Origin of the sequence: Demequina lignilytica, assembly GCF_030418305.1 — a bacterium.
GTDB lineage: Bacteria > Actinomycetota > Actinomycetes > Actinomycetales > Demequinaceae > Demequina > Demequina lignilytica.
Map to the genome: position 1 here is coordinate 1 of NZ_JAUHPX010000007.1, position 55,124 is coordinate 55,124.

A 55,124-nucleotide genomic window follows, 5' to 3' on the forward strand; every position below is an offset into this window, starting at 1 on the left:
GCGCCTGCCGTCCAGGCCTCGCGGGGCCCGGCACCGTGCGGTGCCGGGCCCCTCGTCGTCGGGTGGACGATGCGCGGTCACGCCGCGGCGGCGACCGCCGTCTTCTCCGGAGCGCCGGTCCGGGCGGGCAGGCGCAGGCCGCGGACGATGAGCGTGATCGCGAGCGAGATCTCCCACAGGAAGATCGGGATCGCGGCGAGCGACCGTGCCGTGGTGACCTCGTCCGCCAGCCCGAACATGACGGTGAGGTTCGACGCCGTCACCAGCGCGGAGCCGACCACGCCGAGCACCGGGATCCAGCGCGGCACGGCGCGCAGGCGCCACAGGACCACCGCGAGCACCACCGTGTGCACGCCGACCACCAGCCCCGCGCCGACCAGGAAGGTGGCGGAGTAGAGCTCGCGCAGCGCGACCCCCGCGCCGCCGTCGGCGAGGCCGGCGTCGCGCAGGCTCACGAGCGCGGCCACCGAGGCGGCGCCGACCACGATCACGGCCGCCTCGAGGACGCGCAGCACCAGGTATGCGGGGCCGCCGAGCGGTGCGTGCGCGCGCAGGAGCGGGAGGAGGCACAGCGCGGTGCCGACGACGGCGACCGCGAGCACGATGTCGAGCAGCGCGCCGAGCAGCTGCGGCCCGCCCCCGTCGGAGCCCGCGAGCCAGGCGTCGTCGGCGACCATCGGTCCGTAGAGGATCACGGCGGCGACCGACGTGAGGTGGGTGAGCAGGTAGAAGGCGCCGGCGAGGGCGGCGGTGCGGCGAGGGCGAGACATCGAGGGCTCCGATCGGACACGAGGTGTACGGTGTACACCTTCGAGCCACGACTGTAGGGTGTATGGCGTACACCGTCAAGAGCGGAGGATCGATGGCGACCACGGCCACCGGAGGCGCGCGCACTCCGCTGTCGCGGGCACGCGTGCTCGACGAGGCGATCGGGTATGCCGACACCCACGGGCTCGACGCCCTGAGCATGCGGACGCTCGCCGAGCTGCTCGACGTGGTGCCCATGGCGCTCTACAAGCACGTGCGGTCCAAGGAGGCGCTGATCGACGGCATGGTCGAGACGGTGCTCGCGACCCTTCCGGCCGCCGATCTCGCCGGGGTCGGGCCGGAGAGCTGGCGCGCGGTCGCGCGGTCGCGCATCCTCGCCGCCCGCTCCGCCCTCCAGCGGCATCCGTGGATGTGGAGGGCGCTCGAGACGCGCGCGGCGCCGACGCCGGCGATGCTCGACCACATGGAGGCGATGATCCAGATCCTGCGGCGCGGCGGGCTGGGACCGGTTCTGACCCATCACGCGATGCACGCGCTGGGCGGCCGGATCTGGGGCTTCACCCCCGAGGTGGCGTCGTCGGGTCCGGCTCCCGCGGATCCCGCGGAGATCGCCGCGGCGATGGCGGCGATGCGCGAGCGCTGGCCCGGCGTCCTCGAGTCGGCGATGTCGGCCCGGCACGAGGCGGGGAGCGCCGTCGGGCCGGGCTGCGACGACGACGCGGAGTTCGCGTTCGCCCTCGACCTGCTCCTCGAGGGTGTCGAGTCGCGCCACTTCGCGGGGTGGCCCTCCCCGGCGCGGGCCACGTCCCACTAGGCTGGCGCCGTGACCACCGATCCTCGCTTCGCGCGGAGCGCCGACGCCCTGGCCCGAGCGGTGCTCGAGCTCGCCGCGGAGACCCCGATCGAGGACATCGCGGTCACCGACATCGCGCGCCGCGCCGGCGTGACCCGCGCGACCTTCTACAACCACGCCAACGGACCCGAGGAGCTCCTCGCCCGGGTGCTCGGCGCGGAGCTCGACCAGGTGCGCCAGGAGTTCCTCGACTCGGTGAGCTCGCACCTCGACGACGTGGAGGGCGCCTGGCGCGAGACCGCCGGGCTGCTCATGGATCACATCGACTCGCACGCGGACGTCTACCGGACCGGGCTCTCCCAGACCGAGGCGGGGCGCGGCTCGATGCTCGCGCTGCTGCTCGCGAACCACATCGAGGGCACGCTCGAGCGGTACCGCCAGGTGATCGGCGCCCCTGAGCCGAAGGACGACGCGGAGCGCGCCCGCGCGCGCATCGCGGCCGCCTACCTGAGCCACGGCGTGGTCGGCGGCTACCGCGCCTTCCTCACCGGACCCGAGCCCCGCGACCGGGACCTCGCGCTCGACGTGATCGTCGGCGCCACCCCGCGCGAGTGGTTCGCCACCCCGACGCCCTGAGGACCGCGCCCGGCCGAGGAATCGACCGGGACGTCCGCGCGTTCTGATCGACCTGAGGCCCCCGACGCCGGGGTCCGCACCCGAGCCCGAGGAGATCCATGCCGTCCGCATTGTTCAGCCCGATCGACCTGCGCGGTGCGACCGCACGCAACCGGCTCTGGGTCAGCCCCCTGTGCCAGTACTCGTGCGAGCACCAGGACGGCGTGCCGGACGACTGGCACCTGGTCCACCTGGGGTCCTTCGCGCGCGGCGGGGCCGGCCTGGTCATGAGCGAGGCGACGGCGGTGACGGCCGACGGGCGCATCTCTCCGTGGGACACCGGGATCTGGAACGACGAGCAGCGCGACGCCTGGGCGCGCATCGTCGCCTTCATCCACGGCCAGGGGGCGCTCGCGGCGATCCAGCTCGCCCACGCCGGCCGCAAGGCCTCGACCTACCGCGAGTGGAGCGGCACCGGCAGCGTGCCCGCCGCGGAGGGCGGCTGGACCACCGTCGCGCCGTCCGCCATCGCGTTCCCCGGCTACGAGCCACCCGTGGCCCTCACGGACGAGCAGATCCTCGAGGTGGTCGACGCCTTCGGCGCGGCCGCGCGACGCTCGCTCGACGCCGGCTTCGACGTCCTCGAGGTGCATGCCGCGCACGGCTACCTGCTCCACCAGTTCCTCTCGCCCCTCAGCAACACCCGCGACGACCGCTGGGGAGGCGCGCTCGTGGGGCGCGCCCGCCTGCTGCTGCACGTGGTGCGTCGCGTCCGCGAGGTCGCCGGCCCGAGCGTGCCGGTGCTGGTGCGCATCTCCGCCACCGACTGGAAGGAGCCCGAGGGCTGGACGCTCGACGACTCGGTGACGGTCGCGCGATGGCTGCGCGAGGCGGGCGCCGACCTGGTCGACACCTCGACGGGCGGCCTCGTGCCCGCCGAGATCCCGGTCGGGCCCGGCTACCAGGTGCCGCACGCGGCCGCCGTGCGTGACCGCGGCGGGATCGCCGCTGCGGCCGTCGGGCTGATCGTCGACGCCCGCCAGGCCGACGAGCTGGTTGCATCGGGGCGCGCCGACGCGGTCTTCGCGGGACGCGAGTTCATGCGTGATCCGCACTTCCCGCTGCGGGCGGCGCACGAGCTCGGGGAGACCCTCGACTACTGGCCGCCGCAGTACACGCGCGCCGGGTTCCGCTCCCGGCCGGAGGTCACCAGCGCCGAGGACTGAGCTCGCGTTCGGCGGGGCGCGTGCCGCGCGTGGGGCTCGCGCGGCGGACGTGCCGACGACCGCTGCCGGGGGCCTCATACTTGAGCCACCGGACCCGAGGAAGTGACCCGTGCCCCGTCCTGTCGGCGCCTCCCGCGACTACCTGCCCGGCCTCGACGGCCTGCGCGCGGTCGCGGTGGTGGCCGTGCTCGCGTACCACCTGGGCGCGCCGTGGCTGCCGGGCGGGCTCCTCGGCGTCGGCGTCTTCTTCACGCTGTCCGGCTTCCTCATCACCAGCCTGCTGCTGACCGCGGTCGAGCGCCACGGACGGATCGACCTCAAGGACTTCTGGCTGCGTCGCGCGCGCCGGCTCCTGCCCGCCCTCGCCGCGATGCTCGCGGCCGTGCTCGTGGCGACCGCACTCGTCTACCCCGACGACCTCCCGCGGGAGCTGCGGGAGTCGCTCGCGGCCGTGCTCTATGTCAACAACTGGACCGACATCGTCCAGGGAGACTCCTACTTCGACCGCTTCTCTCCCCCGGCGCCGCTCGACCACCTGTGGTCCCTGGCGGTCGAGGAGCAGTTCTACCTGCTCTGGCCGCCGCTGCTGATCGGCATCCTCGCGCTCGTCCGCGGCCACCGGAAGGCCGCCGCGGCGATCACCGCGCTGCTCGCCGCCGGCAGCTTCTGGCTGATGGCGACCCTCGCCACGCCGGGCTTCGACAACACGCGCGCGTACGAGGGCACGGACACCCGCGCCGGGGGCCTGCTGGTCGGCGCCGTCCTCGCGCTGGCCTGGACGCGGCGCCGGGTCGATCCCGGTGGGCCCGCGCCCCGCCTCCTCACGCCGCTCGGGATCGTCGGCCTCGCCGCGATGGTGACGCTGATGGCGACCATGGACGACTACGCGATCGCCCTGTACCGCTGGGGATTCGTCGCGCTGTCGCTCGCGACGCTCGCCGTGGTGGCCTCCGTCGCGCACCCGGCGACCGCGATGAGCCGCATCCTCGGCGCCGCGCCGCTGCGATGGATCGGAGAGCGCTCGTACGGGATCTACCTCTGGCACCTCCCGGTGATCGCCCTCCTCCCCTCCGGCTTCCTCGCGGAGCACCCGCTCCATCGGAGCCTGGTCGCGCTCGCGATGACCGTCGCGATCGCCGCGCTCAGCTGGGCCATGGTCGAGGATCCGATCAGGCGCCACGGGCTGCGTCGCGCGCTTCTGCCGCGACGCTCGCGCCGGAGCGCCTCGCCAGCGCGCCGCCACGCCCCCGTCCTGCTGGGCGTCGCCGTGGTGATCGCGGTCGGCGCCGGGTCGATCGCGGGGGCGGCGACCGTCCACGACCGTCGAGCGGAGGCCGCCACCCTGCCGTCGGCCACCCCGTCGACCGTGGCCGCCTCGCCGACGCCCACCGCGGCGTCCACCCCGACGCCCACCCCGGCATCGTCGCCGTCCGCCACCCCCGCGCCGTCGCCGACCGCGACCCTGGTCGCCGGCATGACCTCCTGCGCCTCCGTGGTCCACGTGGGCGACTCGACGTCCGTCGGGCTCACGAGCGACCAGGTGCTCCCCGTCGAGGAGCAGATCGTCGCGCAGTACGAGCGCGTCGGCATCGAGGACGTCCGCACCGACATCTCGGGCGCACGTTCGATCGTCGAGCGCGTCAACGGCCAGCCGAACGCCCGCGAGGCCGTCGCCGCGCAGATCGACGCCGGGTACGAGGGGTGCTGGGTGATCGCGCAGGGCACCAACGAGGTCGCCAACCAGTACGTCGGCGGCGTCCACCCCCTCGACGAGCGCATCGACACCATCATGTCGACCATCGGCACCGAGGAGCCGGTGCTGTGGCTCACGGTCACGACGCTGCGGACTCAGGGCCCGTACCGGGACGCCGAGATGAAGAAGTGGAACGCGGCCGTCGCCGACGCCTGCGACCGGTGGCCCAACATCCGCGTCTACGACTGGCGGTCCGAGGTGAAGGACGCCTGGTTCCTGTCCGACGGGATCCACTTCACCACCGCGGGGTACCGCGAGCGCGGCGCCCGCATCGCTGACGCCCTCGCGGTCGCCTTCCCTCGCGGCGGCCAGCCGTCGACCGGCTGCGTGGTCGGCTCGGCAGCGGGCTGAGACGCCGCCCCTCAGGCGCGGACGGCGGCCCGCCGCAGCAGCAGGAACGCAAGCCCGCCGAGGAGGGCAGTGACCGGCAGCGTCCACGCGACGAGCGCGGCGACCGACGTGCCGCCGAGGAGCTCCCCCACCGTCCCCCAAGCATCGGCCCAGGTGATCAGGAAGACCGCGCCGACGATCGCCGCCGCGAGGGCGAGCAGGAGCGTCACCAGGCCCGTCGCGCGCCACCGGAGGAAGATCGCGCCCGCGACCGCGCCGAAGAACAGCATGAGCAGCATCAGCCCCACGAAGGACCACATCACCACCCACAGCGGCGCGTCGTAGAGGAATGCCGGGGCGAAGAAGGCACCTCCCATCCCCCACCCTCCGGTGGCCCGCTCGACCGCCGCGAGCACGGTGATGCCCGCGCCGTAGATCAGCGCCATGCCCCCGAAGTAGGCGGCCGTGCCAAGGAAGTAGTCGCGGCGGGTCTGCGACAGCCCGACCGCGAACCGGAAGGTCTGGTTCATGGCCTGCGCCGCGACGGCGATCATGTAGAAGATGATCCAGCTCACGCCGCCCGCGTAGCGGAACGCGTCGTCGTCGAGGCCGCCGCCCGACGACGCAGCCCATGCGATGATGCGCCAGATCGCGTAGGTGAGCGCGAACACGGCCGCGAGGATGAGCCACGGCAGCCCGAGCGTCGTGAACGGGTTCGCGGCGTGCACGCGCGCGCCGTTGAGGATGCGCCGGCCCGGCGCGACGGGAGCGATGGCGGTCATGAGGGGTCCTTCCTTCCGCGTGCACCGCCCGTGCGGGCGACCACCAGCTCCTGCAGCGAGACCGGCGCGAGCTCCAGGCCCGCGGCCGTCGCGGCGGCGCGCGCCGCATGATCGACATCGGCGACCGTGGCCGAGGAGATTCCGCCGATGCGGTCCCGCCGGAGGACGTCGCGGCCCGAGACGAACGCGTCGACGTCCTGGGCACGGCCCACGACGGTGACCGCGGTTCCCCGCAGGGCGTCCGCCTCGGCGTCGATCACGATCCTGCCCTCGTCGATCACGACCACGCGATCGAGCAGGGGTGACGCCTCATCGATCAGGTGCGTCGACATCACGACCGTGCGAGGGTGCTCGGCGAGGTCCGCCAGCAGCGCGTCGTAGAACACCTGGCGGGCGACGGCGTCGAGCCCGGCGTAGGGCTCGTCGAACAGCGTGAGCTCGGCGCGCGAGGCGAGTCCGACGATCGCGCCGACGGCCGATCGCTGGCCGCGGGACATCTTCTTGACGCGGCGGCCGAGAGGGACGCGCAGATCGTCGGCCAGGCGGATCGCGTAGTCCTGATCCCAGTGCGCGTAGCTCCAGGAGGCGGCCCTCAGCACGTGGTGACCGCGGACGTTGTCGGGGTACGACTGCGACTCCTTGACCAGGCAGGTGCGCCCCAGCACCCGGGGGTTCTCGAGCGAGCGCTCGCCGAACAGCCGCGCCTCGCCCGAGGTGGCGAACTCCTGTCCCGTGAGGAGCTGGAGCAGCGTGGTCTTGCCGGCGCCGTTGCGGCCGAGCAGGCCGTACACGCTGCCCTCCTCGACCCGGAGCGTGACGTCCTCGACCGCGTGCACGTCGCCGTACCGGCGGGTGAGACCCTCGGTCTCGATGATGGCGGTCATGCGTCCGCCTCCTTCCTGATCATCTCCGCGAGCTGGGCGGAGTCGAGTCCCAGGGCGGCGGCCTGCTCGAGCAGCGGCCTGACGTACGTGTCCCGGAACGCCTCGCGACGCTCGCTGACGAGCCGGTCGCGGGCACCCGCGGCGACGAACATCCCGATGCCCCGCCGCTTGTAGAGCACCCCCGCGTCGACCAGCAGGGTGACCCCTTTGAGCGCGGTCGCCGGGTTGATGCGGTGGAACGCCGCGAGCTCGTTGATCGAGGGCACCTGGGTCTCCTCGGGCATCGAGCCGTCGATGATCCGGGCCTCCAGCGTGGAGGCGATCTGCTGGAAGATCGGCCGCCCGTCGTCCACGCCCACCTCCGGTCACCTGGTTGGTTAGTTCACTAACTAACCAATCATGTGCGGACCCGGCTGTCAAGCGGACGCCTCACCGGTCGCACCCGGTGCCAGCGCACCCGGTTAGAGTGGACCGCATGAGCGACACCCCCCTCGTCTGGATCGACTGCGAGATGACGGGGCTCGACGTCGGCACCGACGCCCTGATCGAGGTCGCATGCCTGGTCACCGACGCCGAGCTCAACGTGCTCGGCGACGGCGTCTCCGTGGTGATCGCGCCCTCGCCCGAGGCCGTCGCCGGCATGAGCGACTTCGTGCGCGAGATGCACGTCACGTCGGGCCTGCTGCCCGAGCTCGAGCACGGCACCACCATGGCGGACGCCCAGGAGCGCGTGCTCGCCTACATCCGCGCGCACGTCCCGACCGCGGGCAAGGCGCACCTGGCGGGCAACACCGTCGGCATGGACCGGCTCTTCCTCGAGCGGGACATGCCCGAGCTGATCGGCCACCTGCACTATCGCGTGGTCGACGTGAGCTCCCTCAAGGAGCTGGTCCGCCGCTGGTACCCGCGCGTGTTCTTCAACGCCCCGGCGAAGACCGGAGGTCACCGCGCGCTCGGCGACATCCGCGACTCGATCACCGAGCTCCGCTACTACCGCGAGACGGTGCTGGTCCCGCTGCCGGGCCCCGACTCGGACCAGGCGAAGGCCGCCGCGGCATCCGTCACCGGGTCGGAGGCGTCCTCCGTCGACGCGTAGGTCCGCTACACTACTTCTGGTCCGCGCGTGAGCGGGGACGATGGTGGCTATAGCTCAGTTGGTAGAGCATCGCGTTGTGGTCGCGAGGGCCGCGGGTTCAAGTCCCGTTAGCCACCCGGATGCGAAGGCCCCGGCTCGATCGAGCCGGGGCCTTCGTCGTGTCCGCGGGAGTCAGCGCTTCTTCGAGAAGATCGCTCCCCAGATGCCGATCAGGATCGCCGCGGCGGCGATGCTCATGAACAGCTGGATCCAGTTGATGCCGGCGGTGTCCTCCCGGTTCAGCACCGTGTACCAGAGCCAATGGCCGATGGCCGCGCCACCTATCCCCAACAGGATCGTGACGATGATCCCGAAGTTCTGCCGGCCTCGCACGAAGATGCGCGCGAGCACCCCGATCAGCAGTCCTCCGAGGATGGTCCACAACCAATCCATGCCTGCCTCCCTCTCCCTTGGCGCCGGACGGGCGCCGGCTCTCGCACACTATCCTTGAGTGCGCGCCGCCGCTCGGCGGCGCCGGAGGAGGTTTCGATGTTCGCAGCGCTCACGGGAGCGGGGCTGTCCGCCGCGGCGGGCCTCAACGCGTTCATCCCGCTGGTGATGGTGGGTCTGTTCGCGCGCTTCACCGACTTCATCGTGCTGCCCGAGAACCTCGCCTGGCTCGAGTCCTGGCCCGCGATCATCATCGGCCTGCTGCTGCTCGCCACCGAGCTGGTGCTCGACAAGATCCCCGGTGTCGACCACATCAACGATCTTCTCCAGTCGCTCATCCGCCCGCTCGTCGGCGGCGTGATCTTCGCCGCCACCGCGGCGGCGCAGGTGATCGACGAGTCGAACTTCTGGCAGGACAACCCGCTGATCGCGGGGATCGTCGGAGCGATCGTCGCCGCCGGTGTCCACGCGGCGAAGTCCGCCTCCCGGCCCGCGGTGAACGCCGCCACCGCCGGCACGGGCGCCCCCGTGGCGTCCTTCGCGGAGGATGCCACGTCGGTCGCACTGAGCCTCATCGCCATCTTCGTGCCGGTCCTGGTGATCGTCGTGCTCATCGCGATGGCGGCGGTGTTCTACCGCGTGGTGACCACGGGCAGGCGGCGCCGCCGCCGCCGCGCGATGCTTGAGGCCGAGGAGCGAGCCGAGCGCGAGGAACGGGCCGCCGCCGGCATCAAGACGCCATGGTGGCGCGGCCGCTGGCGATGACCGCCCTGGCCGCCCGCGCATCGTCCCGCCACTGAGGGACGATGCTGAGGCTCAGGCCGCGCGCTCCTCGCCGAAGTCGGCGAGGAAGTCCGCGACGAAGTCGTTCGCGGGCGAGCCGGTGACCTGGTCGGGCGTGCCGAGCTGCTCGAGCACGCCGCCGCGCGACAGCACCGCGATGCGGTCAGCGAGCAGGACGGCCTCGCGCATGTCGTGGGTCACCATCACCACCGTGGTCCCCAGGTCGCGCTGAAGCGCCTGGAACTCGCGCTGCAGCCGCCGGCGGCCCTGCGGGTCGACCGCCCCGAAGGGCTCATCCATGAGCAGCACGGGCGGGCGCACCGCGAGGGCGCGGGCGACGCCGACGCGCTGGCGCTCGCCGCCGGACAGCTCGTGCGGGTAGCGCCGGCCGTAGTCGGACTCGGGAAGGCCCACCAGGTCGAGCAGCTCCGCGACCCGCTCGCTCGTCCGCGCGCGGTCCCACTTGAGAAGCCGCGGCACGGTCGCGACGTTCTGCGCCACCGTGCGGTGCGGGAACAGCCCGACGTGCTGGATGACGTAGCCGATCCCGCGGCGCAGCTCGACCGGGTCGCGGGTGAGCACATCGTCGCCGCCGAGCAGGATCCGGCCCGCGGACGGCTCGATGAGCCGGTTGATCATCCGCAGGGTGGTCGACTTGCCGCAGCCCGACGGACCCACCAGCGCGAGCACCTCGCCACCGTGCACCTCCAGGTCGAGCGAGTCGACCGCGACGGTGCCGTCGGGGTACTCCTTACGCACGGACTCGAGGACGATGCCGGTGGACTCCATCCCGCCACCGTAGCGCGCCCCACCCCTGCCGGGTCCAGGCATGACCCTGTACGGTCGGGGGGTGGACAATCCCTGGCTGTCGCTCGACTACCTCAGGCGCAGCGGGGACGAGGTCTGGGAGCACCTGGTGATCCACGCCTCGCTCACGGTGCAGGCGCTGGCCATCGCGATCGCGGTGGCGTTCCCGCTCGCCGTGCTCGCGCGCCGGGTGCCTCGCCTCGCCGGACCGATCCTGGGGACCGCGGGCGTCCTGTACACGGTGCCCTCGCTCGCCCTGTTCGCGCTGCTCGCCCCCTACACCGGCATCGGCCGCACCACGGTGCTCATCGGGCTGGTGATCTACGCGCTGCTGGTGCTGGTCCGCAACATGATCGTGGGCCTCGAGGGCGTGGACCCCGACGTGGTCGACGCCGCGCGGGGCCAGGGGTACTCCCGCACTCGGCTGCTCCTCACGGTCGAGCTGCCCAACGCGCTGCCCAGCATCGTCGCGGGGCTGCGCATCGCGGCCGTCACGACCGTCGCCCTGGTGACGGTGGGCGTCGTGGTGGGCTACGGCGGCCTGGGCCAGCTCATGTTCCGCGGACTCCAGTCCAACTATCACGCGCAGATCATGACGGCCACGCTCCTGTGCCTGGCGCTCGCGCTGGTGATGGACCTCGCGATCGTGCTGCTGGCGCGCTGGGCGATGCCGTGGGCGCGCAGCGGCCGCCGGGCCCGGGGACGGAGGGCCGCGGCGTGAGCACCGTGTCCGACGCCTGGGACTACCTCACCACCGCCGAGTCGTGGACGGGCGCGAACGGGATCTTCGGCACCAACTTCGACGGGTCGCTGCGCTTCCAGCGCGACTCGATCATCGCGCTCACCCTTGAGCACCTGTGGATGTCGTTCGCGGCCGTCACCATCGCCGCCGCGATCGCGCTGCCGCTCGGGCTGTGGCTCGGCCACCTCGGGCGCGGGGGCGGCGTCGCGACCGTCATCTCGAACGTGTCCCGTGCGATGCCCACGCTGGCGCTGCTCACGCTGTTCGCGGCGTCAGCGATCGGCTTCGGCAACCGTGCGGTCATCATCGCCGCGGCGATCTTCGCGTTCCCCCCGATCCTCACCAACGCCTACACCGGCATGTCCGGGGTGGACCGGGACGTGCGCGAGGCCGCCTTCGGCCAGGGCATGACGCGCTGGCAGGTCGCGCTGCGCGTCGAGCTGCCCCTGGCGGTGCCGCTGCTCGCCGCGGGGATGCGGACCTCCACCACGCAGACGGTCGCGACCGTGCCGCTGGCGGCCCTGGTCGCGGGAGGCGGGCTCGGCGTGATCATCAACACGGGCCTGGCGACCCAGCGCTACGGTCAGGTGCTCGCCGGGGGCCTGCTGGTGGCGGCGCTGTGCCTCGGGATCGACGCGCTGATGGCGCGCCTCGAACGCCGCGCGACCCCCGCGCCGCTGCGGAACCGCGCGACGGCCGCCGCCTGACCGGTCACGATCCCGCATCGTTCACCCGTCCGCCCGGGCGACCGCGCCGAAGCGTGAATACCCTGGAAACCGACCCGACGGGAACAGACCGCCGTCCGGCGGGGTTGCCCGACGCACCGACCCGAAGGAGTGACATGCGAATCCGAACCGGAATGCTCGCCGCGGCCACGGCCGCGACGCTCGTGCTGGCGGGATGCTCGAGCGGATCCGACTCCCCCGAGCCCGCGGGCTCGACGTCGAGCACGGCGGGAGGCGAGTCGATGGCGCAGGAGTGCCAGCCCGTCCCCGGCGACACCTTCATGGTGCTCGATGACGACAAGATGCTGCAGAACTCCGACAACCTGATCCCGGCGGTGAACGCCGACGCCGCCTCGGACGAGGTGCTCGGGGCGCTCGACGCCGTCTCGGCCGTCCTCACCACGGACGACCTGATCCAGCTCAACAAGGCGGTCGACATCGACCGCCAGACCTCGGCGGAGGCCGCCGCGGCCTACGTCGCGGACAACGGCATCGCCGCGCCCGCGACGGGTTCCGGCTCGATCGTGGTGGGCGCCGCGAACTTCTCGGAGAACATCACCGTCGCGGAGATCTACGCGGCCGTGCTGGCCGATGCCGGCTTCGACACCGAGGTCCGCACCATCGGCAACCGCGAGACCTACCTCCCGGCGCTCCAGTCCGGGGAGATCCAGGTGGTGCCGGAGTACGCCGCCACGGTGACCGAGTACCTCAACCGCGACCAGAACGGCGCGGAGGCCGCGGCCGTGGCGTCGGGCGACATCGACGCGACCGTCGCCGCCCTCGAGCCGCTGGCGACCGCCGCCGGCCTGGTGTTCGGCGAGGCCTCGGCCGCGCAGGACCAGAACGCGTTCGCGGTGACCACCGCCTTCTCCGACGAGTACGGCGTGACGTCGCTGAGCGAGCTCGCCGAGACCTGCGGCACCATCTCGCTGGGCGGACCGCCGGAGTGCCCGGAGCGCCCGTTCTGCCAGATCGGCCTCGAGGAGCAGTACGGCATCGAGGTCGCGCAGTTCGAGTCGCTCGACCCGGGCGGCCCGCTGACCAAGACCGCGATCCAGCAGGGTCAGGTCATGGTCGGCCTCGTGTTCAGCTCCGACGGCGCGCTGGGCTGACCACCCCGACGCCCTCGATCACGCGGCGGCCTGCTCCCTCGGGAGCGGGCCGTCGTCGTGTCGGGACGATGCGGTGCCACGAGCGAGGCGCCACAGCGCCGTGATGCCACGCACGATCAGCCAGCCCAGGCCCCAGCCGACGGCGGCGTTCACGGCCGCGAGCGCGGCGCTGGCGGGAAGCGTGTACCAGGCGTTGTCGGTGGTGAAGGCGAGCTCGGCCGCGAACAACGCTCCCACCAGCAGGATCCCCCACCAGCGCGCCCTCGCGAGGCTCATGATGAAGCCGATCACCAGCGCCGGGATGATCATGACGGCCCTCCCCCGAAGGCGGCGGGCCCCGTCGCCCGCCCCTCCAGTGCACACCCGAAGGGCGCTCGGGTCAACGGGGGTCGGCGGGCAGGAGCGGCCGGTTCTCGTAGAACGTCTGGAGCACCACGGTGGTGCGCGTGGTCACCCGCACCGCACGCCGGATCTCGCTGATGAGGGACTCGAGGTCGCGCGGCGTCCCGACCCGCACGAACAGCATGTAGCTCGCGTCGCCGGCGATCGAATGGCAGGCCTCGACCGCCGTGAGGTGCTCGACCAGCGCCGGGACGTCGTCCGCCTGCTCCGGGTCGAGGGGCGTGAGCTCGATGAACGCCGAGAGCGGTCGCCCCGCGGCCTCGGGGTCGACGAGCGCGCGGTAGCCGGCGATCACCCCGTCCGCCTCGAGCCGGCGCAGCCGCGCCTGCACGGCGGAGGTCGACAGCCCGACCTCGGAGGCGAGCTGCGCGAGGGTGGCGCGGGCGTCGTGGGAGACGGCCGCGACCAGGCGGGCGTCGACGGGATCCTGCATGACACGGACGCTACCGCATCCCGCCCGGTGGGCCCGGCGGCACGGCGGCCGGCGGGCGGAGGAATCCTTGACTGTGACACTTCTGGATGAAATGCTTCCCGTAGAGACACGTTTTCACCGGAATTCTTCCACTTCCGCACTCAGAGGGAGTCCCCCATGACCGTCTCCGTCACCCCCGCCCACCTGGACGTGCGCACCGTCGAGTCCAGCGCCGCCTGGCGCCGCCTCAAGGAGGCCGTGACGGCCCTGCAGCCGCTGCAGGCGCGCGACGGATCGATCCCCGAGTCCGCGGCGCACGGCTCCGCCCGGGGACTGGTCGACACCATCGTCAGCGCGATCCGCGAGCTCGCGCCGCTCTTCCCCCATGACGCCGACTACCTCGCGGCGCTCCCGGGCGACTTCGAGCGCTGGGCCGACGGCGGCTTCGGCGAGCCCGACTTCCTCGACTCCCTGGTGGCGTTCCAGCCGCAGCGCCGTCGGGTCGACGGGCTCCGTCACCTGGTGGTGTTCCCGATGTACACGCAGAACGGCTCGCGGGACCGCCACGTGGAGGCGCTGCTGGCTGAGGCGATCTGGCCGGAGTTCGTCGCCGAGCTCGAGGCCGGCGACTACGGGAACGCGCTGTTCGTCTCGCTGCGCCTGATCGACTTCACCGCGGGATACGACACCAACTCGGCCGTGCTGTTCCCGGAGACCGTGGCGATGCGGGAGATCCCCACGTTCACCTGGGGCGCGATCTTCCAGGACCGCGAGGCGGCGCGCTACCGGCGCGTGGTCGCGGCGGCCGCCGAGCTGACCCGGCTCGATCTTCCCGTCGAGACCGCGGAGATGCTGGCCGACCAGGGCCTGGCGGAGCGCACCTTCGTCATGTGGGACCTGATCCACGACCGCACCCACATGCGCGGCGACCTGCCGTTCGACCCGTTCATGATCAAGCAGCGCATGCCTTTCTTCCTGTACACGCTCGAGGAGCTCCGCTGCGACCTCACCGCGTTCCGCGAGGCGGTCGCGATCCAGCGCGCGCTCGACGCCCGCACCGCCGCGGGCGAGGAGCTCACCGGGACGGAGACCGACACCCGCAGGCATGCGGCGCTGGTCCAGCAGGCGATCCTCTTCGACCGCATCTTCCGCTTCCCCATCACCGGCACGCGCGTGCGGAACTACGACGGGCTCGGCGGCCAGCTCCTCTTCGCCTGGCTGCACCAGCGGCACGTGCTCGAGTGGCGCGACGTCGAGCTGAGCATCGACTGGGACGCCGTCCCCGACGCCGTGGTGGCGCTGAGCGACGCGATCAACGCGCTCTACTGGGAGTCGATCGACCGCCCCAAGACCGTGCACTGGCTCAAGGCCTACGAACTGATCGCCGGAGTGCTCGCCCCGCATCCCGCCTCGGCCTGGGCGGCCGGCCTGCCGCGCGAGGTGCTCGCCGGCCCGCCGAAGGGCATGACCGACCTGGTGCTGGACGACGAGTTCCCCCTGTCGATGTTCTTCGAGGCGCTCGACCGGAAGATGCGGCCCGTGATCGAGTCCACGGCGGGCATCCGCGCGGACGCGGCGTGACGATGCGCGGTGCGGCCGAGCGCACGGTGCTGATCGGCGGTGCGACCAGCGCCGCGGGCGTCGCCGCGGTCGGGGCGCTGGTCGCCGCCGGCGCCACGGTGGTCGCCACCGGACGCGATCGGGATCGGCTCGCCCCGCTCGCCGCGATGGGAGCCCGCATCGAGGCGGTCGACCTGGTGGACGAGGTCGAGGTCTCCGCCCTCGCGTCGCGGCTCCACGCGGATGGCATCGCCGTCGACGGCGTGCTGCACCTGGTGGGCGGCTGGCGCGGCGGCGGCGGGATCGCCGGCCAGACGGAGGCGGACTACCGCGTGCTCGAGGCCTCCTTCACCGCGCTGCGTCACGTCTCGCGCGCCTTCGACGAGGACCTGAGGCGCTCCCCCGCCGGTCGCCTCGCCATCGTCTCGTCGACGACGGTCGATCACCCGGCTGCCGGCGGCGCGAACTACGCCGCCGTCAAGGCGGCGAGCGAGGCGTGGGTGCGCGCGGTCGGGCAGGGCTACCGGAAGGCCGCGCGCGACGCCGGGGAGCCCCAGCGCGCGGCGGCGGTGATCTTCCGCGTCGCCAGCCTCGCCGGACTGGAGAGTGCGCTGGCGGACGCCTTCGTGGACCTGTGGGACGCGGATGCGGCGGCGGTCGACGGGGCCGTGATCGAGCTTCGCGACGACGTCGACTGACCCTGCCGAGCCTCCCGCGGAACGCCGAAGGCCCGGTCCTCGCGGACCGGGCCTTCGTGTCTGGTACACCCCCTGGGACTCGAACCCAGAACCCACTGATTAAGAGTCAGTTGCTCTGCCAATTGAGCTAGAGGTGCATCGCTCCGCAACGCGGTGCGAGAGACAACTTTAGCAGGCCGCGGGCGAACTTCAAAAACGACGAACGTCCCGGGAATGGCCTCGTCGGGCTCGCGCGTTAGGTTGTCATCATGAGCGAGAACCGACTGAGCGTGGGCGACACCGCCCCGGACTTCACCGCCCCCACCGACGACGCGACCTTCACGCTCGCAGACCTCCGCGGCACGAAGGTGATCCTGTACTTCTACCCCGCCGCGATGACGCCCGGCTGCACCACGCAGGCGTGCGACTTCCGCGACTCGCTGGACGTCCTGCACGCCTCCGGTTACGAGGTCGTCGGCATCTCGAAGGACTCGCCCGCGAAGCTCGCACAGTTCCGCGAGCAGGAGGGCCTCACCTTCACGCTGGTCTCCGACGAGGACCGCGCGATCCAGGAGGCCTACGGCGCCTGGGGCATGAAGAAGCTGTACGGCAAGGAGGTCGAGGGCTCGATCCGCTCGACCGTCGTGCTCGACGAGGAGGGCAAGGTCGCCGTCGCCCAGTACAACGTCAAGGCCACCGGCCACGTCGCCAAGCTGCGCCGCGACCTCGGTCTCGACTGACGCAGCGGCCGCCCGCGCATCGTCCCGCCGGCCGCCCCGTATCCTGGGTGCCGCGCGCGAGTGGCGGAATTGGCAGACGCGCTGGATTTAGGTTCCAGTGCCCTCGGGCGTGGGGGTTCAAGTCCCCCCTCGCGCACCACCGGAGCGGGTCACCCTGCTCGAATGGCGGATCGGTGTACGCAACCGCGCGGTTGCGTACACCGATCCGCCATGTCGCGTCCAGCAGCACCCTCGCGCACCGAGACGCACCTGGACGGACCGCAGGCCCGGCCCCCTCGCATCGGGGTCCGGGCCTGCGGCGTCCAAGAAGACTAGTGCTGAGCGGCCTCGTGCTCGGCGATCTTCTCGCGGACCTCGTCCATGTCCAGGCCCTCGACGGCGTCGATGAGCTGCTGGAGGGCGGGACCGGGAAGCGCGCCGGCCTGGTTGAAGACCATGATGCCGTCGCGGAACGCCATGAGGGTCGGGATCGCGGTGACGCCGAACTTGGCGCCCAGCTCCTGCTGGTCCTCGGTGTCGACCTTCGCGTGGACGATCTCGGTCTTGGCCTCGGAGGACTGCTCGAAGATCGGCGCGAAGCGCTTGCACGGGCCGCACCACTCGGCCCAGAAGTCGACGAGGACGATGCCGTCCTTGCCGACGGTCTCGTCGAAGGTCTCTGCGGTCAGATCGATCGTTGCCATGTATTCCTCTCCTGCGGTGTATACCCCCGGGGGGTATCTTACCACCGCTCGAGCTGCTGCGCCTGCGTGTTCAGATTGTCATGTCCCGGCGCGGATGGCGGACCATACGCACCGACGCGGTAGAAATGACTCATGACCGAGATGGCCGAGCTTCCCGACGAGCCCACCGGCTGGCTGTCCGACCGTGAGTTGGACCATGTCCGCAGCGAGCTCCCGCTGGTGTACGTCAACGTCGTGCCGGTGCGGATCAATTCCATGGGCGAGGTGACGCAGGTGGGACTCCTGCTGCGCGCGTTCGACGGGTCGATCTCCCGCGCGATCGTGGCGGGCCGCGTGCTCTATCACGAGCGCATCCGCGACGCGATCGTGCGCAACCTCGAGAAGGACCTCGGGCTGGCGGCCATGCCGCAGGTGCCGCTGTCCCCGACACCGTTCGCCGTCGCCGAGTACTTCCCCTCCAAGGGGGTCTCGCCGTTCCACGACTCGCGCCAGCACGCCGTCGCTCTCGCCTACGTGGTGCCGGTCGAGGGGCACTGCGAGCCGCAGCAGGACGCACTCGACCTCACCTGGCTCTCGCCCGAGGAGGCCGCGTCGGACGAGGTCGCGGGCGACATGGCCGGCGGCCAGCACGTGCTGCTGCGCCAGGCGCTGGCGCACTGCGGCGCGCTGCAGTAGGCCCTAGCCGAGCAGCCGGCCCAGCTCCGACCACCACGCGAGGCGCGTCGCCCGCCCGTCGTAGGCGGCGCGTCCCTGGTTGCGTCCGCTCGGGCTGGGCAGCACGAACACCCGTGCGCCCTCGAACGTCCAGCCCTGCTCCCCGAGGCCCGGGCGCGGGCGGCCGAGCCACCGCGCGGCCTGCATGCCCGCCTCCTTCGAGGTGAAGGCGATCCAGGCGGGACGATGCGCGGCCACCTTCGCGGCCAGCGCCGGGACGTCGTAGGGCAGGCCGCGGTCGTGGCTCTGCGCCAGGGTCTTCACCAGGTCGGTGAGGCCGATGCCGTGCGCGAGCACCCGCGAGTCGTCCTCGGGCCCCAGCGGCTCGGGGACGATCCCGGCCTCGTGAAGGAACGGCCAGAAGCGGTTGCCCGGTCCGGCGTAGTAGTGGCCACGCGCGGCCGAGGCCAGCCCGGGCGCGGTGCCGCAGAAGACGGCGCGCAGCCCGGGCGCCAGGAGGTCCGGGAGCACCGGCGCACCCACGTCAGGCCCCGAGGACCTCGGCGACGTGCGGCGCGAGCATCCGGAACGCCCGGCCGCGGTGCGAGATCTCGTTCTTGCGCTCGGGGGTGAGCTCCGCGTTCGAGACGGCCTCGCCGTGCGCGCGGAAGATCGGGTCGTAGCCGAAGCCGCCCTCACCCGCGGGGGCGCGCAGCAGCTCGCCCTCCTGATGCGCCACGCACGTGTGCTCGACGCCGTCGGGGGTCACCAGCACGGCGGCGCACACGAACCGCGCGCCGCGGTGCTCGTCGGGGATGTCCGCCATCTGCGCGAGCAGCAGCTCGAGGTTCTCGCGGTCGGCGCCGTGGCGGCCCGACCACAGCGCCGAGAAGATGCCCGGCGCGCCGCCCATGACGTCGACGGCGATGCCGGAGTCGTCCGCGATCGCCGGCAGCCCCGTCGAGGCTGCGAGCGCGCGCGCCTTGATGAGCGCGTTCTCGGCGAACGTCACGCCGTCCTCCACTGGTGAGGGCGCACCCAGCTCCCGGGCGGACGCCACATCGTCCCTGCTCAGCCCCGGTACGAGGGGCGCGAGGATGCCCCAGATCTCTCCCACCTTGTGGGAGTTGTGGGTCGCGATGGCGAGCCGCGGCATCGTCACCCCTCGAGCGCGAGGCGCTGCAGCTCGGCGAGGCGCGCGTTGCCCGCGGTCGCGAGGTCGAGGAGCGCGTCGAGCTCCGCCTTCGAGAAGGGGGTCTTCTCGGCGGTGCCCTGCACCTCGACGAAGCCGCCGTCGCCCGTCATCACCACGTTCATGTCGGTCTCGGCGCGCACGTCCTCGACGTAGGGCAGGTCCAGCATCGGGGTGCCGTCGATGATGCCCACGGAGATCGCGGAGACCGAGCCGGTGAGCGGTCGCGCGCCGGGCTTGATCGCACCCTTGGCCTTGCCCCACTCGATCGCGTCGGCGAGGGCGACGTAGGCGCCGGTGATCGCGGCGGTGCGGGTGCCGCCGTCGGCGTCGAGCACGTCGCAGTCGAGGACGATCGTGTTCTCGCCGAGCGCCTTGACGTCGACCACGGCGCGCAGGGAGCGGCCGATGAGCCTGCTGATCTCCATGGTGCGGCCGCCGATCTTGCCGCGCACGGACTCGCGGTCGTTGCGGGTGTTGGTCGCGCGCGGCAGCATCGCGTACTCGGCGGTGACCCAGCCCGCGCCGGAGCCCTTCTTCCAGCGCGGCACGCCCTCGGTGAAGGACGCGGAGCACAGCACGCGGGTCCCGCCGAACGTCACCAGGCAGGACCCCTCGGCGGAGCGCTGGAAGCCGCGCTCGAAGAGCACGGGGCGGAGCTGGTCGGGAAGGCGGCCGTCGGCACGGGTAGCAGTCATGGGCACGAGCCTAACGGCGCCCCTTCCCCTGCTCCTCCGGACAGTACGCACGGATCTCGAGACGACACTCCGGCGAACGGCCCCGCACGATGCCCGACACGCCGCACACCCGGGACCAGCTCCGTGCGGAGTGTCCGGTGAGCGGGGGCGGGCGGCGTGGGTCGGGGACCGGGGAGGTGCGCCCGGCGTCAGATGACGTAGACCTCGCCCGGCGTCGCGAGCGCCGCCGGGGCGCCGTAGGCCGCGGTCGCGAGCTCGAGCGCGCCGGTCGGGTCGACCCAGGAGGCGACGTGGGTCAGCACCAGCTCGCCCACCGCGGCGTCGCGCGCGAGCGTGCCGGCCTGCGTGCCGTTCATGTGGATGCCCTCGGGGTTGACGCGCTGGTGCGCCCAGCCGGCCTCGGCCAGCAGCAGGTCGGCGTCGCGCGCGAGCTCGAGCACGGGCTCGCAGACGTCCGTGTCGCCCGTGAACACCAGCGAGCCCGTCTCCGTCACCACCGACGGACCCGTCACCCGCACGGCGACCGCCGGGATCGGGTGCCATGCGTCGGCGAAGTCCAGCACGAACGGGCCGACCTCCACGCGGTCGCCCCCGGCGACGGGCGTGTAGGAGAAGGGGTCGAGGTCGTGGTCGTCATGGGAGCCCGCGATCTGGACGATGCGCTGGTCCAGCCCGGGCGGGCCGTACAGCGGGATCGGGGCGAGGGCGCCGTCCTTGCGCGGGCCGTACCGGCGCAGCACCGACAGCGCCGCCAGGTCCGCGCAGTGGTCCGGGTGGCCGTGCGAGACGACGACGGCGTCCACGGTGGCCGGGTCGCAGAACCGCTGCAGGGGTCCGATCGCACCCGATCCCAGGTCGAGGACGACCCGCCAGGTACGTCCCTCGACCTCGGTCTCGACCAGGTAGCACGAGGCGGCGGAGTCGGGGCCGGCCGTCGAGCCGGCGCAGCCGACCACCGTGAGCCTCATGACAGCGCCTCCACCACGGGAAGCGACTCGACCTCGGTGACCACCGGGCCGAGGAAGCGCTGGGCGAGCGCCTCGAAGCGGTCGCGAGGCCCGGTCGCGTAGAAGCGGTGGCGCGGCGGCACCTCCCCCGAGGCCTCGAGCCCGTTCTTCGCGAGCGCCCGGTACACGTCGCGTGCGGTCTCCGTCGCGGAGTCCACCAGGGTCACCTCCTCGCCCATCACGTAGCCGATCGCGCCGGCGAGCAGCGGGTAGTGCGTGCAGCCGAGGATCACGGTGTCGACCTCCGCCTCCCGCAGCGGGGCGAGGTAGTCGCGCGCGACGTCCACCACGCGGGGCCCCGACGTGACGCCGGACTCGACGAGCTCGACGAACCGCGGGCAGGCCTGGCTCACGACCTCGATCTCCGGGGCGGCGGCCAGCGCGTCGCTGTACGCGCCCGAGGTCACCGTGGCGACGGTGCCGATCACGCCCACGCGACGGTTGCGCGACAGCGCCGCCGCGCGCCTGGCGGCCGGGACGATCACCTCGACCACCGGCACGCCCCGCTCCTGGGAGAAGCGCTCGCGCGCGTCGCGAAGCACCGCCGCGGACGCGGTGTTGCAGGCGATGACCAGCATCTTCACGCCGTCCTCGACCAGCGCGTCCATGATGTGGAGCGCGTGACGGCGGACCTCGGCGATCGGCAGCGGCCCGTAGGGGCCGTGCTCGGTGTCGCCCACGTAGTGCACGGACTCTCCCGGCATCGTGTCCATGATGGCGCGTGCGACGGTGAGGCCGCCCACGCCCGAGTCGAACACGCCGATGGGCGCGTCATTCATCGGATCCTCCGATCCTGAGGGAGACGAGCGACTCCTGCAGCCAGGTGAGCGCGTCGTAGAGCATGCCGAGCCACAACCGCTCGGGGTCGAGGCCGAGGTCCTCGGGATCCGCGGTCCGCAGGCCCGCGGACGCCTCGGCGATGTCGCGGTGCAGCGCCTCCGCGTCCTCGTCGGACTCGATGCCGAGGCGCGACGCGACCACGAGCCGGACGTCGGTGAGCGCGGCGGCTGTCGCCATCACCTCGTCGCTCGGGACCGCCCACTCGTCGCCGGGCGCGCTGAGCTGCTCCCAGACCCGCCGCAGGCGGTCGATCTTGCCGTCGCGGATGTCCTGGTGCGTGAGGCGGCGGAACTCGTCGGCGACCTCGCGGTCGTCGGGCGCGGCGTTGGGCAGCAGCCTCAGCAGCGCCGGGTCGTCCGGCTCGACCGCCGCATCGTCCAACCGCTCGAGGAAGCGCATGACGGAGGCGAGGTCGTCCCGCTCGGGGGTGCGCGCCTCCCCGTGGCCGAAGCTCTCGGCACCCAGCAGCAGGCCTACGTCGGCGACGATCCGCGCGATCACCAGGCGCTCGTCCTCGTCGAGACCCGCGACCGCCTCGTGGTCGCGCACGACGAAGGCCCTCACTCGCCGCTCCTCTGGAGGGTCGCCCACAGGCCGTACGAGTGCATCGCCTGCACGTCGACCTCCATCTGCTCGCGGCTGCCCGTGCTGAGCACGCTGCGGCCCTGCTCGTGCACCTCGCGCATGCGGGCCTCCGCCTCGGAGCGGGGCAGCGCGAAGTACTCCTGGAACACGCGCGTGACGTAGCTCATGAGGTTCACCGGGTCGTTCCAGACGATCGTGACCCACGAGTCGGCGAGGCGCGTGCCGGACTGGCTGGCGACCTCGGTCTGCTCCTGCGTTCCCACGGGCTCAGCCTACGGCCGGGACCGCGCGCAGCCCGTTATTCGCCGCCGTCGTCCGACCCGAACGCGGCCTCCATGATCTCCTTGCACGCCGGGCACACCGGGAAGCGGTTCGGATCGCGGCCGGGCACCCACACCTTGCCGCACAGCGCGATCACGGGCTCGCCCGACAGCGCCGACTCGAGGATCTTGTCCTTCTTGACGTAGTGCGCGAACCGCTCGGCGTCACCGGGCTCGACCAGCTCGCGGGTCTCGGTGCGCTCGATGGTCGCGGTGCCGCCCTGGGGCGAGGTCTGGGGCTCGAGGGTCTCGCTCATGGCGCCCATGGTACGCGCGGCCCGCCCGATCGCGCGGGCGGCGTCAGGCGACGGCGGCGAGCAGGCGGCCCGCCCGCTTGTCGTACAGGACGCCCGCGAGCGTGACGCCGCCCAGGTAGGCGGCCCCTCCCACGGCCAGTCCGGCGACCGCCGCGCCCCAGCCCCAGCGGGGGTCGACCACGAGGCCCAGCACGAACGGCGCGACCACGACCGGCAGCACCACCATCGCGACGGCGGACGAGACCAGCTGGGCCGCGAGCCCCGCGCCGACGGAGCCGACCTCCGCACCGAACGGGTTCTGTCCGGGGGCGGGGGTCCGGTACGGGGTGGCGACGGCGAACACAGCCGCGATCCCGAGGCTCACACCGAGCACGCCGACGGTGGTGCCGAGCAGGCTGCCCGCGTCCTCCCAGCGACCGGTCCACGCGACCGTCGCGAGCGCGACCAGCACGGTCACGGGGAGCCCCCAGGCGACCGTCGCGGACATGCGTCCGCGCATGACGGCGGAGCCGAGCCGACCCGACACCACGTCGAGCCACAGCCCGGTCGAGTCGAACGCGACGTCGTTGTGGCGGCCCCAGCCCACCGATGCGGCGAGCATGAGCGGGACGGCGTACGCCCAGCGGCCGTCGAGGTCGAAGACCGGCACGACCAGGATGAAGAACGATGCGGGCAGCAGCAGGACGCCCGCGAGCGACGCGAGGTAGCGGGGGTCGGACAGCCACGCGCGGCGCAGCCGGGCGTGGACGGCGGCGGCGGGGGCGTCGGTGGGGGCCGCGAGCGTCGGCGGCGCGTCGAGGACGCGGTCCTGTCGGCGGCGCGCACCCGAGCCGCGCGACAGCGGCCGCACCAGCGCCCTGGCGATGTTCGCATGCCACGCGCCGATCAGCAGCAGCGCCCAGCCGGCCTGCAGGCCGAGCCGCCACGCCGCACCCCACCAGTCGCCGTACGCGGCGGACCGCCCGACGGCGGCCCCCGCCCCGAGCGGGGTGAGCGCGAGCTGTGCGAGCAGGGTGTCGAGATCCGTCTCGACCAGGCCGCTGAGGCCCTCGATGAACAGCGACCGGGCGATCACGGCGCCGATGGCGAGGCCCACGAGCATGGTGGCGGCCGTGACGAGCTTGGCGCGCCGCGATGCCAGGAGGCGGGTGCCCCACAGCGCGGTCACGCGGGCGCCCACGATCATGCACAGGAGCGTCGCCGCGAGGCCCGCGTAGGCGACCGCCTGCACCGCCCAGCCCTCGTCCGCCCACACGGAGCCGATCACCGCGAAGGCGAGCGCGAAGAACACCGCGGGCAGGGTGAGGAGCGCCGCGACGAGCAGGCCCGGCAGGATCGCGCGGGCCGGCACGCCGACGATCCTGAAGCGGGCGGGGTCGAGCGTGTCGTCGAGGCTCGCGACCACCAGGGGCACCACCACCCAGCCGAGCCCGGCGAGCGCGGCGATCGCCACCAGCCCGTCGCCCCGGATCTGGGCGTCCTGGGTCGCGAGCGCGGCGCGGATCCAGACCAGCGACGGCAGCATCATGACCACCCAGAGCACGCCGAAGCCCGTGAGCAGGGCGCGCCACCACTCGCGCCGCAGCAGGTGGGCCGCGGTGCGGAAGCGGATGCCTAGGACCGCTGCAACCATGTGAGGTCCCGCTGGTCCTGCACGTCGCCCACGAGCTCGACGAACCGGCGCTCGAGGTCGGATCCGCCGCTGACGTGGGCGAGGGGCCCCGACGCGAGGATGCGGCCGTCGCCGACGATCGCGACGTGGTCGCACAGCCGCTCGACCAGTGCCATCACGTGGGAGGACATGATCACCGTCCCGCCGCCGGCGACGAAGGCCGCGAGGATCCGGCGGATCGCGCCGGCGGACACCGGGTCGACCGCCTCGAACGGCTCGTCGAGCACCAGCACGCGCGGCGCGTGCACCAGCGCGCAGGCCAGCCCGATCTTCTTGGTCATGCCCGCCGAGTAGTCCATCACCAGGGTGCTGCCCGCCTCCGCGAGGTCGAGCGCCGCGAGGAGGTCGTCGCGACGGGCGCGCACGGTCTCGCGGTCGAGCCCGCGCAGCCGGGCGGCGTACGAGATGAGCTCGGCGCCGGTGAGCCGGTCGAAGGTGTGGAGCCCGTCGGGCAGCACCCCGAGCAGCGGCTTGGCCTGCGCCGGATGCCCCCACAGGTCCACGCCGAGCACGGACACCGTCCCGTGGTCGGGCTCGAGCAGGCCCGTCGCCATCGACAGCATGGTGGTCTTGCCGGCGCCGTTGGGTCCGACGACGCCGTAGAACGAGCCCGCCGGGATGTCGAGATCGACGCCCGCGACCGCGGTGGTCTCGCCGAATCGCTTGACGAGCGCACGGATGGACAGGGCGGGGACGGTCACGCCGTCAGGCTACCGCCGCATCGTCGCCGCGCGGCATCCGTCACCCACTTACTTGTATCTACAACCAATGTGGGATACGGTGGCCTCCATGACCGCATCCCCGCACCTCTCCGACCGCATCGCGGCGGGTACCCGGATGGGCCCCGTCGAGCTCCACGTCCGCGACCTCGATGCGATGCTCGCGTACTACCGCGACGTGCTCGCGCTGGACCACCTCGCGAGCCACGGCGACACGCACGTGCTGGGCCGCCACGGCGTCGCGACCGTCACGCTGACGCGCTCCCCCGACCTGCCCGTGTTCGACCGCTCCGGGGCGGGCCTGTTCCACACCGCGGTGCTCTTCGACACCGCGCCGGGGCTCGCCGCCGGCGTCGCCCGCGTCGCGCAGTCCGGGCTCGGGCGCTACACCGGAAGCGCGGACCACCTGGTGTCGGAGGCCTTCTACTTCGACGACCCCGAGGGCAACGGCGTCGAGCTCTACCTCGACCGGCCGCGCGAAGCGTGGAAGCGCGACGCGGCCGGGCGCCCCCTCATGGACACGCTCTACCTCGACCCGAACGCGTTCCTCACGGCGCACCTGGGCGAGGACGAGCTCGCCGCTCCGACCGCGGTGGCCAAGGTGGGCCACGTCCACCTGCAGGTGGGCGACATCCCGTCGGCCAAGGACTTCTACGTGGGCGTGCTCGGTTTCGACGAGGTGCTCGACATGGGCTCCGCGCTGTTCGTCTCCGCCGGCGGCTACCACCACCACATCGGGCTCAACACGTGGAACTCGCGCGGCGCGGGACCGCGAGCCGCGTCGCTGGGCCTCGGCACCATGGACGTGGTGCTCCCGGCGGAGGATGACCTGGCCGCGCTGCGGGATCGCGTCGCGCACCGCGGCGGCACGGTCGACGACGACGGACGCACGGTGCGGATCCGCGACCCGTGGGGGTCCGAGCTGCGGTTCACCGTCGACGGCCGCGGCTGAGCCACGCCCTCCGGGCGGGACGATGCGCGGGCTCAGCCCTTGCTGAGGGCGTCCGTCTCGTCGGTCGACTCCCCGCGCGCCGGGGCGATGTAGGACGCCTCGAGCGAGTCCTCGCGGCGCGCCTTGCCCGCGACGAACGCGTACGCGACGCCGATCACCAGGCCACCGCCGACCAGGTTGCCCAGGCCGACGAAGACCATGTTCGTGCCGAAGTCGAGCCACGTGACGTCCACGGCCCCGCCCAGGAGGCCGAGCGCGAAGGTGGTCATGTTGGCGACCACGTGCTCGAAGCCGGCCGCGATGAACGCCAGCACGGCCCAGAAGATGATGACGGCCTTGGCGACCTCGTTCGTGAGACGGGCCGCCGCCCAGATCGCGACGCACACGAGCACGTTGCACATGACGCCGCGCCAGAACAGCTCCGAGGGCGTGTGGTCGATCTTGCCCTCGAGGTAGGTGGCGAAGAACTCCCCCGCCGGGCCGTGCGCGAGCACGCCAGTCTGGAGCAGCACCCACGCGAGCGCGAACGCCCCGACCATGTTCGAGAAGACGATCGCGAGCAGCACGCGCGCGCCCTGCCACCACGTGATGGTGCCGCGAAGGGCCCCGATCGGCAGGATCATCATGGCGGAGGTCGCGAGCTCCGAGCCGGCGAAGACCACGATCGTCAGCGCGGCGGCGAACACCGCCCCGGCGACCAGCTTGGCGGCGGGATCGCCCGCGACCGCGAAGGGGCCGGCGGCCGCCCACATCAGCGTGTCGCCGACGCCGATCCACATGCCCGCGAGCATCGCGGACACCAGCAGTCGCAGCGGGGTCCGGGCGAGCGTCACCTTCGCGGCGGCGGCGCGGGCGTGGACGTCGACGGTGTCGGGGAGAGTCAGCACTCCCACACGGTACGAGGCACGATCCGCCCGGGCGCGGGGCGAAGGTCCCCGGGGCGAGAGTCCCGGGATCAGCTCGCGGTCGTCAGCAGCAGCACCGTGTAGCCGATCCACGCGGCGAGCAGCACCGCGCCCTCGACGCGGTTGATGCGCCCGTCGCGATGGCGGTGATAGCCCATCACCACCAGCGCCAGCGTCATGCCCACCAGCACGGGGATGTCGCGGGTGAGCGCGGACGGGTCGTTCACGGACGGCGCGATCAGCCCCGCGAGGCCGACCACCGCGAGCGTGTTGAAGATGTTCGAGCCGATCACGTTGCCGAGCACCAGCTCGGTCGCGCCCTTGCGGGCCGCGACCACGGCGGCGGCGAGCTCGGGCGCGGACGTGCCGATCGCGACCACGGTGAGCCCGATCACCAGGTCCGACCAGCCGAGGCGCTCGGCGATGCCCACGGCGCCCCACACCAGCACGCGGGACGAGGCGACCAGGAGGAGGATGCCGCCCAGGGTCCATCCCCAGGCGGCCCGCCGGCTCATCGCCCTCTCCAGCTCGCGCTCCTCGATCTCGACGGCCAGCTCGTCGGCGGGGACGGTGACCGCCTCCCGCCTGCCCGTCCGGATGGACCACGCCAGCTGCGCGACCAGGACCAGCAGCAGCACCGCCGCGTCGAGGCGCGAGGTCTCGCCGTCGAGCATCGTGCCGACCAGCACCAGGGTGACCAGCAGGAGCACGGGCAGCTCGCGGCGCAGGACGCCGCGATGGACGACGATCGGCACCAGCAGCGCGGTGACGCCCAGGATGAGGCCGATGTTGGCGATGTTCGACCCGAGCGCGTTGCCCAGCGCGATCTCGGGATTGCCGCCCGCGGCGGCGAACGCGGAGACCACCAGCTCCGGGGCGGAGGTGCCGAAGCCGACCACCAGCATGCCCACCAGCAGCGGCGCCATGCCGAGGTGGGAGGCGACGGCGGACGCCCCTGCGACGAACTTGTCCGCGCTCCAGCCGAGCGCGACGAGCCCGAGGAGCGTCACGAGGATCGCCAGGGCCATGAGCCGAGCCTAGCGAGGAGGGCGGATCGGACGATGCGCGGGCACGCGAACGGCCGCCTCACCCGGGTGGGTGGGCGGCCGCTGACGAACCGCAAGGGACGAATGGAGATGACCGTCACGTTCACGGAGTTCTCCCGACTTGGGGCTCTTCCGTTGAGGGTCAGCCAGCGCGAGCCTCAAGCGGCGATGCGTCGTCCGGCAAGCGGCTGCCCCTGGGACTAGATACCGAATGCGCGCACGATTGCCCACCCGTACAACGCGATCAGCGCGACAGCGTGCCAAGAGGCACCAGTCCACTCGCGGGCCACCACGACCGGGCCGTCGACAGGTGAGACGTCAGCGAGGGCCGTGCGGAGCTCGCCTGCGACCTTGTCCACGCGTGTGGCTCGTCCCAGCATCAGCATGAGGTTCGTCGCCTGGATGGCCCAGCACTTGAGCTCCCTGCCGTCGACGAGTTCGATCACCAGGCGCGCCTCGCCCTGGGAACGGACCGCGCGCACGGCTCCCGCAGCGCACCGGTGCGACACGAACACGTTCCGAACGACGAGCTCATCCCCTTCGAGAACAACCCGTGCGCGGAACCCCATCGCCGAACCCCACACGACGAGGAACATGGCCGCGAGCCCGAACACCAGGGCGTCCGACATGTCGCCGTCACCCGCGCTCTCATGCGCACCCACCAGCGCTGCCGCGGTCGCAACGGGGTACAGAAGCAGCGCCACGACCATCCGCAGCTGCCACGATGCACGCCAGATGCGGGGTGGCGGCGTCCGCGCAACCGTCGCGACTCCGCGTCGGGTGCGGGTCCCGCGCGGGGTCATGGGTTGTTCTGCTCGCTGCGCGCCGGCTCATTTCGCCCACCGCGCGCCCGGGGCGTCACCGAAGCGGTCGCCACGCCGGGGTCACGCGCCTCGACAGCGCCCTGGCTCTCGCGCCGCATCTGAGTCCACGACACCAGCACTGCCGCACCCGAGAATCCGAGCTCCGGCCAGAGCAGCGCAGAGTTGAAGTAGACGCCCGCGCCACAGAGACCGCCCGCCGCGACGAGACCGGGGAACGCGGCCGCGAGCAGCTTGTCGATTCGCTTCGTCTGCGCCACCACGCACCCTTCTCGGACGATCCCGCGTACCCGATCGTAGCCACGCGAGCAAAGCACGCTTCGGCTCTGACAAGCGCGTTTCGTTTCGTCCATCACTCGCGCAGGATTGGCGTGCGGCCCACCATGTCAGGTCGGCCAGGCCGGCCGCGATTGACAAGGCACAGTCTTGTCGCGCCTCCACGCTTGGGAGGAACACACCCGGGCACGCGAACGGCCGCCTCACCCTGGTGGGTGGGCGGCCGCTGACGAACCGTACGGGATGAGTGGAGATGCCGGGAATCGAACCCGGGTCCGCATGTCCAAACCGAAGTCTTCTCCGGGCGCAGCCTGAAGAAGGTTTTCTCGGCCCCTCACCCACCATCAGGCAGGTGGTGAGCGGGCTCAGTCATCTAAGAGTCCCGCAGCCCCCGATGACGTGAGGCTGAAGCAAGTTCCCTAGTCGACGCCAGGATCCGGGTCGGGAACACCCCCGGGCTGACGGACTTCATGGCGCTCGCTTAGGCAGCGAGGGCGAAGTCGGTGCGCTTGGAATCGGCACCTATTGGTTTGCAGGGGTCGTTAACGAGATAACCCTGCGTTCTCGGCCCGCTTCCCTTCGGAAGTAAACACACGTCGAAACCGATCATCCCCTGTGCAGTTGTGACTTCATTCTACCGGGAGGTCCGACACCGCCCAAGCCCCCTCCGGGGCCCGCGGCGCCGCAGCGCCCGCCCCCGGCCGAGCATCGTCCCTCCTTCCTGCACGACTCGCCCGCGCCCTCTCGCCAGCGAACCTACGGTCCCGTAGGGTTGCGGTCATCCGCACGACGAGCCCTCGCTCAGCCCCCGACCGGGAGGTCACCCCCACACCCCCCAGGAGAGGCATGCCCACCTCGCAGCCCGCCGCGCCCTCGTTCCCCCTCAACCCCGTCACGCAGTCGTTCGCCCCACTGGCCGCGACCGTGCGCGAGATGGGCCTGCTGCGCCGCAGCTACGGGTTCTACTCCGGATTCGGCGCCGCGCTCGTGCTGGCGCTCGGGGGCGTGATCACGGGGTTCGTCCTGCTGGGCGACTCCTGGCTCCAGCTGCTGATGGCCGCGGCGCTCGGCGTGGTCCTCACACAGGTGGCGTTCCTGGCCCACGAGGCGTCGCACCGCACGGTGCTCGGCTCCGGCCCGGCCAACGACCGGCTGGGGCGTGTGCTCAGCACGGTCATCGTGGGCGTGAGCCACCAGTGGTGGATGACCAAGCACACCCGCCACCACGGCAACCCGAACACGGTGGGCAAGGACCCCGACATCGAGAAGGACACCATCTCCTTCCTCGAGGACGATGCGCGGGAGTCGCGCGTCCTGATCCGCGCCATCACCCGCCGCCAGGGCTGGCTGTTCTTCCCGCTGCTCACGCTCGAGGGGCTCAACCTCCACTACCGCTCGATCGCGTCGCTGATCACGTCCGGCACCCGTCGCCAGCGGTGGATCGAGCTGCCCTCGATCGCGCTGCACTTCGGGCTGTACCTGGTGCCGGTGTTCTGGTTCCTGCCGCTGGGCATGGCCTTCGCGTTCGTCGGCGTCCAGATGGCAGTGTTCGGCGTGTACATGGGCGCGTCGTTCGCGCCCAACCACAAGGGCATGGCGATCATCCCGGCGGGCACCCGTGTCGACTTCCTGTCCAAGCAGGTGCTCACCAGCCGGAACATCCGCGGCGGCTGGGCGATGTCGATCCTCATGGGCGGCCTCAACTACCAGATCGAGCACCACCTGTTCCCGTCGATGGCGCGGCCGCACCTGGCACGCGCCCGGGAGATCGTCCGCGAGCACTGCGCCACCGTCGGCCTGCCGTACACCGAGACGTCGCTGCTCCGCTCCTACGGCATCGTGGTCGCGTACCTCAACCGCGTGGGCCTCGCGGCCCGCGACCCGTTCGACTGCCCGGAGCGGGTCGCGCTCGGGCGCTGACCCCCGGGCTCAGCGCTCGGGCGAGAGCCCGGGGAGCCCGAGCACGATCCGCCAGATCCACCGGCCGGCCTCGTCGGCTCCGGGCCGGTCCTCCTGGGCGAGCCATTCCCCGATCACCCCGAGCACCAGCCCCGTGATCCCCGCCGCGACCACGTCGACGGGCACCTGGCGCGGCATGATCGGCTCCGCCTCCGGCGCGAGGCCGCGGATCGCGTCCCGCGCGTTCGCGCGCAGCCGTGCGAGCACCGCGCCGTAGCCGGGCTCGCTGAACACCCGCGCATAGAGGGCGGCGTGCGCCTCGATGTGCGCGAGGAAGCCCAGGAGCGCCTGCGGCGGGTCGGGCGAGGCGAAGTCGATCTCGCCCAGCTGCGCCCCGGCCTCGTCGGCGATCAGGTCGAGCGCGTCGGCGAGCAGCGTCTCCTTGTCGGAGTAGTGCTGGTAGAAGGTCGACCGGTTGACACCCGCCCGGGCGGCGATGTCGCTCACCGAGATCTCGTCGACGCCGCGCTCGCGGGCGAGCGCGAAGAGCGCCTCCTGCAGGCTGCGGCGGGTTCGGACGATGCGGGCATCCACGGGGAGATTGTGGCATCACTTCCTGGGCCTTGGCCACATGAAAACCAACAGTTGTCGCAGAACTGGGTTTTCTGACCTAGACTGACCGCAGGCCCAGGCCACGCCCGACCGCCCGGTCGAGGCGCCCGCCGGCCAGGCAGCGTCGCCGCCCTCACCTGCTCCGTCCCCACCCTGAGAAAGGCACACCTGTGGCCCACCTCCTCTACCGCATCGGCCGCGCGGCCGCGCTGCGCCCGATCGTGGCGATCGTCGCGTGGCTGCTCGCGCTCGGCGTCGCCGGCGGCTCGTTCGTCGCGTTCGGCGGCACGCTCACCGACAGCTTCTCCATCCCCGGGCTCGAGACCGAGAAGGTCACCGAGCAGCTCACCGAGGAGATCCCGGAGCTCGCCGGCGGGTCCTCGCGCGCGGTCTTCCAGACCGTCGACGGCGAGCCGTTCACCGCCGAGCAGGAGCAGGCCGTCACCGAGGCGCTCGCAGCCGCGGAGACCGTGGACTCGGTGACCGGCGTGGTCGACCCGTTCGCCACCCAGGCCCAGCTCGAGGCGCAGGCGGCGCAGCTCGCGGACGCCCCGCAGCAGATCGCCGACGCCCAGGCCCAGCTCGACGCCGGCCAGGAGCAGCTCGACGCCGGCCAGGCCCAGCTCGACGCCGCGCGTGCCGAGCTCGAGGCGGGCCAGGCGCAGCTCGACGCCGCGATCCAGCAGGCCCAGGACGCCGGCACCTACGAGCTCGCGAAGGAGCAGCTCGATGCGCAGCAGGCGCAGCTCGACGCGGGCCTCGCCCAGCTCGACGAGCAGCAGGCGACCATCGACGCCCAGCAGCAGCAGATCGACGACGGGCTCGCGGAGCTCCAGGCCCAGACCGAGCAGCTCGACCTCGGCGCCCAGCTCGCCGAGGCCGCCTCGGGCATCACCACCGTCTCGGAGGACGGCACCACCGCGCTCGGCATCATCCAGTTCGACGCGAGCGTCTACGAGGTGGTCCAGGAGGACAAGGACGCCGTCATCGAGGCCGTCCGCGAGGCGACCCCGGAGGACGTCACCGTCAACTTCTCCGCCGACATCGCCACCTCCGTCGAGGGTGTGATGGGCGCCGGCGAGATCGTCGGCGTGCTCCTCGCCTTCGTGGTGCTGATGGTGATGATGCGCGCCATCTGGCCCGCGCTGCTGCCGATCGTCACCTCGGTGCTGGGCGTGGGCGTCGGCGTCGCCACCGCGCTCGCCTTCTCCGGCGTGGTCGAGATGTCCTCCGTCAGCCCGATCCTGGGCGTGATGCTCGCGCTCGCGGTGGGCATCGACTACTCGCTGTTCATCGTCAACCGCCACCGCCAGCAGTACAAGCGCGGCATGGATCTCCACGAGTCGATCGGGCTCGCGAACGGCACCTCGGGCAACGCGGTGGTCTTTGCGGGCTCCACCGTGATCGTCGCGCTGCTCGCGCTGAACATCACCGGGATCCCCTTCCTCGGGATCATGGGCTCGGTCGGCGCGTTCTGCGTGGGCATCGCCGTCCTGATCGCGGTGACGCTCACGCCGGCGGCGCTCGGCCTGATCGGGCACCGCGTGCTCGGCAGGAAGGCGCGCGCGACCATCGGCGCACCCGAGCACGCCGAGGCCCCCGTGAAGCCGATGCGCACCGGCCGCGCGCTGCTCCGGTTCACCGCCGCTGTGGTGGGGCTCGCCGTGATCGCCATCCCCGCGATGTCGATGCGCCTGGGTCTGCCGGACGGCACGCAGGAGCCCCAGGACTCGACCCAGTACATCGCGTACAAGACCGTCGACCAGAAGTTCGGCGAGGGCCTCAACGGCACGCTCCTGGTGACCGCCGACCTCCCCGAGGCGGTCGCGGACGAGGACCTGCTCGCGGCCCAGGTCGCCGTGGTGAACGCGCTCATGGCCGACGAGGACGTGGCCGCGGTCGCGCCCGCCGGATCGTCCGCGGACAACAGCTTCCTCGCGTTCCAGGTGATCCCGCAGGAGGGACCGTCGAGCGAGACCACCGTCCAGCTGGTCTCGGACCTGCGTGAGCTGTCACCGCTCGACGACGGCACCGTGATCGGCGTCGCCGGCGAGGCGTCGGGCAACATCGACGTCTCCGAGAAGCTCGACGCGGCGCTGCCGGTCTACCTCGCGATCGTGGTCGGGCTGTCGATCATCATCCTGATCGTGGTGTTCCGCTCGCTGATCGTGCCGCTCATCGCGACGCTCGGGTTCGTGCTGTCGCTGTTCGCCGCGTTCGGCATGGTCACCGCGGTGTTCCAGTGGGGCTGGCTGGGCTCGCTGTTCGGCGTGCACGACCCGGGTCCGATCCTGAGCTTCCTCCCCATCCTGCTCACGGGCATCCTGTTCGGCCTCGCCATGGACTACCAGCTGTTCCTCACCACCGGCATGCGCGAGGCGTACGTTCACGGCCTCGACGCGCGCCGCTCGGTGGTGGCGGGCCTGCGCCACGGCCGCGCGGTGGTGACGGCCGCCGCGATCATCATGGTGTCGGTGTTCGGCGGCTTCATCTTCTCCCACATCGCGATGATCCGGCCCATGGGCTTCGGCCTCGCGATGGGTGTGCTGTTCGACGCCTTCGTGGTCCGCATGGTGATCGTGCCGTCGCTCATGCACCTCGTCGGCGAGAAGGCGTGGTGGCTCCCGGCCTGGCTCGACCGCATCCTGCCGAACGTGGACGTCGAAGGCTCCGCGCTCGAGCGCGAGCACCCGGTGCCGCACGCCGAGGAGGAGTCGGAGGCCGCGACCGCCTGACGGCCCGGCTCAGCACGCGAGACGGCCCGCACCCCTGCCCGGGGAGCGGGCCGTCTCGCATCTGCGGTGAGCGGGCGCGGGGCGTGATCACCAGCCTCCGCCGCCGCCACCGCCGCCGCCACCACCGGAGAAGCCTCCGCCGCCGCTGAAGCCCGAGCCCCCGCTCGAGCCCGGGGTCGGCGCGCTCATGGCGGCGTCGGCGAGCGTCGCGAACTCGTTCATCCGGGTGCCGAAGCCCGCGGCGTGGGCCCAGAAGAACCCGTAGGCCGCGCCTCGGTACCAGGTCGGCTCGGCCAGCCGCACGCCCTGAGCGGCGAGCGCCTCGAACTTCTTGGACCACTGCTCGGCGACGCCGAACGCGATCGCGAACGGCAGATAGCGCCCGAAGACGTCGTGACCCTCCTCGAACCGCAGCTGGTTCGCCTCGGCCGTCTTCAGGTACAGCTCGAAGCCGCGCGTCTCGGCCAGCACGCGGGTCCCCTCGGCGGTCCGTGCGGGCGCCGCCATGGTGGTCGCGAGCATCATGATGCCGAGCACCACCAGCGGCACGCCCAGCAGCGCGAGCGTGGTGGTCGCGGCGAGCAGGATGGTCAGCAGCACTCCGCCGACGAGCAGCGCGACGCCGATGCCCGCCCACTGGTTCCTCGCGTGCGAGGGGTTCCGGTTGAACCAGCCCTGCGCGGTGACGTTGCGGTACAGCTGCGCCTGGACCTTCGCCATGTCGGCATGGAACGTGGTCTTCAGCTCCGACAGCGTCACCCGCTGCCGGCCCTCGAAGACCGCGTCGATCAGCATCTGCTCGTACGGGAAGAGACCGGCGTCGGCGTCGCGCAGGCGCACCAGCGCGTAGTCACGGTCCCCGCGTCCGTCCGCCGGCGCGACCTCCTCGATGACCAGGTAGCCACGCACGGCGAGGTCGACCACCGTCGCGGTCACGTCCCGCGGGTCCGCCTTCTCGTCGATCAGGGTGCCCAGCTGCCCGGGCCTGAGGCCCGGCGGCGGCTGGAAGGCGACCGCCACGGCCGCCCGCTTGTCGCGCCGCTCGGTCGGCGCCTCCGCCCCGAGCGCGGGCGAGGTCCCGGGCACGATCCCCGCGTACTGCTGGTCCGCTCCCACGTGGAGGAGCCTCCGCGCCAGCACCCAGAGCCCGCCGATGAGGATCGCCGCCGCGCCTCCCACGGTCCACGGGGTGAGCCGGAAGGCGTGCGCCAGGTCGTTGCTCTCGATCAGCGCCGGCTCGGTGGAGAACGTCCCGGTCGGGTACAGCACATCCACGGTGAAGGGCTGGCCCGGGTCCAGGGCGTCCTGCGTGAAGGTGGCGCGACCCCCGCTCCCGGCGGCCGACGTGCACGGGTCGGCGACGCCGGGGCGCCCCGCCCAGCACTGCTGCGCCTGCACGTCGGCGGCCCCGTTGACGGTGACGGTGATGTCGCGGATCGGGGTGGTCCAGCCGTCGCCGATCACGTTCCAGTACAGCTCGTCGCCGGCGATCCCCGTCGAGGTCTCGTCGGCGGTGGTCTCGTTCATCACGTCGTGCACGGTGTACGTCAGCACATACGTCTGCACGCCCGAGACGTCGTCGATCGACTCGTCGCCCACCCTCACCGACGTGTAGCTCCGCCCCTCGTCGAGGTAGACCCTCGCCGGCGCCCCTGTCGGCGACTCCGCGGCCACGTCCGTGACCGCGTAGAGCCGGTCGAACGTCTCGTCGTACCCCTGCCGCGTCACGAAGGTCCAGTAGGGACCGTGACCCGGGTCGTTCCCGAAGTCGAAGTCGATCTCGACGCGGACCCGCGCCGAACCGTCGGGCTGCAGGTCGTAGGTCGCGTCCCAGCGCTCCACGCTGCGGCCGCCGTCGGGCGCCTCCGCGTGGGCCGCGGCGGGGATGAGCACGGCGGCGAGGGCGGCCAGGAGCGCCAGGGCGGCTCTTCTCATGGCCCCCATCATGCCGGACAGGAGGGACGATGCGGTGGTCTCCCGCGCATCGTCCCGCGCCCGGGCGACGGCGTCAGGTGTTGATGCGCCGCTGCGTGCCGAAGGCCCGCTCCGCCTCGCGCTTGTCCTGCTTCTCGCGCAGCGCCTGACGCTTGTCGTGCATCTTCTTGCCTCGGGCGATGCCGATCTCGAGCTTCGCGCGACCGTTCAGGAAGTACATCCGCAGCGGGATGATCGTGAAGCCCTTCTCGCGGGTCGCCTGCTGCAGCTCCTCGATCTCGTGGGTGTGCAGCAGCAGCTTGCGCTTGCGCCGCGGCGCGTGGTTGGTCCACGTGCCCTGCGCGTACTCGGGGATGTGGAGGTTGTCGGCCCACGCCTCGCCGCCGTCGACGTAGACGTAGCCGTCGCCGATGGTCGCGCGCCCCTGGCGCAACGACTTCACCTCGGTGCCGGTGAGGACGATCCCAGCCTCGAAGACGTCGTCGACGAAGTAGTCGTGGCGCGCGGCGCGGTTGGTCGCGATCACCTTCTCCGCCTCGACCATGGCTCACCTCCTCGACTGCTGGTCCTGCTGATGCGGCCCTCCAGTCTAGCCGGGTCCGCGCCGCGCGGGGTCAGCCGCCGATGAGCGTCATCGGATCGACGGTGTCGCCGTTGACGTACACCTCGAAGTGCAGGTGGCAGGCCGTCGACGTGCCCGTGTTGCCGGAGTAGCCGAGCAGCTGGCCCTGGGTGACGTACTGACCCGAGCTCACCACGGAGCGGGTGAGGTGGTTGTAGCTGGTCATGAGCGACTTGCCGTTGACGATCCCGTGGTCGACCATCACCTGGTTGCCGAACCCCGACATCCAGGTCGACCACTGGACCCGGCCCTCGCGCGCGGCGTAGATGGGCGTGCCGCAGTACGCGCGGAAGTCGGTGCCGGCGTGGAGACGCCAGTAGTGGAGCACCGGGTGGTAGCGCATGCCGTAGGAGCTGGTGATGTACGGCACCGCGGTCGGGTAGGCGAGCACACCCTTGGCGATGGTGCCGGTGTTGTTCGCGGCCGCCTCGGCCGCCTTGCGCTTGGCCTCCTCCTCGGCGAGCTTCTTCTTGACCAGCTCCTTGATCTTGTCGCGCGTCGCGTCCTGCTGCGCCGCCAGCTCCTTCTGCTTGGCGATCGCCTGGGCCTTCTGCGCCTCCAGCTCCTTCTTGATCGCCGTCTGCTCCGCGATGATCGCGTCGAGCGCGGCCTTCTTCTCCTCGGCGATCGCCTGCAGGCGTTGGGTCTCCACCACCAGCGCGTCGGCCTCGGCCTTGAGCTCGACGATGTAGTCGCGGACGGCCTCCTGACGAGCGCCGCGGTTGCGGTTGACCGCCGCGATCTCCTCCATGTCGGCGAGCGCGTTCGACTGCACGCGGGAGGCGTTGTGTTCGGCGGCGAACGCGTCGATGAACTCCTGCGACGTGGTCGACCCGAACACCAGGCCGAGAGCCTCGTCGTCACCCACCCCCTGGTACTGGGCGCGGGCGAGCGCGGCGACGATGTCCTGGAGCTCGTCGATGCGGGCCTCGTCGGCGGTGATCTGGTCGGAGATGGCCTGGTCCTGCGCCTCGGCGGCCGCGAGCTTGTCCGCGACGAGCTTCTGCTGGACCAGGGCCTCGTCGACCTTGTCGTTCGCCTCGTCCAGCTCCGCCTGCGCGGCGGGCAGCTTGGCCTCGGTCTCGAGGAGCTTCTTCGCCGCCTCGACGATCGCGGCATCGGTGTCCTCGAGCTCCGCCTCGAGCGCCTCGATCTTCTTCTCCAGCGCCTCCTGCTGCGCCTTCGCATCGTCGATGTCGTCGTCGTAGCTGGACGCGGTCTGGAAGCCGCCCATGGCGGACGCCCCGGACAGCGTGAAGCCCAGCAGCAGCGCGAGCGCGAACGTGCCGGCCGCGGCCACGAGTGCGATGCGAGAGCGGATCATGCGCGCGTGTACCTCCCCAGCGTCACCACCGAGGCGACGGCGGCGAGGCCCACCGCCACCACCAGCAGCCACGGCGCGACGGTCCAGACGTCCGCGGTGCCGATGTACCGGACCCAGGTCACCGAGCCCTTCAGCCAGTCCTCGACCAGGTACGTCACCCCGAAGTACAGGCCGCCCACGGCGAGCAGCGCTCCGCCGGTCGCCGCGACGGCACCCTCGAGCATGAACGGCATCTGGATCAGCGAGCGGGACGAGCCGACCATGCGCATGATCTGGGTCTCGCGTCGACGGCTGAGCGCGCTGAGGCGGATCGTCGTGGTGATCAGCAGCATCGCCGCGATCAGCATGACGCCCGCGAGCGCGGCGGCGACCACGGTGGCGGCGTTGAGGAACCGGAACAGCTCGGAGAAGATCTCCCGCTGGTCACGCACCACGTCGACCCCCGGCAGCCCCTCGGTCGCGTCCGCGACCACCTCGAACTGCTCGGGGTCCGCCAGCTTCACGCGGAAGCTCGGCTGCATCTGGTCCGGGGTGAGGCTCGACCAGATCCCCTCGGAGTCGTTGGCGACGAACTTGTCGTACGCCTCCTCGCGCGACTCGTAGTAGACGGTGTCGACCAGGTCGCTCAGCGCGCCCTCCTCGAGCACCGCGCGGATCGCGGCCTCCTGCTCGGGGGTGGCGGCACCCTCCGCGCACTGCTCGTTGGTGGAGTTCTCCGGGCACAGGAAGATCGAGATCTCGACCTTCCCGTACCAGTCGTCCTTGAGCTGGTCGATCTGCATCTGGGTGAGCGCGGCCGCGCCGACGAACATCAGCGAGACGAACGTCACCAGCACCACCGACAGCGCCATGGTGCCGTTCCGGCGGAGCCCGTTGACGACCTCGCCGAGGATGAAGCGCAGCCTCATACGCGCTCCAGCCCGTAGACCCCGCGGTCCTGGTCGCGGACCAGCTGGCCGCCCCTGAGCTCGATGACGCGCTTGCGCATCTGGTCGACGATCTCGTCGTCGTGCGTGGCCATCAGCACCGTCGTGCCGGTGCGGTTGATGCGGTCGAGCAGGCGCATGATGCCCACCGAGGTGCCGGGATCGAGGTTTCCGGTCGGCTCGTCGCACAGCAGGATCGGCGGGTGGTTGACGAACGCGCGCGCGATCGCCACGCGCTGCTGCTCTCCGCCGGAGAGCTCGTGCGGCATGCGCCGCTCCTTGCCGGACAGGCCCACCAGCTCGAGCATCTCGGGCACGGTCGCCTGGATGTGGTGCTTGCTCTTGCCGATCACCTGCAGCGCGAACGCGACGTTCTGGTAGACGGTCTTGTTCGGCAGCAGGCGGAAGTCCTGGAACACCGCGCCGATCTCGCGACGCAGGTGCGGCACGCGCCAGGCGGAGAGCTTGTTGAGGTGGCGGCCCGCCACGTAGACGTCTCCGCCGGTGGGGCGCTCCTCGCGCAGGATCAGCTTGAGGAAGGTCGACTTGCCGGATCCCGAGGACCCGACCAGGAACACGAAGTCCCCTCGCTCGATCTCCACGGAGACAGAGTCGAGGGCGGGGCGTGCGCCCCGCTTGTAGACCTTGGTGACGTCATCGAGTCGAATCATGCGGTGATGGCGTGCGAGGGGTAGGACCCGCACCTCTCCAGCATCGTAGGAATGCGGCTCCGGCGCTCGGGGGAGGCGCGCCGCGACCCGCGTGCCCGATTGGTCACATGTCGACCATCGGTGCTTCCTTGAGCTTCCCTCCCGGACGGTGCGCACGGATCTGGGCGCGACACGCCGAGCCGAACCGCGCATCGTCCCGCGACACACCGCCGACCCGGGACCGGTTCCGTGCGGGCTGTCCGGGTTACTCCGCGTTCTGGCCGGCGCGGCGCCAGCGGATGCCGGCGTCGATGAACCCGTCGAGGTCGCCGTCGAAGACCACCTGGGGGTTGCCGACCTCGTAGCCGGTGCGCAGGTCCTTGACCAGCTGCTGGCCGTAGAGGAAGTAGGAGCGCATCTGGTCGCCCCACGACGCCTTGATGTCGCCCGCGAGCTCCTTCTTCTGCGCGGCCTCCTCCTCCTTCTTGAGCAGCAGCAGGCGCGACTGGAGCACGCGCATGGCGGCGGCGCGGTTCTGGATCTGCGACTTCTCGTCCTGCATCGACACGACGATGCCGGTCGGGAGGTGGGTGAGGCGCACCGCGGAGTCGGTGGTGTTGACCGACTGGCCGCCGGGGCCCGAGGAGCGGAACACGTCGACCTTGATCTCCGACTCGGGGACCTCGATGTGGTCGGTCGACTCGATCTGCGGGATCACCTCGACCGCGGCGAACGAGGTCTGGCGCTTGTCGGCCGAGCCGAACGGGCTGATGCGCGCGAGCCGGTGGGTGCCCGCCTCGACGGACAGGGTGCCGTAGGCGTACGGGGCGTTGAGCTCGAAGGTCGCGGACTTGATGCCGGCGCCCTCGGCGTAGGAGGTGTCGAGCACCTTGGTGGAGTAACCGTGCCGCTCGGCCCAGCGCAGGTACATGCGCAGCAGCATCTCGGCGAAGTCGGTGGCGTCGTCGCCGCCGGCGCCGGAGCGGATCGTCACCACGGCGTTGCGCTCGTCCCACTCCCCCGTCATCAGGGTGCGGACCTCCATGGCGGCGAGGTCGGTCTTGAGCTTCGCGAGCTCGGCGTCGGCCTCGGCGAGGGTCTCCTCATCGTCGCCCTCGGTGCCCAGCTCGACCAGCACCTCCAGGTCGTCGATCCGGCTGCCCATGCGGGTGACGCGCTCGAGCTCCGCGTTCGCCTGGCTGAGCTGGCTGGTGACCGCCTGCGCGTTCTCCTGGTCGTCCCACAGGTCCGGGGCAGCCGCCTGCTCCTCGAGCTCGGCGATGCGCGCCTTCAACCGGGTCGGGTCCGTCACCGCCTCGATCTGGGAGAAGGTCGAGCGGAGTTCCTGGATCTCGGTCGCGAAGTCGGTGGCCACGAGCGTCAAGTCTAGTGGCGGACGGGCGGCGCAGCGCCCGGACGTGGGGCCCGGTCAGCCCCCGGTGACGGAGTCGAGCGCGTCCTTGGCGCTGTCGACGGCGTCGTTCGCACTGTCGACGGCCTCGCCGACGCTGTCCTGGATCTCCTCGGCGCGCTCGCTCGCCTCCTCCGCCACCTCGTTGGCCTTCTCGATCGCGTCCTTGGCACCGGAGGTCGCGTCGGCGATCGACTGCTCGACGTCGCCGCAGCCGGTGAGCGACAGCGCGAGCGCGCCGGCCGCGAGGGCGACCACGATGCGACGGACGGACGGCAGGGCCATGAGACGCCTCCAGAGGTAGGGAAGGGCTCCAGCGTAGGTCACCGACGCATCGTCCCCGGGCAGAGGGAAGGGCCCCCGATCCTTGTGGGATCGGGGGCCCTCCTGGAGAGGACTACCGGGGCGAGATCACCCCAGGAGCCAGATCTGTCAGGCCTTCTTCGCGGCGGCCTTCTTGGCGGGAGCCTTCTTGGCCTCCACCTTGGGCGAGGCCTCGGTCTTGCGGCCGGCCTTCACCTGGTCCCAGGTGGTGCCGTAGTACGCGGCCTCCATCATCACCTTCATGTCCTCGAGGATCGGAAGGCGCGGGTTGGCGGGGGCGCACTGGTCGGCGTAGGCGTTCATGGCCAGGGTGTCGAGGCCCGACATGAAGTCGGTCTCGTCGACGCCGACCTCCTGGAAGGACCGCTCGATGCCGACCTTGTCGCGCAGCTCCTCGACGGCCTTCGCGTAGGACTCCACGCCCTCCTCGGGGGTCGAGGCCGGGAGACCCAGCATCTGGGCGATCTCCTGGTAGCGCTCGGGGGCGACGTAGGACTCCGCCTTGGGCCACGAGGTCGGCTTGGTCGGGACCTTGCCGTTGTAGCGGATCACGTGGGGCAGGTAGATCGCGTTGGTGCGACCGTGCGCCACGTGGTGGGTCGAGCCGGTGACGTGGGACATCGCGTGCACCAGGCCCAGGAAGGCGTTGGCGAAGGCCATGCCCGCGATGGTCGCGGCGTTGTGCATCTTCTCGCGCGCCTTGACCGCGCCGCCGCCGACCGTGACGGACTCCTCGATGTACTGGAAGACCATCTTGATGGCCTGCAGGGCGAGACCGTCGGTGTAGTCGTTCGCGTACACGGAGACGTAGGCCTCGGTGGCGTGGGTCAGGGCGTCGAAGCCGGAGTCGGCGGCCACGCGCGACGGGAGGTTCGCGGTGAGGACCGGGTCCACGATCGCGACGGTCGGCGTGAGCGCGTAGTCCGCGAGCGGGTACTTGCGGCCGTTCTCCGGGTCCGAGATGACCGCGAAGGGGGTGACCTCCGAGCCGGTGCCCGAGGTGGTCGGGATGCAGACCAGCTTGGCGAGCTCGCCCAGCTTCGGGAACTGGAAGGCGCGCTTGCGGACGTCGAAGAACTTCTCCTTCAGGTCCGCGAAGTCGACCTCGGGGTGCTCGTACAGCAGCCACATGACCTTGGCGGCGTCCATCGGCGAGCCGCCGCCGACCGCGATGATCGTGTCGGGCTTGAAGGCGCGGAGGGTCTCGGCGCCCTTGCGGACGGTGGAGACGCTCGGCTCCGGCTCGACGTTGTCCATGATCTGGACGGAGACCGGGTTGGTGCGGCGGTTGAGGACGTCGAGGACCTTGTCCACGACGCCGATGCGGGTCATGGTCGCGTCGGTGACGATCGTGACGCGCTCGACACCGTTCATGTCGTGGAGGTACTGGATCGCGTTCGGCTCGAAGTAGGTCTTGGCCGGAACCTTGAACCACTGCATGTTGTTGTTCCTCCGGCCGATCCGCTTGACGTTGATGAGGTTCACCGCGGTGACGTTCGCGGACACCGAGTTGCGGCCGTAGGAGCCGCAGCCGAGCGTGAGGGACGGCATGAAGGCGTTGTAGATGTCGCCGATGCCGCCGTGCGAGGACGGGGAGTTGACGATGATGCGGACGGCCTTGCAGCGCTTGCCGAACTCCTTGACGAGCTCGTCGTCGGTCGCGTGGATCGCGGCGGAGTGGCCCAGGCCGTGGAACTCGACCATGCGCTGGGCGTACTCGAGGCCCTGCTCGGTCGACTCGGCCTTGAGGACGGCCAGCACCGGCGCGAGCTTCTCACGGGTGAGGGGCTCGGACTCGCCGACGGTGGACACCTCGGCCAGGATGATCGAGGTCTCCTCCGGGACGGAGAAGCCGGCCTGCTCGGCGATCCACTGCGGGGTCTTGCCCACCACGTTCGGGTTGAGCTTGGCGCCGGCGCAGTTCTCGCCGTTGGCCTGGACGCCGAAGATGAACTCCTCGAGCATCGCCTTCTCGGCGGGGGTGGCCATGTACGCGTGGAGCCGGTCGAACAGCGAGAGCGCCTCGTCGTAGATCTCGGCGTCGAGGATCACGGCCTGCTCCGACGCGCAGACCATGCCGTTGTCGAACGCCTTCGAGATCACCAGGTCGTTGATCGAGCGCTTGAGGTTCGCCGACTTGTGCACGTAGGCGGGGACGTTGCCCGCGCCGACGCCCAGGGCGGGCTTGCCGCAGGAGTACGCCGCCTTGACCATCGCGTTGCCGCCGGTCGCGAGGATCAGCGCGACGCCGTCGTGGTTCATGAGCGCGTTGGTCGCCTCGATCGAGGGGGTCTCGACCCACTGGATGCAGTGCTCGGGGGCACCGGCGGCGATGGCCGCGTCGCGCACGATCTTGGCCGCGGCGATCGACGACTTCTGGGCGCTCGGGTGGAACGCGAAGATGATCGGGTTGCGGGTCTTGAGCGCGATGAGCGACTTGAAGATCGCGGTCGAGGTGGGGTTGGTCACGGGGGTCACGCCGGCGACGACGCCGACGGGCTCCGCGATCTCGATGATGCCCTTGATCGGGTCCTCGTTGATGATGCCGACGGTCTTCATCGGCGCCATCGAGTGGGTCACGTGCTCGCAGGCGAAGATGTTCTTGACGGCCTTGTCCTCGAACACGCCGCGGCCGGTCTCCTCGACCGCGAGGACGGCGAGCTCGCCGTGCTGGTTCAGGGCGGCGACCGAGGCCTTCTTGACGAGCAGGTTGACGTCGTCCTGGGTGAACGCGCTGTAGGCGTCGAGCGCCTTCTTGCCGTTCTGGACGAGCTGGTCGATGGCGTCGGCGACGGAAACCGTGGCCTTGCTCTCCGGGGCGGTGGTGGTCATCTCTATCTGGCTCCTCTGTGCTGGGCTTCGACCCCCTCCGGGCCTCATCCCCATGTCCCTCAACGTACGCCCGGGACCGGGACCTGTCTCGCGGCGAAGGTCCCGGGGACCATTGGCCTACTACCAGGGGTTTTATACCCCACGGGGCATATTTTCCAGGGAGGATGAAGGGACAAATCGGACACGCATCGTGCCGTGCACGACCGCCCATGAGGACGATGCGGGGGTTGCGTGGAGCGCCACGGGCGCCCCGGGCATCGTCCCGTCCCGGCACGACGCGGGGCCGGCATCCCGCAGGATGCCGGCCCCGCGCCACGGCCGGGCGTCAGCCCGTGAACAGCGCGAATGCCTTGACGGCGGTCTGGCTGATCCCGTAGATCAGCCCGGCCCCGACGAGCACCCAGAGCACGTACGCGAGGGGATTGGTCACCCCGGGGGTCCTCCGCTCCATGGCTCAGCCCTCCTTTCCCGCGCCCGCGAGCGCGGGCTCCTCGATCTCGGCGGCGTGGTGCCGCTCGTGGTCAGGCACCGCGTCCGCCGCCTCGTGCCAGCGCGCGTGCACCGGCCGCACCAGCAGGTTCGCGATGAAGCCGATCGCCAGCACGCCCACCATCACGAGCATCGACGGGCGGTACAGGTCCGCACCCTCGAGCCCCTGACCCTCGAGGATGTCGAGCAGGCCGTTGATGATGAGCGGACCCGCGACGCCGGCGGCGGACCACGCGGTGAGCAGCCGCCCGTGGATGGCCCCCACCTCGAACTCGCCGAACACGTCCTTGAGGTACGCCGGGATGGTCGCGAAGCCGCCGCCGTAGAAGCTGATGATCAGCACCACCAGCGCCACGAACAGCGCCACGTTGACGGGCCCGAACAGCGCGACGCCCGTGTAGGCGAGCGCCCCGACCCCGAGGTAGATGACGTACATCGCCTTGCGCCCGATCACGTCGGAGAAGCTGGACCAGCCGATCCGGCCACCCATGTTCGCGAGCGACAGCAGGCCGACGAAGCCGGCCGCCGCGGCCGCCGTGACGGCCGGGAAGTAGTCCTCGATCATGGGCTTGGCGTTCTCGAGGATGCCGATGCCCGCGGTCACGTTGGTGAACAGCACCAGCCACAGCATCCAGAACGGGAAGGTCTTGATCGCGTTCTTCGCGCTCACCTGTCCGCCGCTCGAGACCTTCGCAACGTGCTCGGTGGGCTCCCAGCCGTCCGGCTTGTAGCCCTTCGGGGGGACCCTGACCACCGCCGCGCCCATCAGCATCAGCGAGGCGTAGAGGCCGCCCAGCGTGAGGAACGTCGGCACCAGCGCGTCCGCCTCGGTGTCGCCGTAGGTCTTGAGCAGGAACTGGGTGAGGGGTGCGGCGAGCAGCGCGCCACCACCGAAGCCCATGATCGCGAGACCCGTCGCGAGGCCCGGCCGGTCCGGGAACCACTTGATGAGGGTCGACACCGGCGAGATGTACCCGAGCCCCAGGCCGATGCCGCCGATCACGCCGTAGCCGAGGTAGACCACCCACAGCTGGCCGATCGACACGCCCAGACCCGCGATCGCGAAGCCGCTCACCCAGGCGGCCGCGGAGATCACCATGGTCTTGCGCGGGCCGTTGCGCTCCATCCACCGGCCGCCGAACGCGGCCGACAATCCCAGCATGACGATCGAGATCGAGAAGATCACGCCGATCTGCGTGTGCGAGGCGTCGAACCTGTCGCGCAGGGCGTCCTTGAGGACGGAGTAGGCGTACACCTGGCCGATGCTGAGATGCACGGCGAGGGCGGCGGGCGGCACGAGCCACCGGTTGTACCCGGGTGGCGCGATCGTCCGTTCGCGGTCAAGGATGGACATCGTTGTTCTCCCTTCGAAAAACCCCGGCGACAGCGCCATTGCTTTTCGAAAGACGCCGGTGTCAAGCGGCATCCTCCCGGACTCGCGGACCCGATTCGGGGGACCTTGGTCACACGCCTGCGCGGCCGCGATCGGATGGACTCGGAGAAGCGGTACCCGCTGGGGTATATCGTGACCGCGAAGGAGGACCCATGAGCGCACCCGTCGCCCCCGCATCGTCCCTGGCTCACCTGCCGGTGGGCGTGTTCGCCATCGCGATGGGCGTCGGCGGCACGGCCGTCGGGTGGCACCGCGCCGTCGAGACGTTCGACCTCGGCGTCGCGGTCGGGCAGGCGCTCGCCTGGGCCGGGCTCGCGGTGCTCGCGGTCGCGCTCGCCGCCTACGGCGCCAAGGTGATCCGCCACCCGCGCGCGGCGCTCGCGGAGTGGACCCACCCGGTCAAGGCGGCCTTCGTCGCGACCATCCCGATCTCGATGATGGTCCTCGCGATCGCGTTCCTGCCGATGAGCGAGCCGCTCTCCGCGGGACTGTGGTGGACCGGCGCGGGGCTCCAGGCGATCGCGACCGTGCTGATCATGCGCACGTGGATCGCCGACGCGCGGATCGAGACCATCCACGTGCATCCCGCCTGGTTCATCCCCGTGGTGGGCAACCTGGTGGCGCCGCTCGCCGGCGTGGCCCACGCGCCCGCGGAGATCAACTGGTACTTCTTCGGGATCGGCTCCGTGTTCTGGCTGGGGCTGCTGCCGATCGTGCTCCAGCGGCTGTTCGTCGCGGGCGTGATCCCGCCGCGGCTCGCACCGACGCTCGCGATCCTGGTCGCGCCTCCCGCGGTGGCGGCGCTGTCATGGGTGCGGCTCGGCGGCGCCTGGACCGACCCGCTCGCGATGATGCTGCTGGGCGTGGTGATCTTCCAGCTCGCCCTGCTCGCGGCGCAGGCCAACGCGCTGCGGCGGGTCCCGTTCGCGGTCAGCGCGTGGGCCTACACGTTCCCGCTCGCGGCGGCGGCGTCGGCGCTGCTCGCGGCCTACGGGGCGGGCGCGACCGCGTTCGCGGCCTGGGTGGGCGCGCTCGCGCTCACCGCGGCGACCCTGCTCGTGCTGGGGCTCGGGTGGCGCACCGGCGTGGCCGTGGCGCGAGGGGAGCTGGTCAAGCCCGAGGGGTGAGGCTCAGGGCCGAGATCGGCACGATTCTCTTCGGGAGATCGATCCGCGCCCCGCGAACGACACGATCGTCTTCACGAGGCGGTCGGGGTGCGGATCGGGCGCGGGTGCGGATCGGGCGCGGGTGGGGCTGGAGGGAGAGCCCCCGTCAGCCCGCGACGATGTCGCCCGTCCAGGCGCCGATGCCGCCCTCCAGGCCCACGGTGCCCTCGACGCCGTCGGCGGCCATCCCCTCGATCGCGGCGCGCGAGCGGTTGCCGGAGCGGCAGTACACGGCGTACTCGCCCTCGGGGTCGAGCGCGGCGATCTGCGCGTCGAAGTCGGCGCCCTGGACGTCGATGTTCACGGCCTCGGGCAGGTGGCCCTCGGCGTACTCGGCGGGCGTGCGGACGTCGATGACGACCACGCCGTCGGTGGCGACGGCCTCGGCGAACCGCTCGGCGCTGACGTGGCCTCCGTCGAAGGCGAGGGGGGCGTCCTCGCCGCCCGAGCAGGCGGACAGCGTGACGGCGGCGAGCATGGCGGCACCGAGCATGGCGGCGCGGGTCTTGATGCGGGTCATGGGGAGAACTATACCCCAGGGGGTATGCATCCGGTGAGCGCGATGCGCCTCGCCCCCGACCCCGCCCCCACTCGCGACCCTCTCCCCCGACCCCCTTCCCTCGCTCATGAAGGGAATCGTGTCGACCTCGAGCGCGGATCGCCCCCCGTGAAGCGATCCGTGCCGGACACGACGGCGCCCGGCGCGCATCGCGGAGAGACAGGCGATGCGGCCGGGCGCCGGGTCGGCGAGCGGGCTCAGGCCACGCGGATGAGCTTCTTGTTGACGAACTCGTCCGCGGCCAGCAGGCCCATCTCCCGCGAGGTGCCGGAGCGCTTCACACCGCCGAACGGCAGCTCGGGGCTGTCGGCCAGCACGCAGTTGACGTAGACCATGCCGGCCTCGATCGCGTCGGCCACGCGCTGCGCCTGCGCCTCGTCCGTCGTGTAGACGTAGGAGCCCAGGCCGAACGCGGTGTCGTTCGCCAGCGCGATCGCCTCCTCCTCGCTCGTGACCTTGTACACGGCGGCCGCGGGCCCGAACAGCTCCTCGCGGTACACGTCCATCTCGGGGGTGACCCCGGTCAGCACCGTCGGCGCGTAGAAGGCTCCGTCGCGGGTCCCGCCCGCGACCAGGGTCGCGCCCTGCGCGACCGCCGTCGCGACCTGGCCCTCGAGCCGCTCGGCCGCGGCGAGGGAGGACAGCGGTCCGATCACCGAGTCCTCCTCGAAGCCGTCGCCGGCCTTGCACGCGACCATGGCGGCGGTGAACTTCTCGAGGAACTCGTCGTACAGCGAGTCGATCACGATGAACCGCTTGGGGGCGTTGCAGGACTGCCCGCTGTTGTCCATGCGGGCCTCGACGGCGCCCTCGACCACGGCGTCCATGTCCTCGGTCGACAGCAGGATGAACGGGTCCGACCCGCCCAGCTCGAGCGCGACCTTCTTGAGGTGCTGGCCCGCGAGCGCGGCCACGGCGGAGCCCGCCCGCTCGGAGCCCGTCACCGAGACGCCGTGGATGCGCGGGTCCGCGATGATCTGCGCGGCCTGCTCGTTCGACGCGTACACGTTGACGTAGACGCCCTCGGGGGCGCCTGCGTCGCGGTACATCTGCTCGATCGCGGCGGCCGACTCGGGGCACTGCGGGGCGTGCTTGAGGACGATGCTGTTGCCCACCACGATGTTCGGCGCGGCGAAGCGTGCCACCTGGTAGTAGGGGAAGTTCCACGGCATGATGCCGAGCAGCGGGCCGAGCGCCGAGCGGCGGATCACCGCGGTGCCCTCGCCCAGGATGTCGATCGGGGTGTCGCCCGTGATCGCCTCGGCGTTGTCGGCGTAGTACTCGGTGATGTCCGCGGCGAAGTCGACCTCGCCCAGGGCGTGCGACATCGGCTTGCCCATCTCGCGCACGATGATCGCGGCGAGCTCCTCGCGGCGCTCCCGGTGGAGCTCCGCCACGCGACGGATGACGGCGGCGCGCTCGGCGGGCGTCGAGCTCCGCAGCCAGCCGCGGTAGGCGGCGTCGGCGGCGGCGGCGGCCGCGGGGACCTCGGCGTCGGTCATGGTGGGGTACTCGGCGAGCGTCTCTCCGGTCGCGGGGTTGACCACTGCGTAGTTCATCTCTCTCCTCTTCCTTGAAGCTCGGTCGGTCTCAGTCGACGGGGATCAGGGTGTACTTGGTGGACAGGTACTCGTCGATGCCCTCGAGGCCGCCCTCGCGCCCGATGCCCGACTGCTTGACGCCGCCGAACGGTGCGGCGGCGTTGGACACCACGCCCGCGTTCAGACCCATCATGCCGGTGGCGAGCGAGTCGATCAGGCGATGGCCGCGCGCGAGATCCTGCGTGTACGCGTACGAGACCAGGCCGTACTCGGTGGCGTTCGCGAGCGCGACGCCCTCCTCCTCGGTCTCGAAGGTCGCGATCGCCAGCACCGGCCCGAAGATCTCCGTCGAGAGGATCTCGGAGCCGGGCTGCACGTCGGTGAGGACCGTGGGCTGGAGGAACGTGCCGGGGCCGTCCACCGCCGCGCCGCCGGTCGCCAGGGAGGCGCCCCTGGTCACCGCATCGTCCACCAGGGCGAGGGACGATGCGACGGCCCGGTCGTCGATGAGCGGCCCGATCTGGACGCCGTTCTCGGTACCGCGGCCGACCCGCATGGCGGTGACGCGCTCGGTGACGCGACGCGCGAACTCGTCGGCGACCGACGCGTGGACGATGAAGCGGTTGGCGGCGGTGCACGCCTGGCCGATGTTGCGGAACTTGGCCATGAGCGCGCCCTCGACGGCCTTGTCCAGGTCCGCATCCTCGAAGACGAGGAACGGCGCGTTGCCGCCCAGCTCCATGGACACCCGGAGCACGCCGTCGGCGGCCTGCTTGATCAGCGCGCGCCCCACCTCGGTGGAGCCGGTGAAGGACAGCTTGCGCAGGCGCGGGTCCGCGAGGATCGGAGCGGTGACGCCGCGCGAGTCCGTCGAGGTGATGACGTTGACCACGCCCGCCGGCACGCCGACCTCCTCGAGGATCCCGACGAACGCCAGCGTGGTCAGCGGCGTGAGGGCCGCGGGCTTGACCACCACGGTGCAGCCCGCCGCGAGCGCCGGCGCGATCTTCCTGGTCGCCATCGCGAGGGGGAAGTTCCAGGGCGTGATCAGGTACGACGGTCCGACCGGCCGCCGCGAGACCACCATGCGACCCGTGCCCTCCGGGTTGAGCCCGTAGCGGCCGGTGATGCGGACCGCCTCCTCGGAGAACCAGCGCAGGAACTCGTTGCCGTAGGCGACCTCTCCGCGCGCCTCCGCGAGCGGCTTGCCCATCTCGAGCGTCATGAGCAGCGCGAGGTCCTCGGCGCGCTCGCGCACCTTCTCGAAAGCGGCTCGCAGCAGCTCGCCGCGCACGCGCGGCGCCGTCGCTGCCCAGGCGTCCTGCGCGGCGACAGCGGCGTCGAGGGCCCGCTGCGCATCGTCCGGCGACGCGTCGGCGATCGACCGGATCACGTCGCCCGTCGACGGGTCGCGGACGTCGAACGTCGCGCCGGTGGACGATGCGGTCCACTCTCCCCCGATGTACAGCCCGGTGGGCACGGCGTTGAGGACGGCGCCCTCCCGCTCCGCGGTCATGCCGACGCCCCGGCGAACTGCGCCGCGATCACGTCGAGCCCCTCCGCGAGGAGAGCATCCGAGATGGACAGCGGCGGCAGGAATCGGATGACGTTGCCGTGGGTGCCGCAGGTGAGCACGATCACCCCCTCGGCGATCGCTCCCTTGGCGACCCTGCCCGCGAGCGCCGCGTCCGGGGCGCCCGTGGTCGGGTCGACGAACTCGACCGCGACCATCGCGCCGCGCCCGCGGACCTCGGCGATGCGCGGGTCGGACTCGCGCATCGTGTCCAGGCGGGAGGTGAGCAGCGTGCCGATCTCCGTCGCACGGTCCACCAGGCCGCCGTGCTCGAACGCGTCGATCGAGGCGAGCGCGGCCGCGCACGCGATGGGGTTGCCCCCGTACGTGCCGCCCAGGCCGCCGGCGTGCGACGCGTCCATGATGTCCGCGCGGCCGGTGACCGCGGCGAGCGGCAGGCCGCCCGCGATGCCCTTCGCCAGGGTCATGAGGTCGGGCTCGACACCGAACAGCTCGGACGCGAACATCGCGCCGGTGCGGCCGAAGCCGGTCTGGACCTCGTCGGCGATGAAGACCACGCCGTTGTCGCGGCACCAGTCCGCGACGGCGGGCAGGAAGCCCTCGGCCGGGACGATGAAGCCGCCCTCGCCCTGGATCGGCTCGATGATCACGGCCGCGAGGTTCGCCGCACCCACCTGCTTCTCGATGAGGTCGATGGAGCGCGCCGCTGCCTCCGCACCGGACAGGCCGTCGCGCAGCGGGTAGGACGCGGGCGCGCGGTACACCTCGGACGCGAAGGGCCCGAAGCCGCTCTTGTAGGGCATCGACTTCGCCGTCAGCGCCATGGTGAGGTTGGTCCGCCCGTGGTAGGCGTGATCGAAGGCGACCACGGCCTGCCGGCCGGTGAACTTGCGCGCGATCTTGACGGCGTTCTCGACCGCCTCTGCGCCGGAGTTGAACAGCGCGGACTTCTTGGCGAAGGCGCCCGGCACGAGGCGGTTGAGGGCCTCGCACACCTCGACGTAGCCCTCGTAGGGCGACACCATGAAGCAGGTGTGCGTGAACTGCGCCGCCTGACGCTGGACGGCCTCGACCACGCCGGGGTGGGCGTTGCCCACGGACGTGACCGCGATCCCGGAGCCCAGGTCGATCAGCGAGTTGCCGTCGGCGTCGACCACGACGCCGCCTCCCGCGGCGACCGCCGAGATGGGCGCGGTGTGACCGACGCCCGCCGCCACGGCGGCCGCCTTCCGGTCGAGGAGCTCCTGCGAGCGGGGCCCCGGGATCGCCGTGACCAGGCGGCGCTCCTGCGGCAGGCCGGGTCCGCCGATCAGCGGGCCCGCCTCGGGGGTGAGGGTCATGCTGCTGCTCCGTCTGCGACCACGAGGGCCGCGTCGATGATGTCCAGGCCGCGGCGCAGCTCATCCTCGGTGATGACCAGCGGGGGCGCGACGTGGATGCGGTTGAAGTGGATGAAGGGCCACAGTCCGGCCTTCTTGCAGGCGGCCGCGAGGGCCGTCATCGGGGCGGCGTCCGCACCCGACGCGTTGAAGGGCACCAGGCCCTCGCGGGTGTCCCGATCCTTGACCAGCTCGATGGCCCAGAACAGGCCCGTGCCGCGGATCTCGCCCACGCTGGGGTGGGTCTCGAGCCAGCCCTCGAGGGTGGGGCGCACCACGCGCTCGCCCAGGTCCTTGACCCGCGCGAGGATGCCGTCACGCTCGAACACCTCGAAGGTCGCGATGCCGGGGGCGCAGGCGAGCGGGTGGCCGGAGTAGGTCAGGCCGCCGGGGAACGCGCGGTCGTCGAAGACGCGGGCGATCGCGTCCGAGATCACCACGCCGCCCAGCGGAACGTAGCCGGAGTTGACGCCCTTGGCGAAGGTGATGAGGTCCGGCACCACGTCGTGGCCCTGGAACGCGAACCACTCGCCGGTGCGGCCGAAGCCGACCATCACCTCGTCCGCGATGTAGACGATCCCGTACTTGTCGCACAGCGCGCGCACGCCCTGGAGGTAGCCCGGCGGGGGCACCAGCACGCCGTTGGTGCCCACCACGGTCTCGATGATGATCGCCGCGATGGTCGCTGCGCCCTCAAGCACGATCTGCTGCTCGAGGTGCGCGAGCGCGCGCTCGGTCTCCTCCTCGGGGGTCTGGGAGTAGAACGGCGAGCGGTAGAGGTAGGGGCCGAAGAAGTGCACGACCGAGCCGTCGGCCGGCTCGTTGGGCCAGCGGCGCGGGTCGCCCGTGAGGGAGATCGCCGTGGTGGTGTTGCCGTGGTAGCTGCGGTACATCGCCATCACCTTGCGACGGCCGGTGCTCAGGCGCGCCATGCGCACCGCGTTCTCGTTCGCGTCGGCGCCGCCGTTGGTGAAGAACACCTTGGAGAAGGGCGCCCCCGCCACGTCGACGATGCGCCGGGCGAGCTCGCCGCGTACGTCGTTCGCGAACGACGGCTGGATGGTGGCCATGCGCCCCGCCTGGCGCTCGATCGCGGCGACCAGGTCCGGATGCTGGTGGCCCAGGTTGAGGTTGACCAGCTGCGACGCGAAGTCGAGGTAGCGGTTGCCCGCGTAGTCCCAGAACTCGGCGCCGGCGCCGCCGGCGACGGGCAGCGGGTCGATCTGGGCCTGCGCGCTCCACGAGTGGAACACGTGCGCGCGGTCGTCCGCGCGGACGCGGGCCTCGTCTCCGGTCATCAGCTGCTCGGTCATACGGTTCCTCTCCTGCTGCTCAGTGGTTGCTGGGGAAGCCCAGGTCGATCTGGGACTCGGACGGCAGGGGCCACCGCGTGGTGACCACCTTGGAGCGCGTGTAGAAGTGGATCGACTCGGGGCCGTAGATGTGCGAGTCGCCGAACAGCGACTGCTTCCAGCCGCCGAACGAGAAGGCCCCGATCGGCACGGGCAGCGGCACGTTGATGCCCACCATGCCCACCTGGATGTCGAGCTCGAACCGGCGCGCGGTGCCGCCGTCGCGGGTGAAGATCGCGGTGCCGTTGGCGAAGGAGTTCGCGTTGACCAGCGCGACGGCCTCGTCGTAGCTGTCGACACGCACCACGGAGAGCACGGGGCCGAAGATCTCGTCGGAGTACACCTTCATGCCGGGCTTCACGTGGTCGACCAGCGAGACGCCGATGAAGTAGCCGTCGCCGTCGAACTCCTGCACCGTGCCGTCGACCACCACGGTGGCGCCCTCGGCGGGCGCGCCGGTCACGTAGGAGGCGACCTTCTCCCGGTGCTCCCGCGTGATGAGGGGGCCCATCTCCGACGCCGGGTCGGTGCCGGGACCGATGCGCAGGTTGCCGATGCGCTCCGTCACCTTCGCGACCAGCGCGTCGGCGGTCTCCGCGCCCACCGCGACCAGCACCGAGATCGCCATGCAGCGCTCGCCGGCCGAGCCGTAGGCGGCGGACACCGCCGCGTCGGCGGCGCCGTCGAGGTCCGCGTCGGGCATCACGATCATGTGGTTCTTCGCGCCGCCGAGCGCCTGGACCCGCTTGCCGTTGCCCGCCGCGCGCTCGTAGATCGAGCGGGCGATCGGGGTCGAGCCGACAAAGCTGACGGCGCCGACCTGCGGCGAGTCGAGGATCGCGTCGACGGCCTCCTTGTCGCCGTGGACCACGTTGAGGACGCCTGCCGGCAGGCCCGCCTCCTCCCACAGCCGGGCCAGGAACACGGCCGAGCTCGGGTCCTTCTCCGACGGCTTGAGGATCACCGCGTTGCCGCACGCGATCGCGGACGCCGCCATCCACAGCGGCACCATCACCGGGAAGTTGAACGGCGTGATCGCGCCGACCACGCCCACGGGCTGCTTGAGGGTGTGGACGTCGACGCCCGAGGCGACCTGGGTCGCGTGCTCGCCCTTGAGGAGGTTGACCAGGCCGGACGCGAACTCGACGTTCTCGATGCCGCGGCTGATCTCGCCCTTG

The 55,124-nt window shown here is 71.6% G+C and carries 56 protein-coding genes, 3 tRNA genes, 1 other RNA gene and 1 pseudogene (1 of these 61 running past the window's edge); 19 read left to right on the forward strand and 42 right to left on the reverse strand.

Translation table 11 applies throughout. From position 1 onward, the window contains the following. Positions 1 to 77 precede the first annotated feature (77 nt). Entirely contained in the window at positions 78 to 770 is a 693-nt protein-coding gene (locus QQX10_RS11230; RefSeq protein WP_301122084.1) for a DUF4386 domain-containing protein, read from the reverse strand. 62 nt (positions 771 to 832) lie between these two features. Between QQX10_RS11230 and QQX10_RS11235 the strand changes: the two genes are divergently transcribed. From QQX10_RS11235 to QQX10_RS11250, 4 genes are all read left to right on the forward strand, one after another. Beyond that, positions 833 to 1,582 (forward strand): TetR/AcrR family transcriptional regulator, encoded by a 750-nt coding sequence (locus tag QQX10_RS11235; RefSeq protein ID WP_301122086.1) that lies wholly within the window; start codon positions 833 to 835, stop codon positions 1,580 to 1,582. A gap of 9 nt (positions 1,583 to 1,591) precedes the next feature. Then, positions 1,592 to 2,197 carry a TetR/AcrR family transcriptional regulator gene (locus tag QQX10_RS11240; RefSeq protein ID WP_301122088.1) on the forward strand — a complete coding sequence of 202 codons (606 nt, stop codon included), beginning with the start codon at positions 1,592 to 1,594 and terminating at the stop codon, positions 2,195 to 2,197. Between the two features lie 98 nt (positions 2,198 to 2,295). Then, complete coding sequence (locus QQX10_RS11245; RefSeq protein WP_301122090.1) at positions 2,296 to 3,402, forward strand: NADH:flavin oxidoreductase/NADH oxidase; 1,107 nt, start codon at positions 2,296 to 2,298, stop codon at positions 3,400 to 3,402. A 109-nt stretch (positions 3,403 to 3,511) separates the two neighbouring features. Further along, entirely contained in the window at positions 3,512 to 5,506 is a 1,995-nt protein-coding gene (locus QQX10_RS11250; RefSeq protein WP_301122092.1) for an acyltransferase family protein, read from the forward strand. Between the two features lie 11 nt (positions 5,507 to 5,517). Here the strand turns inward: QQX10_RS11250 and QQX10_RS11255 are convergent, their stop codons facing one another. From QQX10_RS11255 to QQX10_RS11265, 3 genes are read right to left on the reverse strand one after another with little or no spacing between them, the layout of a single operon-like run. Continuing rightward, a complete protein-coding gene (locus QQX10_RS11255; RefSeq protein ID WP_301122094.1) occupies positions 5,518 to 6,267 on the reverse strand; it encodes an ABC transporter permease in 750 nt (249 codons plus the stop codon). Then, positions 6,264 to 7,151, reverse strand: a complete 888-nt coding sequence (locus tag QQX10_RS11260; protein WP_301122096.1) for an ABC transporter ATP-binding protein — start codon at positions 7,149 to 7,151, stop codon at positions 6,264 to 6,266. The genes QQX10_RS11255 and QQX10_RS11260 overlap by 4 nt, the downstream gene beginning before the upstream one ends. Beyond that, the gene (locus tag QQX10_RS11265) at positions 7,148 to 7,504 is read right to left on the reverse strand and encodes a GntR family transcriptional regulator (RefSeq protein ID WP_301122098.1); all 357 of its coding nucleotides are present in this window, start codon (positions 7,502 to 7,504) and stop codon (positions 7,148 to 7,150) included. Before QQX10_RS11265 ends, QQX10_RS11260 begins: the two co-directional genes overlap by 4 nt. Before the next feature lie 122 nt (positions 7,505 to 7,626). On the opposite strand from QQX10_RS11265, the gene orn reads away from it, so the two are divergent. Next, positions 7,627 to 8,247, forward strand: coding sequence for an oligoribonuclease (gene orn / locus QQX10_RS11270; RefSeq protein WP_301122100.1), 621 nt, complete (start codon positions 7,627 to 7,629; stop codon positions 8,245 to 8,247). A gap of 43 nt (positions 8,248 to 8,290) precedes the next feature. After that, positions 8,291 to 8,363: transfer RNA gene (locus QQX10_RS11275), tRNA-His, on the forward strand. Positions 8,364 to 8,418: 55 nt separating this feature from the next. Here QQX10_RS11275 and QQX10_RS11280 read toward each other — a convergent pair. Continuing rightward, positions 8,419 to 8,679, reverse strand: coding sequence for a GlsB/YeaQ/YmgE family stress response membrane protein (locus tag QQX10_RS11280; protein ID WP_301122103.1), 261 nt, complete (start codon positions 8,677 to 8,679; stop codon positions 8,419 to 8,421). A gap of 96 nt (positions 8,680 to 8,775) precedes the next feature. Between QQX10_RS11280 and QQX10_RS11285 the strand changes: the two genes are divergently transcribed. Next, positions 8,776 to 9,441, forward strand: coding sequence for a DUF4126 domain-containing protein (locus QQX10_RS11285; RefSeq protein ID WP_301122105.1), 666 nt, complete (start codon positions 8,776 to 8,778; stop codon positions 9,439 to 9,441). A gap of 81 nt (positions 9,442 to 9,522) precedes the next feature. On the opposite strand, the pseudogene QQX10_RS11290 reads toward QQX10_RS11285, so the two are convergent. Next, positions 9,523 to 10,248 (reverse strand): annotated as a pseudogene (locus QQX10_RS11290) (ABC transporter ATP-binding protein); the annotation flags it as partial. 61 nt (positions 10,249 to 10,309) lie between these two features. Here QQX10_RS11290 and QQX10_RS11295 point away from each other — a divergent pair. The 3 genes from QQX10_RS11295 (at position 10,310) to QQX10_RS11305 (ending at position 12,845) form a co-directional block, all read left to right on the forward strand. Continuing rightward, entirely contained in the window at positions 10,310 to 10,987 is a 678-nt protein-coding gene (locus QQX10_RS11295; RefSeq protein ID WP_301122107.1) for an ABC transporter permease, read from the forward strand. Then, the gene (locus QQX10_RS11300; RefSeq protein ID WP_301122109.1) at positions 10,984 to 11,715 is read left to right on the forward strand and encodes an ABC transporter permease; all 732 of its coding nucleotides are present in this window, start codon (positions 10,984 to 10,986) and stop codon (positions 11,713 to 11,715) included. Before QQX10_RS11295 ends, QQX10_RS11300 begins: the two co-directional genes overlap by 4 nt. Before the next feature lie 134 nt (positions 11,716 to 11,849). Beyond that, positions 11,850 to 12,845 (forward strand): glycine betaine ABC transporter substrate-binding protein, encoded by a 996-nt coding sequence (locus QQX10_RS11305; RefSeq protein WP_301122111.1) that lies wholly within the window; start codon positions 11,850 to 11,852, stop codon positions 12,843 to 12,845. An 18-nt stretch (positions 12,846 to 12,863) separates the two neighbouring features. Here QQX10_RS11305 and QQX10_RS11310 read toward each other — a convergent pair whose 3' ends face one another. Continuing rightward, entirely contained in the window at positions 12,864 to 13,154 is a 291-nt protein-coding gene (locus QQX10_RS11310) for a hypothetical protein (protein ID WP_301122113.1), read from the reverse strand. 70 nt (positions 13,155 to 13,224) lie between these two features. Beyond that, positions 13,225 to 13,680, reverse strand: a complete 456-nt coding sequence (locus QQX10_RS11315; RefSeq protein ID WP_301122115.1) for an Lrp/AsnC family transcriptional regulator — start codon at positions 13,678 to 13,680, stop codon at positions 13,225 to 13,227. A gap of 156 nt (positions 13,681 to 13,836) precedes the next feature. On the opposite strand from QQX10_RS11315, the gene QQX10_RS11320 reads away from it, so the two are divergent. Continuing rightward, complete coding sequence (locus QQX10_RS11320) at positions 13,837 to 15,240, forward strand: DUF6421 family protein (protein WP_301122117.1); 1,404 nt, start codon at positions 13,837 to 13,839, stop codon at positions 15,238 to 15,240. A 2-nt stretch (positions 15,241 to 15,242) separates the two neighbouring features. Continuing rightward, the gene (locus QQX10_RS11325) at positions 15,243 to 15,917 is read left to right on the forward strand and encodes an SDR family NAD(P)-dependent oxidoreductase (protein ID WP_301122121.1); all 675 of its coding nucleotides are present in this window, start codon (positions 15,243 to 15,245) and stop codon (positions 15,915 to 15,917) included. A gap of 61 nt (positions 15,918 to 15,978) precedes the next feature. Here QQX10_RS11325 and QQX10_RS11330 read toward each other — a convergent pair. Continuing rightward, positions 15,979 to 16,054 (reverse strand) — tRNA-Lys (locus tag QQX10_RS11330). A gap of 111 nt (positions 16,055 to 16,165) precedes the next feature. On the opposite strand from QQX10_RS11330, the gene bcp reads away from it, so the two are divergent. Beyond that, positions 16,166 to 16,636, forward strand: a complete 471-nt coding sequence (gene bcp, locus QQX10_RS11335; RefSeq protein WP_301122119.1) for a thioredoxin-dependent thiol peroxidase — start codon at positions 16,166 to 16,168, stop codon at positions 16,634 to 16,636. A 54-nt stretch (positions 16,637 to 16,690) separates the two neighbouring features. Then, a tRNA-Leu gene (locus tag QQX10_RS11340) sits at positions 16,691 to 16,775 on the forward strand. 172 nt (positions 16,776 to 16,947) lie between these two features. Here QQX10_RS11340 and trxA read toward each other — a convergent pair. Beyond that, positions 16,948 to 17,319: a thioredoxin gene (trxA, locus tag QQX10_RS11345; protein ID WP_301121246.1), complete on the reverse strand. Its 372-nt coding sequence runs from the start codon at positions 17,317 to 17,319 to the stop codon at positions 16,948 to 16,950. A 132-nt stretch (positions 17,320 to 17,451) separates the two neighbouring features. Between trxA and QQX10_RS11350 the strand changes: the two genes are divergently transcribed. Continuing rightward, positions 17,452 to 17,994, forward strand: coding sequence for an NUDIX hydrolase family protein (locus QQX10_RS11350; protein ID WP_301121248.1), 543 nt, complete (start codon positions 17,452 to 17,454; stop codon positions 17,992 to 17,994). A gap of 3 nt (positions 17,995 to 17,997) precedes the next feature. On the opposite strand, the gene QQX10_RS11355 is transcribed toward QQX10_RS11350, so the two are convergent. From QQX10_RS11355 to QQX10_RS11400, 10 genes are all read right to left on the reverse strand, one after another. Then, a complete protein-coding gene (locus tag QQX10_RS11355; RefSeq protein WP_301121250.1) occupies positions 17,998 to 18,504 on the reverse strand; it encodes a mismatch-specific DNA-glycosylase in 507 nt (168 codons plus the stop codon). A gap of 13 nt (positions 18,505 to 18,517) precedes the next feature. Further along, a complete protein-coding gene (gene rdgB, locus QQX10_RS11360) occupies positions 18,518 to 19,129 on the reverse strand; it encodes an RdgB/HAM1 family non-canonical purine NTP pyrophosphatase (RefSeq protein WP_301121252.1) in 612 nt (203 codons plus the stop codon). A gap of 2 nt (positions 19,130 to 19,131) precedes the next feature. After that, positions 19,132 to 19,863: a ribonuclease PH gene (gene rph, locus QQX10_RS11365; protein WP_301121254.1), complete on the reverse strand. Its 732-nt coding sequence runs from the start codon at positions 19,861 to 19,863 to the stop codon at positions 19,132 to 19,134. Positions 19,864 to 20,051: 188 nt separating this feature from the next. Further along, positions 20,052 to 20,831: an MBL fold metallo-hydrolase gene (locus tag QQX10_RS11370; protein ID WP_301121256.1), complete on the reverse strand. Its 780-nt coding sequence runs from the start codon at positions 20,829 to 20,831 to the stop codon at positions 20,052 to 20,054. Continuing rightward, positions 20,828 to 21,649: a glutamate racemase gene (murI, locus tag QQX10_RS11375; RefSeq protein ID WP_301121258.1), complete on the reverse strand. Its 822-nt coding sequence runs from the start codon at positions 21,647 to 21,649 to the stop codon at positions 20,828 to 20,830. The genes QQX10_RS11370 and murI overlap by 4 nt, the downstream gene beginning before the upstream one ends. After that, entirely contained in the window at positions 21,642 to 22,274 is a 633-nt protein-coding gene (locus tag QQX10_RS11380; protein WP_301121261.1) for a DUF2017 family protein, read from the reverse strand. The genes murI and QQX10_RS11380 overlap by 8 nt, the downstream gene beginning before the upstream one ends. After that, positions 22,271 to 22,558 carry an ATP-dependent Clp protease adapter ClpS gene (gene clpS, locus QQX10_RS11385; protein WP_301121263.1) on the reverse strand — a complete coding sequence of 96 codons (288 nt, stop codon included), beginning with the start codon at positions 22,556 to 22,558 and terminating at the stop codon, positions 22,271 to 22,273. The genes QQX10_RS11380 and clpS overlap by 4 nt, the downstream gene beginning before the upstream one ends. A gap of 35 nt (positions 22,559 to 22,593) precedes the next feature. Further along, on the reverse strand, positions 22,594 to 22,872 hold the full coding sequence (locus QQX10_RS11390) for a DUF3039 domain-containing protein (RefSeq protein WP_301121265.1): 279 nt from the start codon (positions 22,870 to 22,872) through the stop codon (positions 22,594 to 22,596). Between the two features lie 43 nt (positions 22,873 to 22,915). Beyond that, positions 22,916 to 24,505, reverse strand: coding sequence for a hypothetical protein (locus QQX10_RS11395; RefSeq protein ID WP_301121267.1), 1,590 nt, complete (start codon positions 24,503 to 24,505; stop codon positions 22,916 to 22,918). Beyond that, on the reverse strand, positions 24,487 to 25,245 hold the full coding sequence (locus QQX10_RS11400) for an ABC transporter ATP-binding protein (protein ID WP_301121269.1): 759 nt from the start codon (positions 25,243 to 25,245) through the stop codon (positions 24,487 to 24,489). The genes QQX10_RS11395 and QQX10_RS11400 overlap by 19 nt, the downstream gene beginning before the upstream one ends. A gap of 88 nt (positions 25,246 to 25,333) precedes the next feature. Between QQX10_RS11400 and QQX10_RS11405 the strand changes: the two genes are divergently transcribed. Then, positions 25,334 to 26,215, forward strand: coding sequence for a VOC family protein (locus QQX10_RS11405; RefSeq protein WP_301121271.1), 882 nt, complete (start codon positions 25,334 to 25,336; stop codon positions 26,213 to 26,215). A 32-nt stretch (positions 26,216 to 26,247) separates the two neighbouring features. Here QQX10_RS11405 and QQX10_RS11410 read toward each other — a convergent pair whose 3' ends face one another. The 5 genes from QQX10_RS11410 to ssrA form a co-directional block, all read right to left on the reverse strand. Further along, positions 26,248 to 27,102 (reverse strand): formate/nitrite transporter family protein, encoded by an 855-nt coding sequence (locus QQX10_RS11410; RefSeq protein ID WP_301121273.1) that lies wholly within the window; start codon positions 27,100 to 27,102, stop codon positions 26,248 to 26,250. Positions 27,103 to 27,170: 68 nt separating this feature from the next. Further along, a complete protein-coding gene (locus tag QQX10_RS11415; protein ID WP_301121275.1) occupies positions 27,171 to 28,148 on the reverse strand; it encodes a calcium/sodium antiporter in 978 nt (325 codons plus the stop codon). Positions 28,149 to 28,366: 218 nt separating this feature from the next. Beyond that, entirely contained in the window at positions 28,367 to 28,870 is a 504-nt protein-coding gene (locus QQX10_RS11420; RefSeq protein ID WP_301121277.1) for a PH domain-containing protein, read from the reverse strand. Between the two features lie 95 nt (positions 28,871 to 28,965). Continuing rightward, positions 28,966 to 29,247: a hypothetical protein gene (locus tag QQX10_RS11425; RefSeq protein ID WP_301121279.1), complete on the reverse strand. Its 282-nt coding sequence runs from the start codon at positions 29,245 to 29,247 to the stop codon at positions 28,966 to 28,968. 261 nt (positions 29,248 to 29,508) lie between these two features. Further along, positions 29,509 to 29,877: a transfer-messenger RNA gene (gene ssrA, locus QQX10_RS11430) on the reverse strand. 232 nt (positions 29,878 to 30,109) lie between these two features. On the opposite strand from ssrA, the gene QQX10_RS11435 reads away from it, so the two are divergent. Beyond that, entirely contained in the window at positions 30,110 to 31,183 is a 1,074-nt protein-coding gene (locus QQX10_RS11435) for a fatty acid desaturase family protein (protein WP_301121281.1), read from the forward strand. Between the two features lie 9 nt (positions 31,184 to 31,192). Here QQX10_RS11435 and QQX10_RS11440 read toward each other — a convergent pair whose 3' ends face one another. Beyond that, complete coding sequence (locus tag QQX10_RS11440; protein WP_301121283.1) at positions 31,193 to 31,756, reverse strand: TetR/AcrR family transcriptional regulator; 564 nt, start codon at positions 31,754 to 31,756, stop codon at positions 31,193 to 31,195. A gap of 188 nt (positions 31,757 to 31,944) precedes the next feature. Between QQX10_RS11440 and QQX10_RS11445 the strand changes: the two genes are divergently transcribed. Then, a complete protein-coding gene (locus QQX10_RS11445) occupies positions 31,945 to 34,509 on the forward strand; it encodes an MMPL family transporter (RefSeq protein ID WP_301121285.1) in 2,565 nt (854 codons plus the stop codon). Positions 34,510 to 34,596: 87 nt separating this feature from the next. On the opposite strand, the gene QQX10_RS11450 is transcribed toward QQX10_RS11445, so the two are convergent. The 10 genes from QQX10_RS11450 to QQX10_RS11490 form a co-directional block, all read right to left on the reverse strand. Beyond that, positions 34,597 to 36,444: a DUF2207 domain-containing protein gene (locus tag QQX10_RS11450; RefSeq protein WP_301121287.1), complete on the reverse strand. Its 1,848-nt coding sequence runs from the start codon at positions 36,442 to 36,444 to the stop codon at positions 34,597 to 34,599. 73 nt (positions 36,445 to 36,517) lie between these two features. Further along, a complete protein-coding gene (gene smpB / locus QQX10_RS11455) occupies positions 36,518 to 36,988 on the reverse strand; it encodes an SsrA-binding protein SmpB (RefSeq protein ID WP_301121289.1) in 471 nt (156 codons plus the stop codon). Between the two features lie 70 nt (positions 36,989 to 37,058). Further along, positions 37,059 to 38,390, reverse strand: a complete 1,332-nt coding sequence (locus QQX10_RS11460; RefSeq protein WP_301121291.1) for a M23 family metallopeptidase — start codon at positions 38,388 to 38,390, stop codon at positions 37,059 to 37,061. Then, on the reverse strand, positions 38,387 to 39,298 hold the full coding sequence (gene ftsX / locus QQX10_RS11465) for a permease-like cell division protein FtsX (RefSeq protein ID WP_301121293.1): 912 nt from the start codon (positions 39,296 to 39,298) through the stop codon (positions 38,387 to 38,389). The genes QQX10_RS11460 and ftsX overlap by 4 nt, the downstream gene beginning before the upstream one ends. Further along, a complete protein-coding gene (gene ftsE / locus QQX10_RS11470; RefSeq protein ID WP_301121295.1) occupies positions 39,295 to 39,987 on the reverse strand; it encodes a cell division ATP-binding protein FtsE in 693 nt (230 codons plus the stop codon). The genes ftsX and ftsE overlap by 4 nt, the downstream gene beginning before the upstream one ends. 244 nt (positions 39,988 to 40,231) lie before the next feature. Further along, positions 40,232 to 41,341 carry a peptide chain release factor 2 gene (gene prfB, locus QQX10_RS11475; protein WP_301121297.1) on the reverse strand — a complete coding sequence of 370 codons (1,110 nt, stop codon included), beginning with the start codon at positions 41,339 to 41,341 and terminating at the stop codon, positions 40,232 to 40,234. Positions 41,342 to 41,395: 54 nt separating this feature from the next. Next, entirely contained in the window at positions 41,396 to 41,662 is a 267-nt protein-coding gene (locus QQX10_RS11480) for a hypothetical protein (protein ID WP_301121299.1), read from the reverse strand. Positions 41,663 to 41,809: 147 nt separating this feature from the next. Then, entirely contained in the window at positions 41,810 to 44,533 is a 2,724-nt protein-coding gene (gene adhE / locus QQX10_RS11485; protein ID WP_301121301.1) for a bifunctional acetaldehyde-CoA/alcohol dehydrogenase, read from the reverse strand. Positions 44,534 to 44,858: 325 nt separating this feature from the next. Continuing rightward, the gene (locus tag QQX10_RS13660; RefSeq protein WP_436968583.1) at positions 44,859 to 44,963 is read right to left on the reverse strand and encodes an MFS transporter small subunit; all 105 of its coding nucleotides are present in this window, start codon (positions 44,961 to 44,963) and stop codon (positions 44,859 to 44,861) included. Between the two features lie 24 nt (positions 44,964 to 44,987). Then, entirely contained in the window at positions 44,988 to 46,376 is a 1,389-nt protein-coding gene (locus QQX10_RS11490) for an L-lactate MFS transporter (protein WP_301121303.1), read from the reverse strand. Positions 46,377 to 46,567: 191 nt separating this feature from the next. Between QQX10_RS11490 and QQX10_RS11495 the strand changes: the two genes are divergently transcribed. Beyond that, positions 46,568 to 47,542, forward strand: coding sequence for an SLAC1 anion channel family protein (locus QQX10_RS11495; RefSeq protein WP_301121305.1), 975 nt, complete (start codon positions 46,568 to 46,570; stop codon positions 47,540 to 47,542). Positions 47,543 to 47,687: 145 nt separating this feature from the next. On the opposite strand, the gene QQX10_RS11500 is transcribed toward QQX10_RS11495, so the two are convergent. From QQX10_RS11500 to QQX10_RS11525, 6 genes are all read right to left on the reverse strand, one after another. After that, positions 47,688 to 48,101 (reverse strand): rhodanese-like domain-containing protein, encoded by a 414-nt coding sequence (locus tag QQX10_RS11500; protein WP_301121307.1) that lies wholly within the window; start codon positions 48,099 to 48,101, stop codon positions 47,688 to 47,690. 236 nt (positions 48,102 to 48,337) lie between these two features. Further along, positions 48,338 to 49,699 carry an NAD-dependent succinate-semialdehyde dehydrogenase gene (locus tag QQX10_RS11505; protein WP_301121309.1) on the reverse strand — a complete coding sequence of 454 codons (1,362 nt, stop codon included), beginning with the start codon at positions 49,697 to 49,699 and terminating at the stop codon, positions 48,338 to 48,340. A 31-nt stretch (positions 49,700 to 49,730) separates the two neighbouring features. Then, positions 49,731 to 51,197: an NAD-dependent succinate-semialdehyde dehydrogenase gene (locus QQX10_RS11510; RefSeq protein WP_301121312.1), complete on the reverse strand. Its 1,467-nt coding sequence runs from the start codon at positions 51,195 to 51,197 to the stop codon at positions 49,731 to 49,733. Then, entirely contained in the window at positions 51,194 to 52,555 is a 1,362-nt protein-coding gene (gabT, locus tag QQX10_RS11515; RefSeq protein WP_301121316.1) for a 4-aminobutyrate--2-oxoglutarate transaminase, read from the reverse strand. Before gabT ends, QQX10_RS11510 begins: the two co-directional genes overlap by 4 nt. Next, a complete protein-coding gene (locus QQX10_RS11520; RefSeq protein WP_301121321.1) occupies positions 52,552 to 53,907 on the reverse strand; it encodes an aspartate aminotransferase family protein in 1,356 nt (451 codons plus the stop codon). The genes gabT and QQX10_RS11520 overlap by 4 nt, the downstream gene beginning before the upstream one ends. A gap of 19 nt (positions 53,908 to 53,926) precedes the next feature. Then, positions 53,927 to 55,124: the 3' portion of a CoA-acylating methylmalonate-semialdehyde dehydrogenase gene (locus tag QQX10_RS11525; RefSeq protein ID WP_301121323.1), read on the reverse strand. Its footprint extends 290 nt past the window's final position; 1,198 of the gene's 1,488 nt are visible here — the last part of the coding sequence; its start codon lies beyond the right edge, outside the window; it ends in the stop codon at positions 53,927 to 53,929.

Coding starts and splice junctions, on each gene's coding strand:
- QQX10_RS11230 (WP_301122084.1), bottom strand. CDS start 770: ATGTCTCGCCCTCGCCGCACCGCCGCCCTCGCCGGCGCCTTCTACCTG.
- QQX10_RS11235 (WP_301122086.1), top strand. CDS start 833: ATGGCGTACACCGTCAAGAGCGGAGGATCGATGGCGACCACGGCCACC.
- QQX10_RS11245 (WP_301122090.1), top strand. CDS start 2,296: ATGCCGTCCGCATTGTTCAGCCCGATCGACCTGCGCGGTGCGACCGCA.
- QQX10_RS11255 (WP_301122094.1), bottom strand. CDS start 6,267: ATGACCGCCATCGCTCCCGTCGCGCCGGGCCGGCGCATCCTCAACGGC.
- QQX10_RS11260 (WP_301122096.1), bottom strand. CDS start 7,151: ATGACCGCCATCATCGAGACCGAGGGTCTCACCCGCCGGTACGGCGAC.
- orn (WP_301122100.1), top strand. CDS start 7,627: ATGAGCGACACCCCCCTCGTCTGGATCGACTGCGAGATGACGGGGCTC.
- QQX10_RS11280 (WP_301122103.1), bottom strand. CDS start 8,679: ATGGATTGGTTGTGGACCATCCTCGGAGGACTGCTGATCGGGGTGCTC.
- QQX10_RS11285 (WP_301122105.1), top strand. CDS start 8,776: ATGTTCGCAGCGCTCACGGGAGCGGGGCTGTCCGCCGCGGCGGGCCTC.
- QQX10_RS11305 (WP_301122111.1), top strand. CDS start 11,850: ATGCGAATCCGAACCGGAATGCTCGCCGCGGCCACGGCCGCGACGCTC.
- QQX10_RS11310 (WP_301122113.1), bottom strand. CDS start 13,154: ATGATCATCCCGGCGCTGGTGATCGGCTTCATCATGAGCCTCGCGAGG.
- QQX10_RS11315 (WP_301122115.1), bottom strand. CDS start 13,680: ATGCAGGATCCCGTCGACGCCCGCCTGGTCGCGGCCGTCTCCCACGAC.
- QQX10_RS11320 (WP_301122117.1), top strand. CDS start 13,837: ATGACCGTCTCCGTCACCCCCGCCCACCTGGACGTGCGCACCGTCGAG.
- QQX10_RS11325 (WP_301122121.1), top strand. CDS start 15,243: ATGCGCGGTGCGGCCGAGCGCACGGTGCTGATCGGCGGTGCGACCAGC.
- bcp (WP_301122119.1), top strand. CDS start 16,166: ATGAGCGAGAACCGACTGAGCGTGGGCGACACCGCCCCGGACTTCACC.
- trxA (WP_301121246.1), bottom strand. CDS start 17,319: ATGGCAACGATCGATCTGACCGCAGAGACCTTCGACGAGACCGTCGGC.
- QQX10_RS11350 (WP_301121248.1), top strand. CDS start 17,452: ATGACCGAGATGGCCGAGCTTCCCGACGAGCCCACCGGCTGGCTGTCC.
- rdgB (WP_301121252.1), bottom strand. CDS start 19,129: ATGCCGCGGCTCGCCATCGCGACCCACAACTCCCACAAGGTGGGAGAG.
- rph (WP_301121254.1), bottom strand. CDS start 19,863: ATGACTGCTACCCGTGCCGACGGCCGCCTTCCCGACCAGCTCCGCCCC.
- QQX10_RS11370 (WP_301121256.1), bottom strand. CDS start 20,831: ATGAGGCTCACGGTGGTCGGCTGCGCCGGCTCGACGGCCGGCCCCGAC.
- murI (WP_301121258.1), bottom strand. CDS start 21,649: ATGAATGACGCGCCCATCGGCGTGTTCGACTCGGGCGTGGGCGGCCTC.
- QQX10_RS11390 (WP_301121265.1), bottom strand. CDS start 22,872: ATGAGCGAGACCCTCGAGCCCCAGACCTCGCCCCAGGGCGGCACCGCG.
- QQX10_RS11395 (WP_301121267.1), bottom strand. CDS start 24,505: ATGGTTGCAGCGGTCCTAGGCATCCGCTTCCGCACCGCGGCCCACCTG.
- QQX10_RS11405 (WP_301121271.1), top strand. CDS start 25,334: ATGACCGCATCCCCGCACCTCTCCGACCGCATCGCGGCGGGTACCCGG.
- QQX10_RS11415 (WP_301121275.1), bottom strand. CDS start 28,148: ATGGCCCTGGCGATCCTCGTGACGCTCCTCGGGCTCGTCGCGCTCGGC.
- QQX10_RS11435 (WP_301121281.1), top strand. CDS start 30,110: ATGCCCACCTCGCAGCCCGCCGCGCCCTCGTTCCCCCTCAACCCCGTC.
- QQX10_RS11450 (WP_301121287.1), bottom strand. CDS start 36,444: ATGAGAAGAGCCGCCCTGGCGCTCCTGGCCGCCCTCGCCGCCGTGCTC.
- smpB (WP_301121289.1), bottom strand. CDS start 36,988: ATGGTCGAGGCGGAGAAGGTGATCGCGACCAACCGCGCCGCGCGCCAC.
- QQX10_RS11460 (WP_301121291.1), bottom strand. CDS start 38,390: ATGATCCGCTCTCGCATCGCACTCGTGGCCGCGGCCGGCACGTTCGCG.
- ftsX (WP_301121293.1), bottom strand. CDS start 39,298: ATGAGGCTGCGCTTCATCCTCGGCGAGGTCGTCAACGGGCTCCGCCGG.
- ftsE (WP_301121295.1), bottom strand. CDS start 39,987: ATGATTCGACTCGATGACGTCACCAAGGTCTACAAGCGGGGCGCACGC.
- QQX10_RS11480 (WP_301121299.1), bottom strand. CDS start 41,662: ATGGCCCTGCCGTCCGTCCGTCGCATCGTGGTCGCCCTCGCGGCCGGC.
- adhE (WP_301121301.1), bottom strand. CDS start 44,533: ATGACCACCACCGCCCCGGAGAGCAAGGCCACGGTTTCCGTCGCCGAC.
- QQX10_RS11490 (WP_301121303.1), bottom strand. CDS start 46,376: ATGTCCATCCTTGACCGCGAACGGACGATCGCGCCACCCGGGTACAAC.
- QQX10_RS11495 (WP_301121305.1), top strand. CDS start 46,568: ATGAGCGCACCCGTCGCCCCCGCATCGTCCCTGGCTCACCTGCCGGTG.
- QQX10_RS11500 (WP_301121307.1), bottom strand. CDS start 48,101: ATGACCCGCATCAAGACCCGCGCCGCCATGCTCGGTGCCGCCATGCTC.
- QQX10_RS11505 (WP_301121309.1), bottom strand. CDS start 49,699: ATGAACTACGCAGTGGTCAACCCCGCGACCGGAGAGACGCTCGCCGAG.
- QQX10_RS11510 (WP_301121312.1), bottom strand. CDS start 51,197: ATGACCGCGGAGCGGGAGGGCGCCGTCCTCAACGCCGTGCCCACCGGG.
- gabT (WP_301121316.1), bottom strand. CDS start 52,555: ATGACCCTCACCCCCGAGGCGGGCCCGCTGATCGGCGGACCCGGCCTG.
- QQX10_RS11520 (WP_301121321.1), bottom strand. CDS start 53,907: ATGACCGAGCAGCTGATGACCGGAGACGAGGCCCGCGTCCGCGCGGAC.